Annotated in this window: 39 protein-coding genes; 21 read left to right on the top strand and 18 right to left on the bottom strand. The window is 60.0% G+C overall.

The annotated features are described in order from the left end of the window. Positions 1-42: 42 nt before the first annotated feature. The gene (locus tag WBR57_RS25295; protein ID WP_424087697.1) at positions 43-1179 is read right to left on the bottom strand and encodes an acyl-CoA dehydrogenase family protein; all 1137 of its coding nucleotides are present in this window, start codon (positions 1177-1179) and stop codon (positions 43-45) included. 220 nt (positions 1180-1399) lie between these two features. Between WBR57_RS25295 and WBR57_RS25290 the strand changes: the two genes are divergently transcribed. Then, on the top strand, positions 1400-2320 hold the full coding sequence (locus WBR57_RS25290) for a GlxA family transcriptional regulator (RefSeq protein ID WP_424087699.1): 921 nt from the start codon (positions 1400-1402) through the stop codon (positions 2318-2320). 67 nt (positions 2321-2387) lie between these two features. On the opposite strand, the gene zapE is transcribed toward WBR57_RS25290, so the two are convergent. The 3 genes from zapE to WBR57_RS25275 all read right to left on the bottom strand — a co-directional run bounded on the left by zapE (position 2388) and on the right by WBR57_RS25275 (position 5571). Continuing rightward, positions 2388-3482, bottom strand: a complete 1095-nt coding sequence (gene zapE / locus WBR57_RS25285; protein ID WP_424087695.1) for a cell division protein ZapE — start codon at positions 3480-3482, stop codon at positions 2388-2390. A gap of 79 nt (positions 3483-3561) precedes the next feature. After that, positions 3562-4917, bottom strand: a complete 1356-nt coding sequence (locus tag WBR57_RS25280; RefSeq protein ID WP_424087693.1) for a tryptophan--tRNA ligase — start codon at positions 4915-4917, stop codon at positions 3562-3564. Between the two features lie 24 nt (positions 4918-4941). After that, positions 4942-5571, bottom strand: a complete 630-nt coding sequence (locus tag WBR57_RS25275; protein ID WP_424087691.1) for an alpha/beta hydrolase — start codon at positions 5569-5571, stop codon at positions 4942-4944. 147 nt (positions 5572-5718) lie between these two features. Between WBR57_RS25275 and WBR57_RS25270 the strand changes: the two genes are divergently transcribed. Continuing rightward, positions 5719-6156, top strand: coding sequence for a YhcB family protein (locus WBR57_RS25270; RefSeq protein WP_017138275.1), 438 nt, complete (start codon positions 5719-5721; stop codon positions 6154-6156). A gap of 134 nt (positions 6157-6290) precedes the next feature. Here WBR57_RS25270 and WBR57_RS25265 read toward each other — a convergent pair whose 3' ends face one another. Next, a complete protein-coding gene (locus tag WBR57_RS25265) occupies positions 6291-8015 on the bottom strand; it encodes an ABC transporter ATP-binding protein/permease (RefSeq protein ID WP_424087688.1) in 1725 nt (574 codons plus the stop codon). 157 nt (positions 8016-8172) lie between these two features. On the opposite strand from WBR57_RS25265, the gene WBR57_RS25260 reads away from it, so the two are divergent. Continuing rightward, positions 8173-11304: a dermonecrotic toxin domain-containing protein gene (locus tag WBR57_RS25260; RefSeq protein ID WP_424087686.1), complete on the top strand. Its 3132-nt coding sequence runs from the start codon at positions 8173-8175 to the stop codon at positions 11302-11304. A gap of 103 nt (positions 11305-11407) precedes the next feature. Here WBR57_RS25260 and WBR57_RS25255 read toward each other — a convergent pair whose 3' ends face one another. Together WBR57_RS25255 and WBR57_RS25250 are read right to left on the bottom strand one after the other, a co-directional pair. Continuing rightward, complete coding sequence (locus tag WBR57_RS25255) at positions 11408-11968, bottom strand: response regulator transcription factor (protein ID WP_010565532.1); 561 nt, start codon at positions 11966-11968, stop codon at positions 11408-11410. Next, positions 11961-13223, bottom strand: a complete 1263-nt coding sequence (locus WBR57_RS25250; protein WP_424087684.1) for an ATP-binding protein — start codon at positions 13221-13223, stop codon at positions 11961-11963. Before WBR57_RS25250 ends, WBR57_RS25255 begins: the two co-directional genes overlap by 8 nt. A gap of 260 nt (positions 13224-13483) precedes the next feature. Here WBR57_RS25250 and WBR57_RS25245 point away from each other — a divergent pair, with 260 nt between their 5' ends. The 11 genes from WBR57_RS25245 to WBR57_RS25195 all read left to right on the top strand — a co-directional run bounded on the left by WBR57_RS25245 (position 13484) and on the right by WBR57_RS25195 (position 30618). Continuing rightward, the gene (locus WBR57_RS25245) at positions 13484-17116 is read left to right on the top strand and encodes a dermonecrotic toxin domain-containing protein (protein WP_424087682.1); all 3633 of its coding nucleotides are present in this window, start codon (positions 13484-13486) and stop codon (positions 17114-17116) included. A 90-nt stretch (positions 17117-17206) separates the two neighbouring features. Next, positions 17207-17920 carry an SIMPL domain-containing protein gene (locus tag WBR57_RS25240; RefSeq protein ID WP_424087680.1) on the top strand — a complete coding sequence of 238 codons (714 nt, stop codon included), beginning with the start codon at positions 17207-17209 and terminating at the stop codon, positions 17918-17920. A 92-nt stretch (positions 17921-18012) separates the two neighbouring features. After that, positions 18013-19614, top strand: a complete 1602-nt coding sequence (locus WBR57_RS25235) for an ABC transporter substrate-binding protein (protein ID WP_424087678.1) — start codon at positions 18013-18015, stop codon at positions 19612-19614. Positions 19615-19872: 258 nt separating this feature from the next. Continuing rightward, the gene (locus WBR57_RS25230; protein ID WP_424087676.1) at positions 19873-21501 is read left to right on the top strand and encodes an ABC transporter substrate-binding protein; all 1629 of its coding nucleotides are present in this window, start codon (positions 19873-19875) and stop codon (positions 21499-21501) included. 305 nt (positions 21502-21806) lie between these two features. Then, positions 21807-23411, top strand: a complete 1605-nt coding sequence (locus tag WBR57_RS25225; protein ID WP_424087674.1) for an ABC transporter substrate-binding protein — start codon at positions 21807-21809, stop codon at positions 23409-23411. 172 nt (positions 23412-23583) lie between these two features. Beyond that, positions 23584-24981 carry an OprD family outer membrane porin gene (locus WBR57_RS25220; protein WP_424087672.1) on the top strand — a complete coding sequence of 466 codons (1398 nt, stop codon included), beginning with the start codon at positions 23584-23586 and terminating at the stop codon, positions 24979-24981. A 79-nt stretch (positions 24982-25060) separates the two neighbouring features. Continuing rightward, positions 25061-26659, top strand: a complete 1599-nt coding sequence (locus WBR57_RS25215; protein WP_424087670.1) for an ABC transporter substrate-binding protein — start codon at positions 25061-25063, stop codon at positions 26657-26659. Between the two features lie 76 nt (positions 26660-26735). Continuing rightward, positions 26736-27746, top strand: a complete 1011-nt coding sequence (locus WBR57_RS25210; RefSeq protein WP_017739471.1) for an ABC transporter permease subunit — start codon at positions 26736-26738, stop codon at positions 27744-27746. A gap of 10 nt (positions 27747-27756) precedes the next feature. Continuing rightward, positions 27757-28668 (top strand): ABC transporter permease subunit, encoded by a 912-nt coding sequence (locus tag WBR57_RS25205; RefSeq protein WP_026139829.1) that lies wholly within the window; start codon positions 27757-27759, stop codon positions 28666-28668. Between the two features lie 10 nt (positions 28669-28678). Beyond that, positions 28679-29647 (top strand): ABC transporter ATP-binding protein, encoded by a 969-nt coding sequence (locus WBR57_RS25200; protein ID WP_424087667.1) that lies wholly within the window; start codon positions 28679-28681, stop codon positions 29645-29647. Further along, the gene (locus WBR57_RS25195) at positions 29647-30618 is read left to right on the top strand and encodes a peptide ABC transporter ATP-binding protein (protein WP_424087665.1); all 972 of its coding nucleotides are present in this window, start codon (positions 29647-29649) and stop codon (positions 30616-30618) included. Before WBR57_RS25200 ends, WBR57_RS25195 begins: the two co-directional genes overlap by 1 nt. A gap of 114 nt (positions 30619-30732) precedes the next feature. Here the strand turns inward: WBR57_RS25195 and WBR57_RS25190 are convergent, their stop codons facing one another. The 3 genes from WBR57_RS25190 to WBR57_RS25180 all read right to left on the bottom strand — a co-directional run bounded on the left by WBR57_RS25190 (position 30733) and on the right by WBR57_RS25180 (position 33058). Further along, the gene (locus WBR57_RS25190) at positions 30733-30996 is read right to left on the bottom strand and encodes a hypothetical protein (RefSeq protein ID WP_424087663.1); all 264 of its coding nucleotides are present in this window, start codon (positions 30994-30996) and stop codon (positions 30733-30735) included. A 97-nt stretch (positions 30997-31093) separates the two neighbouring features. Beyond that, entirely contained in the window at positions 31094-31339 is a 246-nt protein-coding gene (locus WBR57_RS25185; RefSeq protein ID WP_424087661.1) for a hypothetical protein, read from the bottom strand. A gap of 135 nt (positions 31340-31474) precedes the next feature. Next, positions 31475-33058 (bottom strand): peptide chain release factor 3, encoded by a 1584-nt coding sequence (locus tag WBR57_RS25180; protein WP_424087659.1) that lies wholly within the window; start codon positions 33056-33058, stop codon positions 31475-31477. A gap of 332 nt (positions 33059-33390) precedes the next feature. Between WBR57_RS25180 and WBR57_RS25175 the strand changes: the two genes are divergently transcribed. The 5 genes from WBR57_RS25175 to WBR57_RS25155 all read left to right on the top strand — a co-directional run bounded on the left by WBR57_RS25175 (position 33391) and on the right by WBR57_RS25155 (position 38421). Beyond that, a complete protein-coding gene (locus WBR57_RS25175; RefSeq protein WP_424087657.1) occupies positions 33391-34107 on the top strand; it encodes an ABC transporter permease in 717 nt (238 codons plus the stop codon). Positions 34108-34127: 20 nt separating this feature from the next. Continuing rightward, positions 34128-35024 carry a glycine betaine ABC transporter substrate-binding protein gene (locus WBR57_RS25170; protein WP_424087655.1) on the top strand — a complete coding sequence of 299 codons (897 nt, stop codon included), beginning with the start codon at positions 34128-34130 and terminating at the stop codon, positions 35022-35024. A gap of 9 nt (positions 35025-35033) precedes the next feature. Further along, positions 35034-35687 (top strand): ABC transporter permease, encoded by a 654-nt coding sequence (locus WBR57_RS25165; protein WP_048724114.1) that lies wholly within the window; start codon positions 35034-35036, stop codon positions 35685-35687. Next, positions 35684-36841, top strand: a complete 1158-nt coding sequence (locus WBR57_RS25160; RefSeq protein WP_017138294.1) for a betaine/proline/choline family ABC transporter ATP-binding protein — start codon at positions 35684-35686, stop codon at positions 36839-36841. Before WBR57_RS25165 ends, WBR57_RS25160 begins: the two co-directional genes overlap by 4 nt. A gap of 416 nt (positions 36842-37257) precedes the next feature. Continuing rightward, on the top strand, positions 37258-38421 hold the full coding sequence (locus tag WBR57_RS25155; RefSeq protein WP_014716890.1) for a type III PLP-dependent enzyme: 1164 nt from the start codon (positions 37258-37260) through the stop codon (positions 38419-38421). A gap of 76 nt (positions 38422-38497) precedes the next feature. Here WBR57_RS25155 and WBR57_RS25150 read toward each other — a convergent pair whose 3' ends face one another. The 4 genes from WBR57_RS25150 to WBR57_RS25135 all read right to left on the bottom strand — a co-directional run bounded on the left by WBR57_RS25150 (position 38498) and on the right by WBR57_RS25135 (position 40765). Continuing rightward, positions 38498-38899 (bottom strand): type II toxin-antitoxin system HicB family antitoxin, encoded by a 402-nt coding sequence (locus tag WBR57_RS25150; protein WP_424087652.1) that lies wholly within the window; start codon positions 38897-38899, stop codon positions 38498-38500. A 55-nt stretch (positions 38900-38954) separates the two neighbouring features. Then, positions 38955-39137 (bottom strand): type II toxin-antitoxin system HicA family toxin, encoded by a 183-nt coding sequence (locus WBR57_RS25145; protein ID WP_424087650.1) that lies wholly within the window; start codon positions 39135-39137, stop codon positions 38955-38957. A 196-nt stretch (positions 39138-39333) separates the two neighbouring features. Next, on the bottom strand, positions 39334-40083 hold the full coding sequence (locus WBR57_RS25140) for a tetratricopeptide repeat protein (protein WP_424087648.1): 750 nt from the start codon (positions 40081-40083) through the stop codon (positions 39334-39336). Position 40084: 1 nt separating this feature from the next. Next, on the bottom strand, positions 40085-40765 hold the full coding sequence (locus WBR57_RS25135) for a Fe2+-dependent dioxygenase (RefSeq protein ID WP_424087646.1): 681 nt from the start codon (positions 40763-40765) through the stop codon (positions 40085-40087). Positions 40766-40970: 205 nt separating this feature from the next. On the opposite strand from WBR57_RS25135, the gene WBR57_RS25130 reads away from it, so the two are divergent. Then, complete coding sequence (locus WBR57_RS25130) at positions 40971-43274, top strand: TonB-dependent receptor (protein ID WP_424087644.1); 2304 nt, start codon at positions 40971-40973, stop codon at positions 43272-43274. A gap of 135 nt (positions 43275-43409) precedes the next feature. Next, positions 43410-45935, top strand: a complete 2526-nt coding sequence (locus WBR57_RS25125; RefSeq protein ID WP_424087642.1) for a PepSY domain-containing protein — start codon at positions 43410-43412, stop codon at positions 45933-45935. Between the two features lie 21 nt (positions 45936-45956). Here WBR57_RS25125 and WBR57_RS25120 read toward each other — a convergent pair whose 3' ends face one another. The 4 genes from WBR57_RS25120 to ptsP form a co-directional block, all read right to left on the bottom strand. Then, a complete protein-coding gene (locus WBR57_RS25120; RefSeq protein WP_424087641.1) occupies positions 45957-47498 on the bottom strand; it encodes an alkaline phosphatase D family protein in 1542 nt (513 codons plus the stop codon). A gap of 103 nt (positions 47499-47601) precedes the next feature. Continuing rightward, positions 47602-49317, bottom strand: a complete 1716-nt coding sequence (locus WBR57_RS25115; RefSeq protein WP_424087639.1) for a PTS fructose-like transporter subunit IIB — start codon at positions 49315-49317, stop codon at positions 47602-47604. 11 nt (positions 49318-49328) lie between these two features. Further along, positions 49329-50249, bottom strand: coding sequence for a 1-phosphofructokinase (gene pfkB, locus WBR57_RS25110; protein ID WP_424087637.1), 921 nt, complete (start codon positions 50247-50249; stop codon positions 49329-49331). Then, positions 50250-51327: phosphoenolpyruvate--protein phosphotransferase (ptsP, locus tag WBR57_RS25105; RefSeq protein WP_424087635.1), on the bottom strand; the 1078-nt coding region annotated here is incomplete at its 5' end. It abuts the gene before it with no gap.

Genomic DNA, 51327 nt, shown 5'->3' with positions numbered 1-51327 from the left:
AGGGGGCTTGCCCCCGATGAGGCCCTGCGAACATCACAAGGTTCAAAGCGCCCGCGCAATAATCTCCTTCATGATCTCGTTGGTCCCCGCATAAATCCGCTGCACCCGCGCATCCGCCCAGGCCCGGGCAATCGGGTATTCCCACATGAAGCCGTAGCCGCCGTGCAGTTGCACGCACTCATCGAGCACCTTGCATTGCAGGTCCGTGGCCCAATACTTGGCCATCGCCGCCGTGGGCACGTCCAGCCTGCCCTCCAGATGCAGCGCCATGCACGTGTCGACAAACACGCGGCCGATCTGAATCTCGGTGGCCATCTCCGCCAGCTTGAAACGGGTGTTCTGGAAATCGGCAATCGCCTTGCCGAACGCCTTGCGCTCGCGGGTATATTCCAGGGTCCACTGCAACGCCGCCTCGGCTGACGACAGCGCACCAATCGCTACGGTCAGGCGCTCCTGGGGCAATTCCTGCATCAAGTACGCGAAGCCCATGCCGGCCTGGCCCAGCAGGTTTTCCTTGGGCACGCGCACGTCCTGGAAGAACAGCTCCGAAGTGTCCTGGGCCTTCATGCCGACCTTCTCCAGACGCTTGCCCTTGGCAAAGCCCGGCGTGTCGGCCTCCACCAGGAACAGGCTGGTGCCCTTGGCGCCGGCCTTGGGGTCGGTCTTGGCGACCACGATCACCAGCTCGGCGAGGTAGCCATTGGTGATAAAGGTCTTGGAGCCATTGATCACGTACTCATCGCCGTCCAGCACCGCCGTGGTCTTGACCCCTTGCAGGTCGGACCCGGCCCCCGGCTCGGTCATGGCAATGGCCGTGACCATTTCGCCGGAGATCAATTTGGGCAGGTACTTGTGCTTCAGCGTCTCACTGCCGTAATGCAGGATGTACGGCGCAACGATGTCCGAATGCAGGGAAAAACCGATGCCCGTCAGCCCCAGGCGGCTGATCTCCTCGATCACCACCGCGCTGTACAGAAAGTCCGCGCCCAGCCCGCCGTATTCCTCCGGCAGGTGGGAGCACAGCATCCCCGCCTCCCCCGCCTTGCTCCACAGAGCCCGGTCGATATAGCCCTGCTTCTCCCATTGCGCATGGAACGGCGCCGCGCCCTTTTCGAGGAAGGTCCGCACGCTGTCGCGGAAGAGTTCGTGCTCAGCGCCGAACAAGGTTCTGGGAATCATGGGTCACCTGCGTGGATTGTCGGACAAAGACGAGCCTACAGAGCCTATGCCGCAAGGGCATCACGGGACACTGGACACATGCGACAAAAAATAAGACGATCCAGCCGTCTGGTGACCACTTTCCCCTATAAGAATAAATGAAATTATGTCTAACCAAATCTCCACGCCGTTGCGGCGCGTCAGCATTTTGGCCATTGATCGGGTATTCGCGTCCACCCTCATGCAAGCCAAGGATTTCTTCCACCTCGCCAGCCTGCGTTACGGCAAACAGCAGGGCCTTGGCCTGACCCCGGCGTTCGAAACACGCCTGGTGAGCCCTGACGGGCAATCGGTGCGCAGCTTCAGTGACGTGATCATGCCGGTGGACGGCGGCCTCGAAGACGCCGACATCATCGTGCTGCCGGCCTTCTGGGATGACTTCGACGCCCTGTGCAGCCGCTACCCGCAAGTGCTGCCGTGGCTGCGCGAGCAACACGCCCGCGGCGCAGTACTCTGCGGAGAGGCCACCGGGGTGTTCTGGCTGGCCGAAGCCGGCTTGCTCGATGGCAAGGAGGCGACCACCTACTGGCGCTTCTTCACGGCCTTCAGCGAACGCTTCCCCAAGGTGCAGCTCAATCAGGACAAGCACCTCACCGACGCCGACAACCTGTATTGCGCCGGCGGCACCACCTCGGCGTGCGACCTTTACATCTACCTGATCGAGCGCTTCTGCGGCGCCAACATCGCCCAGGCCGTGGCCCGCGACATTCTGTATGAAGTGCAGCGTAGCTACGCGCCGGGGCGTATCGGTTTCGGCGGGCAGAAGCTGCACCAGGACGTGATCATCCTGCAGATCCAGCACTGGCTCGAAGAACACTTCGCCGACAAGTTCCGCTTCGAAGACGTCGCCCGGGAACACGGCATGAGCATCCGCAATTTCATGCGCCGCTTCCAGACCGCCACCGGCGACAAGCCGCTGCACTACCTGCAACGGCTGCGGATCGAGACGGCCAAGGGCCTGCTCTCAGGCAGCCGCAAGAGCATCAAGACCATCAGTTATGAGGTGGGTTACGACGATGCGAGTTTCTTTGCGCGGTTGTTCCGACAGCACACGGAGTTGTCGCCGAACCAGTATCGACAGCAGTTTCAGCAGGCCGCCTGAGTAAGGGGGTACACAAAGCAAATGTGGGAGGAGGCAAGCCCCCTCCCACATTTTTACTGTGTCGCTCTTAGGGCTTGTGCCCGCGCGACAGGAACTCGTGGGACTGCATTTCCAGCAGGCGGCTCAGCGTACGCTGGAATTCGAAGTTCAAGCGACCGCCGGTGTAGAGGTCCTTGAGTTCGACTTCCGCCGAGATGATCAGCTTGACGTTACGGTCGTAGAACTCGTCGACCATGTTGATAAACCGCCGCGCGATGTCATCGGTGGTCACGCCCATCTGCTCGACGCCGCTCAGGATCACCGCGTGGAAGATCTTGCCCAGCTCGATGTAGTCGTTCTGGCTGCGCGGGCCATCGCACAGCTGACGGAATTCAAACCAGGCCACGTCATCGCAGGTGCGCAGCGCGATGATTTCACGGTTTTCGATCATCAGCTTGTCGTTTTCCACCGCCTGGGTGCATTCCGGCGTGAGCGCGCGGAAGCTTTTCTTCAGGCTGTCATGCGCCGCTTCATTGAGCGGGAAGTGGAACAGCTCCGCTTGCTCAAGGTGACGCAGGCGGTAGTCGACGCCGCTGTCGACGTTGACGATCTCGGTGTTCTGCTTGATCAGCGCAATCGCCGGCAGGAAGCGCGCGCGTTGCAGGCCGTCCTTGTACAGGCCGTCAGGCACGATGTTCGACGTCGCGACCAGGGTCACGCCATTCTTGAACAGCTCTTCCATCAGGGTGCCGAGGATCATCGCGTCGGTGATATCGGACACGAAGAACTCATCGAAGCAGATCACGCGCGCTTCTTCGGAGAAACGCTTGGCGATGATGGTCAGCGGGTTTTTCTCGCCCGGCAGGGTCTTCATCTCTTCGTGCACGCGCTTCATGAAGCGGTGGAAGTGGGTGCGGACCTTTTCCTTGAACGGCAGCGCTTCGAAGAAGGTATCGACCAGGTAAGTCTTGCCGCGGCCGACGCCGCCCCAGAAGTACAGGCCTTTGACCGGGGTGTGGTCTTTCTTGCCAAACAGCTTGCTGAACATCCCTGGCTTGTTCTGCGAGGCCGCGACCAGGTCGTCGTACAGGCGCTGCAAATGACGCACCGCGTTTTCCTGGGCCGCGTCATGGAAGAATTCAGGGCGTTTCAGATCAGCTTGATATCGTTCTAGGGGCGTCATAATTTCGTTAGCAAGGCAACAAAAACGGGCCGTCACTGTAACGACGGCCCCGGATAATGGCAATCAACCCTTGGTCGGGTTAATCCTCGATTGGGGTCAACGCCACGCGCAAAGCGGCGATGGCTGCATCGCGGGAAGCTTCGTCGGCGAACTGCGGGCTGTCAGCGACGGCGGTGTGATTCAGCCATACGCTGAAGCTCAAACCTTCGACGCGAATTTCCATCGGCTTACCCGACTGCAGGAGCTTGGAAAAAGTACCTGCCATCTTCCCATCGGCAAAGTTGCGCGACAGCAACAGCTGCTCGCCATCGGCGGCCAACAGACGGAAGCGGAAGCTGCCGTCGTCTTCACGGAAGCTCACGAAACGTGCGGCTTTCGCGGCTTTTTTCTTGCTGGCAACCGGCGCGGCCGCCTGGTTGACGAACGAACGCAGGCCCACCGCCTCCCGCAGCTCGGCCAGGAACGGAGCGGCCACGGCGCGGGCTTTCTTGGCGCCGACCAGCAGCAGGTCTTCCATGTCCGACGGGCGTGACATCAGCTGGTGATAACGCTCGCGCGCCTCACCCAGCTGGCCGTCCAGCAGTTGGAACAGACGGTTCTTCGCTTCGCCCCAGCCCAGACCTTGCAACAGCTCGGCGTGGAACTCCTGTTCCTGGGCCTTGGTGGCAAACGCCTGGTACAGGGTGAACAGGTGCGAATTGTCCGGGTCCTTGGCTTCGCCGGGCGCGCGGGAGTCAGTGACGATCCGCGAGATCGCGTCTTTCATGTCCTTGGCGCTGGTGAACAACGGGATGGTGTTGTCGTAGCTCTTGGACATCTTGCGGCCGTCCAGGCCCGGCAAGGTGGCGACACTTTCTTCGATCAGCGCCTCGGGCATGGTGAAAAATTCTTTGCCGTTGCCGAACAGGTGGTTGAAGCGCTGGCCGATATCGCGGGCCATTTCCACGTGCTGGATCTGGTCACGACCGACCGGCACCTTGTGCGCGTTGAACATCAGGATGTCCGCCGCCATCAGCACCGGGTAGCTGTACAGGCCCATGGTGATGCCCGCGTCCGGGTCTTCGCCGGCTTCCACGTTTTTGTCCACGGAAGCCTTGTACGCATGGGCGCGGTTGAGCAGGCCCTTGGCAGCAACGCAGGTCAGCAGCCAGGTCAGCTCGGGGATTTCCGGGATATCGGACTGGCGATAGAACGTCACCCGGTTCACATCCAGGCCACCGGCCAGCCAGGTTGCGGCGATTTCCATACGCGAGCGCTGGATGCGCTGCGGGTCATCGCACTTGATCAAGGCGTGGTAGTCGGCCAGGAAGTAGAAGGAGTCGGCATTGGCGTCCTGGCTGGCAAGGATCGCCGGGCGAATCGCACCGGCGTAATTGCCCAGGTGCGGCGTGCCGGTGGTGGTGATGCCGGTGAGGATACGGGTACGAGTCGTCATGGGTAATCGCTTATCAGACTGCTATCAATTCGAGAGACGCGGCAGCACCAGATCCTTGAGATCGGTGAGCTTGCCGTGAAAAAAGTGTCCGCATTCTGCCACTTTCAGCAGCTCATGGGGGCGATTCAGGGCGGCGGACCAGTCGTAGACCACTTGAGGGTCGACCACTTCGTCGGTTTCCGGCTGGATCAGGGTCAGCGGGCAGCCTTGGGGCAGCACGTCGCTGTCGCGCAGGCGCATCACCGCAGCGGCCACCATAAACAGGTGCGCGAGTTTTTCGCCTTTGGCTTCCAGGCGCCCGCCGAGGCTGGCGGCCACGTAGCCGCCGAAGGAAAACCCGAGCAGGGTGATCGGCAGGTCCGGGTGTTTTTCGCGCAGCCAGGTGGCCGCCGCTTCGGCATCGTCGACTTCACCGGTGGCCATGTCGTGGGTGCCGGCGCTGGCACCGACGCCACGGTAATTGAAACGCAAAGTAATCAAACCGGCATCGCGCGCGGTGCGTTGCAGGGTCGAAACGACTTTATTGAGCATGGTCCCGCCCTGCACCGGGTTAGGGTGGCAGATCAGCGCCAGGCCACGTGGCTCGGGGTGATCCAGGTACAGGGCTTCCAATTGGCCTACCGGGCCATCGATCAAAACGGGGGTTTCACGCATGAGCAAGGAATGAACTCCGTGACCTCTCAAAGGGTCGACTCGTCTAGCTAAAAGTCTGTGCATGGCATCATTGCGAGCTTAATCGCGGTATACAGCGCAGGTCCGAGCCGTTAACGTAAAGCAAAGCCGTTTATAGAGGAAGGACTCGTGGAACACTCGCTCTTAGTTTGGTTGTTGCCGACTCTCGCCTTGGTTGCCGGTGTCGCCATTGGATTCCTGGTTGCCCGCCTGCTGCCGAATGCCGCGCCTAACCGCACGCAGCGTCAGTTGGATGACATCCAGGAACGTTTTGACAGTTATCAGAACGAAGTTGTTACCCACTTCAACAGCACCGCGACCCTGGTCAAAAAGCTTACCCAGAGCTACCAGGAAGTACAGGATCACCTCGCCGATGGCGCCAACCGCCTCGCCCTCGACGACATTACCCGCCAGCGTCTGCTGGCCGCGTTGCATTCCGATGCACCGCAAGCGCCACGGGAACGCCTGACCCCACCCCGGGAAAACCAGGAGCCGCCACGGGACTACGCGCCAAAAACGCCAAACGCCCCAGGCATGCTGGATGAGCATTACGGCTTGAAAAAGTAAGTTATTTTCAAGCACTAAAAAAGCCCGGCTGATCGATGATCAGCCGGGCTTTTTTGTGTGAGCTCAACCCATCAGACAACACCGATCAACTGTGGGAGCGGGCAAGCCCCCTCCCACATTGACCTGGTTTGACATCAGGAGACGGGCTGCTCCTGCAAAACCCCTCCGTCAATCCGCACATGCCGTTCATGGAAGCGCTTGAGGCTGCTGCGATGGCCGACGCTGACAATGCTCAACCCCGGCAACTCGTCGATCAGCGCCTGATACAAGCTCGCCTCATCCTCTTCATCCATCGCCGAGGTGGCTTCATCCATGTACAGCCACTGCGGCGCGAACAACAAGGCGCGCGCAAAGGCCAGGCGCTGCTGCTCACCCGGCGATAGCATGCGTTGCCAGTGGTTGGCCTCATCCAGGCGCGCAACCAGATGCGGCAGGCGGCAGGTTTCCAGGACCTGTGCATAACGTTCCGCCGTATAGGCGCTGTCGTCCTGTGGATAACTCAGCACCGCCTTCAACGTGCCGATCGGCAGATAAGGTTTCTGGGGCAGAAACAGATAGCGCGCCGCAGGCAAACGAATGCTGCCATGGCCCGCCGGCCACAGATGGCCCATTGCCCGCAGCAGCGTACTTTTGCCACTGCCGGAACGCCCGCTGAGCATCACGCGCTGGCCTGGCTCCACGCTCATGTCGGCATCGGTGAGCAAATGGCGACCATCGGCCAGGTCCATGCCCAAACCCTGCACCACCAGGCGCTCGCCTTCCGGGCGCACATCAATGGCCGGCACACGTTGCTCGTTATCACGCATGGCCTGATGAAAGCTCAGCAAACGATCACTGGTGGCACGCCACGAAGCCAGCTCCGAGTACGCGCTGATAAACCAGCTGAAGTTCTCCTGCACGTTGCCGAACGCCGAGTTGATTTGCATCAGCTCGCCCAGCTCGATCTTGCCGGTGAAGTAACGCGGCGCAGCCACGATAAACGGGAAGATGATCGCAATCTGGCTGTAGCCGGCGGTGAAGAAGGTCAGGCGCTTGGACACTTTCATGATGTCCCAGAAGTTGTGCCAGACCTTGCCGAAACGTGCGCTCAAGCGCTGGTTTTCATTCGGCTCGCCGTTGTACAGGGCGATGCTCTCGGCGTTCTCGCGCACGCGCACCATGGAGAAACGCAGGTCTGCTTCGAAGCGTTGCTGTTGGTTGCTCAGGCCGATCAAGCGGCGGCCGATCAGGTGCGTCAGCCAACTGCCGACGGTGGCGTACAGTAAGGCGCACCAGAACATGTAGCCGGGAATGGTCACGCCGAACACTTCAATGCTGCCCGAAACGCCCCACAGGATGATCGAGAACGACACCAGGCTGACCACGTTGCGCAGCAGCCCCAGGCCCAGGCTCAAGGTGCTGGAGGTGAAGTTGTTGAGGTCTTCGGAAATCCGCTGGTCCGGGTTATCGGTGTAGCCGCCTTGCTCCAGCTGGTAGTAGTTCTTGTGCGCGAGCCAGCGTGCGAAGTGTTTTTCGGTGAGCCAGGCACGCCAGCGGATAGTCAGCATCTGGGTCAGGTACAGACGGTACACCGCGCCGAGAATCGCTACCGCCGCGATCCCGCCGAAATAGCCGATCAGTTGCCAGAAGGCCGCCGTGTCCTTCTTCTCCAGGGCGTTATAGAAATCCTTGTACCAGTGGTTGATCCACACCGAGATCGCCACGCTGAACAGCGACAACGCGACCACCGCCGCCAGCAACAGCCAGGCCTTGCCCTTCTCCTCACTGCGCCAATAGGGCGTGATCATCGCCCATGTACGGCGAAAGAAGTGCCCACTCACCGCGTCGTTGACCGCGGAGTACTCAGCGTTCTGATTCATCGTTCGGGCTCTGTAAGAAAATGTGACAGGCGTTTGAACCGATCATAGACGATCGGTTCACGGCTCCGTGCGGCCTGAAGCGGGTTGTTCAGTCAGCGTTCAGCGCGGGATCTGCGGTTGCACAGCCAGCCGCGCCGGACACCGGCGGCAGAACTGCATGCTTTTTCGCGGACGCCTAACCCAACGCTCCTACCTGAAGCTGGAACCGTTCCCACATGGGTTACCACCTAAAACGACACCCAACCGTGCTCCCCAAGTCGAGATAACCACCATGATACCCAGCACTGCGCTTTCTCCTCCCCAGCTTCCCGCCACTCATGGCCAGCCCGATGCGCAAAGTCCGAACACGAGCCTTAACCGCACCAGCTACTCCACCGGGCCGAAAGAGCAGCAGTTAGTCACAGAGATGAAGCCGGAGGCTTCGCGAAGTGGGGTTTATGTTGAAACCGCTGTTGACCCCGATCCCGGCAAACGTGTCGCAAACAGCGAGAAAACCCCGGTGCCGGTCAATGTGGGTCTGAACATCAACATAGACCCTGTGGCTAAAAAGATTTCCCAGGCATTCAACAGTGTGGAGCAGGAAGCGTCCCTGTTTCTCAAAGATAGATTTGCAAAAATGAAAGCCCAGGAAACAGACCCGGACAAGAAGCAGAAGTGGGACATCGACCCCGACAATACTTATCTCGTAACTTATGATTACAACAGCCAGGACAAAGAACCCTATCCGGCGAAAATCACGGAAAAAATCTCACTGACCCAGGCGCTGATCAAGAACGCACAGGACACGCCTCAAGGGAGTGGCTACAGCGTTGCCTTTTTTAATGGCGGCCCGAATGTAAAAGTCCAAGACCAACTGGAGACCCACAAACCCGGCATCTTCGATTTCTCGTCACGCTTCGACCCGCACAATCCGAGGGCTAACATCACCCATAGTTATCAAGGTATCTACAGCGAGTCGCCGGGTTCCCCCGCCTCTCTTTATAACGCCACCAATCAAAGCGCGCTGGCACCAGACGACTTCAAAAAACTGATCTGGAAAGCGGACTTTCAAAAGCCATACGAGTCGTTTCTGGATGAATTCTGGAACAGCCATCAGGAAAAATACGCCCCGCTGGCCAAAGCTGCATTTATCAAGTCCGCAATGGGGCAACATCAGGAAGGTAGCCTGAGCGCGGCCGGTAGAACGTTGGTGATGCGTGCGGCCGGGTTGCCAGGCAATCAGGATTCCTGGCCTGACATAAAGTTTGAAGACATACAAAAGAATTCCGCCAAAGACCCGAACATTGACGTTGGCCTGCTGAACATTGGCCAATATTCATCCACTGACCTCGTGTACATCACCGATAAAAGCGTAAAGTTGGATGCCCACGGCAATAAAATTCCGCCTCTTACGCTTCTTTACATACCGGGGAATTCTTCACCCATCCACAGTTTCAATAGCCCCGCAGAGATGAAGACGTGGATCGCGAAACAAATGGCTGATCCGGCAAAACAAACTGCAATGGCGTCACACTTCCAACTCAAGGACAAACCCAACGGCTGGGAGCGCGCTGGAATAGACGAGACGCTGGCCGGTCTCGGAGCATGGCCCGCTTGGCGCGAAACTCCGGGGTTGTATGGGAGCAAAGCCTTCAGCGGCAAGTGGGACCCTCAAGATTTCATCACCACCGAGCCCTACGACCGGCCGTTCGACGAAGTCTCGAAACGGCAGAAAGATCGCTCATACGCGGACGCGGCAATCAAAATAACCTCAGACCGAGATGTCACTAAAACGCACATCCTTGAAGGCCTGGAGAAGACAGCCAAAGCCGCGATGTTCTTAACACCACTGTCGCTCGTGGTGCCTGAAGTCGCAGCAGCGCTGGATCTTTTTTATTTGGCTGACGCGCTCACCACAGCCGGCATCGGCGTAGATGATGCCTTACGGGGCAAAGATAAGGGGACTGATCGAATCGTCTTCGGTTTGTTCAACGCGGCAACTGTGGTGGTGCCTCATGCCATATCAAAACTGCGGGGACGCGGCAGGTTCAAGCCAGGCGAAAGCCCAAGGCCAGCCCCCCGCACAGAGGAACCCGTACCGCTGGAAAAAGACAACGCCCCGATTCGAACCAAAACCAGTGGCCGCTTGAACGACCTTAAAGACCTCCTTGGTTCAAGCAACAGCATTCACGCGAAGTTCAAACCTTTCGCGAGCAAGTACAGAACAACGGGAGAGTTCCAACCCGACAGGTGGGGCGTCTACAAAATCAAGGGTGAGCCCTACGTAACGATCAAAGCCGATGGAAGTGGCGGAACCGCGCTGTATAAGGTGCGCCTGAACGCTAAGCAAAATATTGAACTGGTGAAACCTGGAGAGTTTGTTTCCAACAATGCGCCACAACTGCGAGAAGTTGGCAACGGCGAGTTCAGGGAAATCATCGACAACCACCTCTTTGCAAAAAGACTTAAAGGCACGTTAAAAAAAGGACCTCTACGCGACGCCTATGAAAAAGGGCTGGCCAGCGGAGATCCGACAAAAATCAAAGGCTACAAAAAAGGGTTGGCCTATGACCAAATCCAGGCTTTGATCATGCAACCTGAACGAACGCCAGAAGAAATAGGCACGTTGGTAGCAGTGTTAAAAAAGCAAGAAGTCACGTATAGCCTTGATCAGTTTCTAGCGTTCAAAGGCGATGTGGAGGCCGCCGGCGGGACGGCAGTTGGAATGCCACAAAGCTTTTACATCCATGAGATCTCTAAATTGAATGAAGGCGAATGTGCTGCGTTGGCCAACACTATGGCACTGGCCATCGAAAAGAACAGAGAGGGTGTGCTGATCGAAAACTTGTTCAAGTCAACTGCGCCCTCAAAAGACGCGGCCATCGTCGGATTCAGAAAAAACATGAAGAATCTGCAGAAGGCCACTGAATACCACTTTCATGGCAGCCAGCCTTCCAGGCAAGTCCCTTATACAGATATTGCGTCTGAGTTGGACAAGGCAGTGACGACCAAGATATTACGCATCAGGGATAACGGCCACGGCATCATTGCAGGAACCACTATAAAAAACGGTGAAAAGTCCTTCTTTCTTTATGACCCTAACTACGGGCTGGCGAGGTTCCCGTCGAAAGAATCAATGGAGAAAGGCTTGGACAGCCTATTGAGTAGCGGAAGCACTGCGGGCGCCCGCAGACCCATGGGTACGAACCCCGAGCTTCCCGAATACGACATAAGTGAGTTCAGCGAGCAGGACTTCATGCAGGTAGCGCAAGGCGTTGATCCCAACGAATTTTTTGACGCGCCCCTGTAACTCCCCCCGATAGCCGGCCGCGCCTCGGAAACTCCGTTTGGAAAACCGCAGGCGCGGCCAGCCGCTGATGCCATCGTCATCCGCTCGGCTGGTTCTGCGGTATTCAGCGCCGTACCGGACGCTTCTGCAACTTGCGCTGCAAGGTGCGGCGATGCATGCCCAGGGCGCGGGCGGTGGCGGAGATGTTGCCTTCGTGCTCGGTTAACACGCGTTGAATATGTTCCCACTGCAGGCGGTCCACCGACATCGGGTTTTCCGGCACCAGGGTGTCGAGGTCGGCGTGTTCGGAGAGCAAAGCAGCCAGCACGTCATCGGCGTCCGCCGGCTTGCACAGGTAGTTACAGGCGCCGCGCTTGATCGCCTCGACGGCAGTGGCAATGCTGGAGTAACCGGTGAGGATCACCACGCGCATTTCCGGGTCGAGCTCCAGCAGTTTTGGCAGCAACACCAGGCCGGAATCGCCGTCCATTTTCAGGTCGAGCGCGGCGTAGTCCGGCAGGTCGGCCTGGGCGATGGCCAGGCCTTCTTCGGCAGAGCCTGCAGTGCTCACGCGGAAACCACGACGGCTCATGGCGCGCGCCATCACGCGGGTAAAGGTGGCGTCGTCATCTACCAGCAGCAGGTGCGGCAGTTCTTCGCCTTCGACTTGGATTTCGTCACTCATCGATATCTCCTCGTGCGACACGGGGCAGGCGCAGCTCGGTGAGCGTGCCGCCTTCCTCATGACTATAGAGCTTCACTGAGCCGCCCGCGCGGGTCACGCTGGCCTTGCTCAAAAACAGGCCGAGGCCGAAGCCTTTGCCCTTGGTGGTAAAGAACGGTTTGCCGATCTGCTCGGCAATCGCCAGCGGCACGCCCGCGCCGTGGTCACGAATACTGATGGTGACGTTTTCCGCGTCCCAGTCCAATTGCACACCCAGCCCTTCGGGGCAGGCGTCGGCAGCGTTGTTCAGCAGGTTCAGCAGTGCCTGGGTCAGATCCGGCGGCGGCGCCATGCGCGGCACCGTACCCTGGCCGAGCAGGTTGAAGCGGTAACTGGCTTCGGGACGCATCAGGTGCCAGCGGTTCAGGGCTTCGTCAAGCCACTGGGTCACGTCCTGCATGTCCACGGCCAGGCGGCGATTGGCTTCGGCGGCGCGCACCAGTTGCTGCAAGGTCTGTTTGCATTGCTTGACCTGTTCCTGCAGCACGCTGAGGTCATCCTGCAGGGCCGGATCAGGATGGTCCTGGATCATTTCATTGAGCAGCACGCTCATGGTTGCCAGGGGGGTGCCCAGCTCATGGGCCGCGCCGGCAGCCTGGGTGGCAACGGCCAGCAATTGCTGGTCGCGCAGGCCTTCTTCGCGGCGAATGGCGCGCAGCTCTTCCTGGCGGCGCAGCTCTTCGGCCATTCGCGCAGCGAAGAAGGTGATCACGGCGGCGGACAGCGCAAAGCTCAGCCACATCCCGTAGATCTGCAGGTTTTCGCGAGCGATGGGGAAGGTTTGCAATGGATAGAAGCGTGCCAGCAACAGGGTGTACAGGGTCAGGGCGATGCCCGACAGCACCACCGAGTAGCGCCACGGCAAAGTCACCGCGGCGATGGTCAGCGGGACCAGATAATAAGAAACAAACGGGTTGGTGGAACCACCCGAGAAATACAGCAAGACGCTGTGGATAAACAGGTCGCAGGCCAATTGCAGGGCGTATTCGAGTTCGGTGACCGGCCAGGTAGTGCGCAACCGGATCGCGGTAAACACACACAGCACCGTAGAGAAACCGAGGGTCACGGCCAGTTGCAGCCAGGGCAACGGCAGCAGGTCGAACCAGTACGCAAGCCCGACGGAGCCGGCCTGTGCGGCCAGTACCAGGGTACGAATAAACGTCAGGCGCCAGAGGTTCTGGCGGGTGGCGGAAGTCAGTTTTACGGCGGCGAGCATGAGCTCTCCCGGTGAGCGCTGCAGGCGGATCGGCACGAGTATAAACGAAGCAAGGCCTCAGGCACGGAGACTGCGGCAAACGACCACAGCCCTACAGCCCCCAACCGAAAACCATCGCGACTGCATTCCGGGCGTGCAGGTAATAAAATTACACACACATGTAGAACTTTTCCAAACTCAAGATGAAACTTTTCTTACGAACTTAACCACCCATTGTAGGCGGTGACCGAACAAATTAAACTTAAATACGGATCTCCCCTATGAACATAAAACCTGCGCCTGCCCCTGTTGTAGAACTAACACGCACGACTGTACCGACTGTTAAAACTTCAATTGCCGTTATTCTTCCCGACACCAAGGAGGAGCGTAAAAACGCGCCGCAAAATTTTCCTTCCAACCCGCAATTCTCAGCGACCAGACAGACTCAACCTCATCCACTTTCCGTGACATCGGAACAGGAAAAAGAAAAGCTGCGAAACACCAACGGCCCTGATCAGAATGCTTTAATTGAAGACATTGCAAAAGACCCCAATCCTTTAATTGAAGATGTCGCAAAAGATCCAAACATCTTAATTAAAGATTTTGCAAAAAACCCCGTCCCTCTGGACAATCGTACTACTTACATCCATGTCATAAGGCAGCCCGAAGGTAAAGCAGTGGCTGAGCATTCAAAAGTGCCCGCCCCTGTAGACCTGGGAATAAATACTGCCATTGATGACCATGCGAAAAAGATTGTGCAGTCACTAAAAACTGTCAGTCAGGATGCTGTAGCGACCGTCCAAGATATGGTAAAGAAAAAGTGGGGCTCGACTGTCGATCCCGACAATACGTTTATCGTCACTTTCAAATACAACACCCATCAAGGCAAGCCGTACCCGGCAAAAATTGTCAGCAAGGTCAGTTTGACCCAGGCCTTCATTAAAAACTCACAAAATATCTTGGACAAAGAAAGAACTACCGTCCCTTATTACACGGGTGGCCCAGAGATCAAACTGGTCGACACGCTCGAGAAAGTAGTGCCCGGTACGTTTGATCTGAAAGATCGCATCTCCCCCGGAAATGAATCCGCCCATGTCACTCACACCTATCAGGGCGTCTACGCCAACGACCCCTCCAAACCGGCGACCTATGGTCCATCAACGCAACTGCCGTTTTCGGTAGACGACCTCAAAACAGAGATTTACTCGTCTGATTTCCAGCGGTCCCACACCGAATTTCTGAATGATTTCTGGGACAAAAACGATGCGCACTATCCGACCCTCGTCAAGGCTTCGCTCTTGAAAGCGGCGCACAGCCAGGCTCAGGAAGGTACGCTGCTCAATAAGGACAAACAGCTATTGTTTCGCGGCATGGGGCTTGATCCTGATCAGCCCGCGTGGGCTGACACAACGCTGGAAAGCCTGCAGCAGCCACCACGTCGCAATCCTGACGTGAGCATCGGACTGCTCACATTAGGGCGGTACCAATCAACTGACATTATGGTCATCACCGACAAAAAAGGTGAGGTCAAGGAGGGTAAGACCTTTCATCGAACGTTGCTTTACGTACCGGGCAATTCATCCCCGATACACACGTTCGACTCGCCAGAGCAAATGAAGGCGACCCTGGCATCCTGGGCCGCCGATCCGGTCAAACGCGAGGCCCTTCTACAACATTTCAACATGAATGAACGCACGGGCAGCGTATGGCATGCCGGTACTGGCGAAACACTGGAAGGGCTGGGCGCATGGCCTAAATCCGGCCGTCGTTACAAATGGGACCCTGCCGAAACGATTAGTGTAGTACAACAAGCGGACCCTTTTACCGAAGTACGCGAACGTCAGCGCACCCGTTCATACGCCGACTCCGACTTCCTTATTACCAGCAACAATGACGTCAACAAAGCATGGGTTGAAAAATACCTCAGCAAAGCGGCGATGGTCGCCATGCTTGTCACACCGTTGGCTTTCGTGGCGCCTGAAGTAGCAATTGCATTGGACGTGCTCGCTGTCGCCTCAGGTGCTGCCGAGGTCGGTATAGGTACGGATGATATTGCCCATGGCAAACCAGGTGGGGTGGGTAAAGTTATTTTCGGGGTGATCAATGCCGCGATACCCGCAGTGGTAAGAGGCATTGCAGCACGTAACGCTGCCGCAAAGCTTGGAGAGCGCTTGGAGTCGCTGCCACGAGCGGAACCGGAGCTACCGGCTACGCGAGGGTCGGGGCGAACGCCGCGTGTTCGAAAACTCAATACGAGCATCAATCGAAATGCACCCGCAAATGGCAAAAGCACGTTCCCGATCAAGCGTGAAATAGGCCCCAACGGCAAGAGCGTACTTGTGCCTGAAGGCATCGGGGGCGAAAACCCGCAGATTCTGAGAAGAGAGAAATATACGGATGTGGTCGTGGGAGACAAAGTCTACCGTTACGACCCTGCCAAGCCAGGTGTAATGACCGAAGTCGGACCAGCCGGTAATTCCGAGCCGCTGGAAGGGTTCGAGAACTCGTGTAGCGCGCCCGGAATTCGGCGCATCCGTGATACGAATGGCTTGTGCTACACCAAGTGGATTGAACCGGGCGGTACGCCGGTGTACCAGGAAGCCCAAGCGCTGGAGCACAGGCGATTGGTACCAAGCCCGAAGGTCAGTGGACAACCAAGAACCGTGGTTCATGACCACCGTCTATTCGAGGTTAACTCAAATGCTGGCGATCGCCTGTTTGAAGTACCAGCCCAATCTCCCATCACGTACCGAAGCAACGTCAGCGGCAGTCTTATCAATGAGCCTGACTTCGGCTTTGATGATATAGGGCTACCTCGCCCGGTAAATAACGACACCGTGGTCGTGAAACTTGATCAGATCAGTGACATCAGCAACGACCAACGAACAATCAGGGGCGTTAAGATTCAGTACAACGGCAAGGACTTCGTGATTGTCGAGGGCGACACCGGGGTGTTTTATCTTGCTGAACTCACGGGCAACAAACAACTCAACTTTCATCGCATCACGGCCAACAACCACACGCTTAGCAACCAGATGATAGAACTGCACGACCAATACAAAGATATGCATGGCTACGCCGCCACTGTCACCCCAAACAACGACATCGTCGTACTGCCGGGCCTGGATGATCTGTTGAACAGAATCATTGCCGGTAATCAGCTTTCGCCCGAGGAAGCGCAGCAGCTGACCAACGTGCTGACTGGCTTGAGCGACGAGAAAAAACGTGAGTTGCTGCTGAACATTTACGCCTGGGGTAAAAAAATCAATGTCCCCACTGCGCTAAAATCTATTGCGCTCGAACCCTTGAATATACCGACAACGGGCAACACATGGTCTCCAGCCGAGCGCAATGAGTTCTTCGCAAAACAATCACGCGCAGTGATAGACCGACAATTCGACGCGACGGGAATAAGATCAGCCAATCAACGCATCCCTTATGATCTCGCTGACGACGCCCGCAAGTTCAGTGCCGATGAAATAGTGACCTGGCTATACACTCGCACTGGTGCGCCCAACTACTCGGAAACCATCCTGAGAGTGGGCGCTGGAAACTGTGACCAGATGGCGCAGGTTGCTGTTGACACCATCAATCTCAGCGGTGGCGAGGCCAGAATTGCGCAGGTCAAAGGGCATACATTTGCCGTCGTAGGCGGGCCCAAAGGAGGACAGATCACTGCGGGTTTCAAGGGATCCGAATGGGCCGACGCCTGGGTGGTGGATCCATGGGCGGGAATCTCCTGCCCTGCCAGCAACTATCGCGCACAATTCGAGCAACGGATGAGGGAATGGAGCGCCAGCGGCAGGGAAATATTCATAAACGATGGGGCCACACCGCCCCAATGGTTCTGGAGTGACCCGATGAATCCCTTGTGGATAAACGCAACGACTCGCGGAAATGCGCAGGTATTCTGAGTCATGAGATTTTTTGCGTATCCATTAACCCGACAGCGCCCATGGCTGCGTCTACAGTCATACCGATTACGGACAACCTCAGGAGTTTCTATGTCACGTTTGATTCGCACCGCTGCCTGCATCACATTCGGCGCTGCAACACTCGTCAACCTTCCAGCTATGGCCGCCGATGAGCTGCATTACAACCAGATCTCCCTGCGTGCCGAAGTCAGCCAGGAAGTGGCGCGCGACAAGATGATCGTCACGCTCTATACCGAATCGCAAAATACCGACCCGGCCAAGCTCGCCGCCGAAATCACCACCACGATGAACAAGGCGCTTGGCGAGGCGCGTGAAGTCAAAGGCGTGACCCTGCGCCAGGGCGGCCGTAACAGTTACCCGATCTACGACAACAAGAACCACAAGATCACCGGCTGGCGTGAGCGCGCTGAGCTGCGCCTGGAAAGTGCGGATTTCCCGGCACTCTCCAAGCTCACCGGCGAGCTGCTGAACAGCTTGAAAATGGACAGCATGGAATTCGCCATCGCCGACAACACTCGCAAGTCCAGCGAAGACGCGCTGCTCAAGGATGCCGTAGCCGCCTTCAAGGCTCGCGCGCAACTGGCCACCGATGCACTGGGCGGCAAGGGCTACAAGATCGTCAACCTGAACTTCAACACCAACGGTTATCCGCAGCCCTACGCGCGTGGCGCCATGATGATGAAAGCAGCCGCCATGGACTCGGCACCGACACCTGAAGTCGAGGCCGGCACCAGCCAGGTCAACATGAGTGCCGATGGCGTGATTGAAGTGCAGATACAGTAACCCCTACCTGACAAACCTGAACGGCGGTAACCTCGGTGACCGCCGTTTTTTCGTTTGGGCAGGATTCGTCTGCCTGCATCTCAGGGGTCTCCATGGAAAGAATCACCTTAAAACCGCTGCTCGTCGCCGCCGGGCTCCTGGCCTTTATGCCCATGGCCCAGGCCGCCAGCACGCTGGTCTACTGCTCCGAAGCCAGCCCCGCCGGCTTCGACCCCAGCCAATACACCAGCGGTACCGATTTTGATGCCTCTGCTGAAACCGTGTTCAACCGCCTGACCCAGTTCAAGCGCGGCGGCACCGAGGTGGAACCGGGCCTGGCAACCCGCTGGGAGGTGTCCAAAGATGGCCTGACCTACACCTTCCACCTGCGCGACGGCGTCAAGTTCCACACCACCGATTTCTTCACGCCGACCCGTGATTTCAACGCAGATGATGTGCTGTTTACCTTCAACCGCCTGCTGGACGCCGAGAGCCCGTTCCGCAAAGCCTACCCTTCCGAGTCGCCGTACTTCACCGACATGGGCCTGAACACCACCATCAAGAGTCTCGACAAAATCGACGCACACACGCTGCGTTTCAATTTGAACAACGTCGATGCGTCGTTCGTGCAGAACCTGGCCATGAGCTTTGCCTCGGTGCAGTCCGCCGAATACGCCGACCAGCTCCTCAAGAAAGGCAAGGCCGAAGACATCAACCAGAAGCCGGTGGGCACCGGGCCGTTCGTGTTCAAGCGCTACCAGAAAGACTCGCAGATTCGCTACGTGGCCAATAAAGCGTATTGGAAGCCCGAGGACGTGAAGCTCGACAATCTGGTGTTCGCCATCACCCCGGACGCCGCGTCGCGCCTGCAGAAGCTCAAGGCCGGCGAATGCCAGGTCAGCGGTTACCCGCGCCCGGCCGATATCGAGGTGATGCAACAGGACCCCAACCTGCGCGTGCTGCAGCAAGCCGGGTTCAACCTGGGTTTCCTGGCCTACAACGTGACGCATCCGCCGCTGGACCAGCTCAAGGTGCGCCAGGCGCTGGACATGGCCATCGACAAGCCGGCGATCATCAAGGCGGTGTACCAGGGCGCCGGGCAATTGGCGCAGAACGCACTGCCACCCGCGCAGTGGTCTTATGACCCGAGCATCAAGGACGCGCCGCACGATCCGGCGAAGGCGCGGGCGCTACTAAAAGAAGCAGGGGTTGCACCAGGTACCACCATCAATTTGTGGGCGATGACGGTCCAGCGCGCGTCCAACCCGAACGCGCGGATGTCGGCTCAGATGATCCAGCAGGATTGGGAAAAAATCGGCATCAAGGCCAACATCGTCAGCTATGAGTGGGGCGAGTACATCAAGCGCGCTAAAAACGGCGAGCACGATGCGATGATTTATGGCTGGACTGGCGATAACGGCGACCCGGATAACTGGCTCGGCGTGCTCTACAGTTGTGCTGCGGTCAAAGGCAGTAACTACGCCAAATGGTGTAACCCAGGCTACGACAAGCTGGTCATGCAGGCCAAGCTCAGCAGCGACCGTGAGCAGCGCATCAGGTGGTATCAACAGGCGCAAAAAATACTTAAGGAACAAGTACCTATAACGCCTATTGCGAACTCGACGGTTTTCCAGCCGCTACGCAAGGAAGTCAAAGACTTCAAGATCAGCCCCTTTGGCCTGACGCCCTTCTACGGCGTGAGTCTGGATAAGTAACAGCAGCGCCCCAATCGAGTGCGCAAGACGCCTCGATTGGGCTTTTTTGGTGCCCCCTCTGCACCGAAAAAACCCTCTAAATAGTCCAAATTATGTATAAACTTTCATAATTGCGACATTCCTGTACGTTCGTACCACTGTTTCAGTCTTGTAACGGTTCAACATCTTGCAATGGGTATGGCGCCTGCATAAGTATCCGCAGGCCGACTCACGAGGTCGCCCTCACCACCAAAAATGACAACAAATCATGAGGCCAACATGCTTAAAAACGCAGTCCTTCCGTTATTAGTGAGCGCCGGCCTTATGGCCGCAGCCCCATTCGCCCATGCGGCGACTAACCTGGTGTTCTGCTCCGAAGGGAGCCCGGCTGGTTTTGATCCAGGCCAGTACACCACCGGAACAGACTTCGATGCCTCGGCCGAAACCATGTTCAACCGTCTGACCCAGTTCGAACGCGGCGGCACCGCTGTGATTCCTGGGCTCGCCACCACCTGGGACGTGTCCCCGGATGGCCTGACGTACACCTTCCACCTGCGCGACGGCGTCAAGTTTCACACCACCGCGTACTTCAAGCCGACCCGTACCTTTAATGCCGATGACGTGCTGTTCACGTTCAACCGCATGATCAACAAGGACGATCCGTTCCGCAAAGCCTACCCCACCGAGTTCCCGTACTTCACGGACATGGGGATGGACACCAACATCAAGAACATCGAGAAAGTCGATGACCACACCGTCAAGTTCACCCTTGGCACTGTGGACGCGGCCTTCATCCAGAACCTGGCGATGAGCTTTGCTTCGATCCAGTCCGCCGAATACGCGGCGCAACTGTTGAAGGAAGGCAAAGCCGCGGACATCAACCAGAAGCCGATCGGCACTGGCCCGTTCGTGTTCAAGAGCTACCAGAAAGACTCGAACATCCGTTACACCGGCAACAAGGACTACTGGAAACCTGAAGACGTGAAGATCGATAACCTGATCTTCGCCATCACCACCGACCCGTCGGTGCGTATCCAGAAGCTGAAGAAAAACGAATGCCAGGTCACCCTGTTCCCGCGTCCGGCCGACCTCAAGGCACTGGGCGAAGACAAGGACCTGAAACTGCCGCACCAGGCCGGTTTCAACCTGGGCTACATCGCTTACAACGTCATGGACAAGGTCAAGGGCAGCGACCAGCCAAACCCGCTGGCTGACATCCGCGTGCGTCAGGCACTGGACATGTCGGTGAACAAGCAGCAGATCATCGACTCCGTGTACCAGGGCGCCGGCCAGTTGGCCGTCAACGCCATGCCGCCGACCCAATGGTCCTACGACACCACCATCAAGGACGCCAAATACGACCCTGAGAAAGCCAAGGCGCTGCTCAAGGAAGCCGGCGTCAAGGAAGGCACCGAGATCGTGCTGTGGGCCATGCCGGTTCAGCGTCCGTACAACCCGAACGCCAAGCTGATGGCTGAAATGCTGCAGAACGACTGGTCCAAGATCGGCCTGAAGGTCAAGATCACCAGCTACGAATGGGGCGAGTACATCAAGCGCTCCAAAGGCGGCGAAAACCAGGCCATGATCATTGGCTGGAGCGGCGACAATGGTGACCCGGACAACTGGCTGAACGTGTTGTTCGGCTGCGACTCGCTGGCCGGTAACAACTTCTCCAAATGGTGCGACAAAAAATTCGACGGCATCGTGAAAGAAGCCAAGGCCACATCGGATGTCGCCAAACGCACCGAGCTGTACAAGCAGGCGCAACATATCCTCAAAGATGCAGTCCCGATGACACCTATCGCGCACTCGACGGTGTATCAACCCATGCGCAACACCGTGCAGGACTTCAAGATCAGCCCGTTTGGCTTGAACTCCTTCTACGGCGTGAGCGTAAGCGGCAAGTAAAGATCAGTAGCGGCGACGTTTCGTAACGTCGCCGTTATTGCATCTGCCTGGCCTCCAGGAAACAGGTCACATTTGCAGTCGCTGCGTCCTACAGCTACGGACTGCGAAATGTTGCTCTGTTGCCTACAAGGTCAATCCGTTTTGGCGCATTTACTGCCTGCTCCGCGACCCCTAACGTCGTAGGACAGCAGAAGCGCCACACAGGGAAAGGCACTTGCTATGCGTGGGATCAGTGATGTCTCCCCGGTCATGCGACCGGGGTGATTGCTTGCTGATGACAATTACAAACAAGGATCGGGATCGTCATGCGCCATACCACCGTTCTATCCGCAATTTTTGGCACCAGCCTGCTGGCTGTGGCCACGATGGGCCAGGCCGCCGACAAGAAGAGCCTGTTGTTCTGCTCTGAAGGCAGCCCGGCAGGGTTTGACACTGCGCAATACACCACCGCCACCGACAACGATGCGGCCGAGCCGCTGTACAACCGCCTGGTCGAGTTTGAAAAAGGCGCGACCAACGTGGTGCCTGCGCTGGCGACCAAGTGGGATATTTCCGAAGACGGCCTGACCTACACCTTTCACCTGCGTGAAGGGGTGAAATTCCACAGCAACAAGGAATTCAAGCCGACGCGCGATTTCAACGCCGACGACGTGCTGTTCACCTTCAACCGCATGCTTGACCCCGACCACCCGTTTCGCAAGGCCTACCCCACCGAGTTTCCGTACTTCAACGGGATGAGCCTGAACAAGAACATCGCCAAGGTCGAGAAGACCGGCCCCTACACCGTGGTGATGACCCTGAACTCGGTCGACGCCGCGTTCGTGCAGAACATCGCCATGAGCTTTGCCGCAATCCTCTCGGCCGAATACGCCGACCAGTTGCTCAAGGAAGGCAAGCCCAGCGACATCAACCAGAAGCCGATCGGCACTGGGCCGTTTGTGTTTCAGCGTTATCAGAAAGACTCGCAGATCCGCTATGTGGCCAACAAGCAGTACTGGGACCCGAGCAAGGTCAAGCTGGACCAACTGATCTTCGCCATCAACACCGACGCCTCGGTACGCGTGCAAAAGCTCAAGGCCGGCGAATGCCAGGTCACCCTGCACCCGCGCCCGGCCGACGTCGATGCACTCAAGGCCGACCCGAACCTGCAACTGCTGACCAAGCCCGGGTTCAACCTCGGCTATATCGCCTATAACGTGCGCCACAAGCCGTTCGACCAGCTCGAAGTGCGCCAGGCGCTGGACATGGCAGTGAACAAGCAGAGCATCCTGAATGCCGTGTACCAGGGCGCGGGGCAATTGGCGGTCAACGCCATGCCGCCAACGCAGTGGTCCTACGACGACACCATCAAGGACGCCGCCTACAATCCGGAAAAAGCCAAGGAACTGCTCAAGGCTGCCGGCGTGAAGGAAGGCACCGAAATCACCCTGTGGGCGATGCCGGTGCAACGGCCGTACAACCCCAACGCCAAGCTGATGGCCGAGATGCTGCAAAGCGACTGGGCCAAGATCGGCCTCAAGGTCAAGATCGTCAGCTACGAATGGGGCGAATACATCAAGCGCACCAAGAACGGTGAGCACGATATCAGCCTGATCGGCTGGACCGGCGACAACGGTGACCCGGACAACTGGCTGGGCACTCTGTACAGCTGCGACGCCATCGGCGGGAACAACTACTCGATGTGGTGTGACCCCGCGTACGACAAGCTGATCAAGCAAGCCAAGGTCGTCACCGACCGCGAACAAAGGACGGTTCTGTATAAACAGGCGCAGCAACTGCTCAAGCAGCAGGTGCCGATCACGCCAGTCGCCCACTCGACGGTCAACCAGCCGTTAAGCGCCAAAGTCGAAGGTTTCAAAGTGAGCCCCTTCGGCCGCAACGTGTTCTCGGGCGTCAGCATTACCCCATAAGAAAATAACCGGATTGCGCAGGGCGGCTCGCCGTCTTGCTGCAAACGTGCAGCCTTTTATTGGGATTTTTCCTACGGCAAACGTTTGCAGAGGCTTGAACGAGTTACACACCCAATAGCCGGATCACCAAAAAAGACCGGCATTAAAAAGAGAACCAAAGGAGCTTCAACCCATGAAACTGAGCAGCAAAGCGCTTCTGGCCCTGGCCATCAGCAGCATCACGGCCACCGCCTACGCTGAACCCGCCAGCCAGGAATTCGTTCCTACCACACTGGCCGGCACCAGCGCCCAAAGCGAGGCCAAAGGTTTTATCGATGGATTCAGCCTGGGCGGCACAACCCGTAACTGGTACTCCAGCGAAAATAGATTCCGTGGCCAGCGTTTCAGCTACGAGAAGCACAATCAAACGCGTACCGACGCCAACCGTACCAACTGGGTACAAGGCACCATCCTCAACGCTACCTCGGGCTTCACCCAGGGTACCGTTGGCGTGAGCACTGAAGTGGCGGTCTACAACGCGCTGGTCCTGGACCGCAGCAAGCGTGACATCAAGGGCGGCTCCAACCGGACCCTGGCTGACTCCGATGGCGATGCCGTAGGCCAGTGGAGCAAACTGGGCCTGGCCAACGTCAAGTTCCGTGTTTCGAACACCACCTTGACCGCCGGTCGTCAGAACTTCAGCAGCGGCATCGTCGACACCATCGGCAACCGTGCCCTGCCGTCGAGCTTCGAAGGTGTGAGTTTCAACAGCGAAGAGCTGAGCAACCTGTCGTTCCAGGGCGGCATCTTCGACCGCGTTTCACCACGTACCGAGCAGAGCCTGACCAAATTCGTGTCTGAGTACGGTAATGGCCAGGAGACCGACAAGGTCAAGACCCTGGGTCTCAACTACCAGCCGTTCGCTAGCCTGAAAACCAGCCTGTTCGCCGCCAACGTCGAAGACTTCTGGAACCAGTACTACTTCGGCGCCACCCACGAATTGGGCGATAGCCGGACCCTGGCACTGACCACCGGCCTGAACTACTACAAGACCACCGATACCGGCAGCAAGAAGATGGGCAACATCGACAACGATACCTACTCGTTGTCCCTGGGACTGACCCACCAGGCTCACAGCCTGACCTTCTCGTACCAGCAAGTGAACGGTAACGAGTACTTCGACTACCTGCACGAAACCAACGGCATCTACCTGGCCAACTCCCTGACGTCCGACTTCAACGCCCCGAACGAGAAGTCCTTCCAAGTCGCCTACGGCATCAACATGGCCGAATACGGCGTGCCTGGCTTGAAGTTCAACGTCTACTCGGCACGTGGCTGGGGCATCGACGGTACTCACTACACGGGCACCGCGTACGGCACCGCAGGGCGTTCGCGTAGCGACCTGCGCCTGATGGATGGCGAGAAACACCAGGAATACGGGGTTGGCGCGGCTTACGCCATTCAGAGCGGCCCGCTCAAGGCCACCACCATCCGTGGTACCTACGTAACTCACCGTGCGAGCGCCGAACAGCCTGACGGCAACATCAAAGAGTTCCGCCTGGTTACCACCGTTCCATTCAACATTCTTTAATTAGCACCAGGTAAACGCCGGGCTCAGGACGAGCCCGGCGTCTACGCTTGTCTGGTCCCATCGATTGCAGAGGCTCTGAATGAAAATGCTCCCGCTACAAGCCGCCATCGCTGCCGCCCTGTTGAGCGTGGCTGTCGGCATTTCGGCCAAACCGCTGGTGGTCTGCACCGAAGCCAGCCCGGAAGGTTTCGACCCGGTCCTGTACACCACGGCCGTCACCGCTGACGCCGCGGCTGAAACCATGTTCAACCGCCTGGTCGACTTCAAGCCCGGCACCACCGAAGTGATCCCCGCGCTGGCCAAAGACCTGCCCGAGATCAGCGCAGATGGCCTGACCTACACGTTCCACCTGCGTGACGACATCAAGTTCCACACCACCGACTACTTCAAACCCACGCGCAACCTGAATGCCGACGACGTACTTTGGAGCTTCCAGCGTCAGCTGGACCCGAATCACCCGTGGCATAAGAAGTCCAACGTGGGCTACCCATACTTTGAAAGCATGGGCTTCAAGGAACTGCTCAAAAGCGTGACCAAGACCGATGACCGCACCGTGGTCTTCACCCTGACCCGCCCTGAAGCACCGTTCCTGGCCGACCTGGCCATGGCGTTTTCCTCGATCCACTCCGCCGAATACGCCGACCAGTTGCTCAAGTCCGGCAAGACCGATGACCTGAATGCCAAGCCGATCGGCACCGGCCCGTTCATCTTCACCCGCTACGCCAAGGACGCCCAGGTGCGCTTCAAGGCCAACCCGGACTACTTCCGTGGCAAGCCGCCGGCTGACCCGCTGATCCTGGCGATCACCACCGATAACAACGTGCGCCTGCAAAAGCTCAAGGCCAACGAGTGCCAGATCGCGCTGTATCCGAAACCGGATGACGTGCCAAGCATGAAGGCCGACCCGAACCTGAAGGTCGCGGAACTGGCGGCGATGACCACCAGCTACACCGCCCTGAACACCACCCACAAGTACATGAGCGACGCGCGGGTGCGCCACGCGATCAACATCGCGTTCGACAAAAAAGGCTACAACGAGTCCCTGTACGGCAAAGGCAACGCGGTCGACGCCACCGGTCCTTACCCACCGACCCTGCTGGGCTTCAGCGACAAACTGAAAAACCCGCCGCGCGACCTCGACAAGGCCCGCGCCCTGCTCAAGGAAGCCGGTGTACCGGAAGGCACCGAGTTCACCCTGTTCACCCGTAACGGCGGCGGCCCGACCAACCCTAACCCGATGCTCGGCGCCCAGCGCATGCAGGCGGATTTGGCCCAGATTGGCCTGAAGGTCAACATCAAGGTCATGGAATGGGGCGAGATGCTCAAGCGCGCCAAAGCTGGCGAGCACGACATGGTGTCTGCCGGCTGGGCGGGCGACAACGGCGACCCGGATAACTTCCTCACGCCAAACCTGAGTTGCGATGCAGCCAAAAACGGCGAAAACTACGCCCGCTGGTGTAACAAAGAGTTTCAGGACTTGATCGACAAGGCGCGCGCCGACGCTGAACCCACCCAGCGCGCTGCACTCTATGAACAAGCACTGGACGTTTTCGCCAAGGACCAACCATGGATTCCCATGGCTTACCCGAAAATGTTCACCGCCATGCGCAAAAACGTCGAAGGCTTTACCCAAAGCCCTCTGACTACAAATAACTTTGCCACCACCCAGGTGAAGTAAATAAGAAAAACGCTCGGCGCCGTCGCTATTGACGGCGCCGAACCTGCCTAACCGGCTGATTGAGGTACACAACAAGATGTTTAGTTTTATTGCCCGCCGATTGGGGTTACTGATCCCCACTTTTTTCGGCATAACGTTGCTCACGTTTGCGTTGATTCGCATGATCCCTGGCGACCCTGTCGAAGTCATGATGGGCGAGCGGCGCGTCGACCCCGAGATGCACGCACAGGCAATGGAACGCCTTGGCCTTAACAAGCCTCTGTATGCGCAATACCTGGACTATGTGGGCAAGCTCGCCCAAGGCGACCTCGGCGAATCCTTGCGCACGCGTACCAGCGTGTGGACCGAATTCACCGCCCTGTTCCCCGCGACCCTGGAACTGTCCATGGCCGCCCTGTTGTTCGCCGGTATCCTGGGCCTGTTGGCCGGGGTAATTGCGGCACTCAAGCGAGGATCCCTGTTCGACCATGGGGTGATGGGCATCTCCCTGGCGGGATATTCGATGCCGATCTTCTGGTGGGGCCTGATCCTGATCATGTTCTTCTCGGTGAGCCTGGGCTGGACCCCGGTATCCGGGCGTATCGACCTGCTCTACGACATCGAGCCGCGCACCGGTTTCATGCTGATCGACACCCTGCTGGCTGACGAGCCGGACGCGTTCTTCGACGCCCTGCACCACCTGATCCTGCCGGCCATCGTGCTCGGCACCATCCCGCTGGCGGTGATTGCGCGGATGACCCGTTCGTCGATGCTCGAAGTCCTGCGTGAAGACTACATCCGCACCGCCAAGGCCAAAGGCCTGTCGCCGGCGCGCGTAGTGTTCGTGCACGGCCTGCGTAACGCGCTGATCCCGGTACTGACCGTGGTTGGCCTGCAAGTCGGCACCCTGCTGGCCGGTGCGGTACTGACCGAGACCATCTTCTCGTGGCCCGGCATCGGCAAATGGCTGATCGAAGCCATTGGCGCGCGGGACTACCCGGTGGTGCAAAACGGCATTCTGCTGATCGCCTGCCTGGTGATCCTGGTGAACTTCGTGGTGGATATCCTCTACGGCTTCGCCAACCCACGCATCCGTCACCAGCGCTGAGATCAAGACCATGACCACACCTACTCCAGTGTCAGCAGTCGATCAAAGCCTGCTGTACCCGTCCCCGTACAAAGAATTCTGGCAAGCCTTTTCCAAGAACAAAGGCGCGGTTGCCGGCCTGCTGTTCATGTTGCTGATCGTGTTCTGCGCGCTGTTCGCCCCTTGGGTCGCGCCGCATAACCCGAGCGAGCAATACCGCGACTTCCTGCTGACCCCGCCGTCGTGGCTCGAAGGCGGGCAGATCCAGTTCCTGCTCGGCACCGACGAACTGGGCCGTGATCTGCTGTCGCGCCTGATCCAGGGTTCGCGCCTGTCGTTGCTGATCGGCTTGTCGTCGGTGGTGATGTCGCTGATCCCGGGCATCCTGCTGGGTCTGTTCGCCGGGTTCTTCCCGCGCCTGCTTGGCCCGACCATCATGCGTTTGATGGACATCATGCTGGCCCTGCCGTCGCTGCTGCTGGCGGTTGCGATTGTCGCGATCCTCGGCCCTGGCCTGATCAACACCGTGATCGCCATCGCCATCGTCTCGCTGCCGTCCTATGTGCGCCTGACCCGCGCAGCGGTAATGGGCGAGCTGAACCGTGACTACGTGACCGCCGCCCGCCTCGCCGGCGCCGGCCTGCCACGCTTGATGTTCATCACCGTGCTGCCCAACTGCATGGCGCCGCTGATCGTCCAGGCGACCCTGAGTTTCTCTTCGGCGATCCTCGATGCCGCGGCCCTGGGCTTCCTCGGCCTTGGCGTACAACCGCCAACCCCTGAGTGGGGCACCATGCTGGCATCGGCCCGTGACTACATCGAACGCGCCTGGTGGGTGGTGAGCTTGCCTGGTTTGACCATTTTGCTCAGCGTGCTGGCAATCAACTTGATGGGTGACGGCCTGCGCGATGCGCTGGACCCGAAACTCAAGAACGCCGCCTGAGGAGATTCCCATGTCACTGTTAGAAATCAAGAATCTCAATGTCCGCTTCGGCGACAAGACCGCCGTGCCGGTGGTCGATGGCCTCGACATTTCCGTCGACAAAGGCGAAGTGCTGGCGATCGTTGGCGAGTCGGGTTCGGGTAAATCCGTGACCATGATGGCGCTGATGGGCCTGATCGAGCACCCCGGCATCGTCACCGCCGACGCGCTGAACTTCGACGGCAAGGACATGCTCAAGCTGAGCAACCGCCAGCGTCGCCAGATCGTCGGCAAAGACCTGGCGATGGTGTTCCAGGACCCGATGACCGCGCTGAACCCCAGCTACACCGTGGGTTTCCAGATCGAAGAAGTGTTGCGCCTGCACCTGAAAATGTCCGGCAAGCAAGCGCGCAAGCGTGCCATCGAACTGTTGGAAAAGGTCGAAATCCCGGGCGCAGCCAGCCGTATGGATGCTTACCCGCACCAGCTGTCCGGTGGTATGAGCCAACGTGTGGCCATCGCCATGGCCATTGCCGGCGAGCCGAAACTGCTGATCGCCGACGAACCGACCACGGCGTTGGACGTGACCATTCAGGCGCAGATCATGGACCTGCTGCTGGCCCTGCAGAAAGAGCAGAACATGGGCCTGGTGCTGATCACCCACGACCTCGCGGTCGTGGCGGAAACCGCCCAGCGCGTGTGCGTGATGTACGCAGGCCAGGCGGTGGAAGTCGGCCAGGTGCCGCAACTGTTCGACATTCCGGCGCACCCGTACAGCGAAGCGTTGCTCAAGGCGATCCCCGAGCACAGCCTGGGCGCCACGCGGCTGGCCACGTTGCCGGGCATCGTGCCCGGCCGCTATGACCGCCCGCAGGGTTGCCTGCTGTCGCCACGCTGCCCGTACGTGCAGGAAAGCTGCCGCCAGACCCGCCCGGGCCTGGACCCTAAATCCCACAGCCTTGCGCGCTGCTTCTACCCCTTGAACCAGGAGGTGGCGTAATGGCCGTCGTTCTTACCGCCCGCGACCTGACCCGTCACTACGAAGTGTCCCGTGGCCTGTTCAAGGGCCACGCCACCGTGCGCGCGCTCAATGGTGTGTCCTTCGAGCTGGAAGCCGGCAAAACCCTCGCCGTTGTCGGTGAGTCGGGTTGCGGCAAGTCCACCCTGGCCCGCGCGCTCACGCTGATTGAAGAGCCGTCGTCGGGTTCCTTGAAAATCGCCGGCCAGGAAGTCGCCGGCGCCGACAAGGCCCAGCGCAAGCAATTGCGCAAAGACGTGCAGATGGTGTTTCAGAGCCCGTACGCCTCGTTGAACCCGCGCCAGAAGGTCGGCGATCAACTCGGCGAGCCGCTGCTGATCAACACCAACCTGTCTGCCGCCGAGCGCCGTGAAAAGGTCCAGGCGATGATGAAGCAGGTGGGCCTGCGCCCCGAGCATTATCAGCGCTATCCGCACATGTTCTCCGGTGGCCAGCGCCAGCGGATCGCCCTGGCCCGCGCGATGATGCTGCAACCCAAAGTGCTGGTGGCGGACGAGCCCACCTCGGCGCTGGACGTGTCGATCCAGGCGCAGGTGCTCAACCTGTTCATGGACCTGCAGCAGGAGTTCAACACGGCCTACGTGTTCATCTCCCACAACCTGGCGGTGGTGCAGCACGTTGCCGACGACGTGATGGTGATGTACCTCGGCCGCCCGGTGGAAGTGGGCCCCAAGGACGATATCTACGCGCGCCCGCTGCACCCCTACACCCAGGCGCTGCTGTCGGCGACCCCGACCATCCACCCGGACCCGAACAAGCCGAAAATCAAGATTGTCGGTGAGTTGCCCAACCCGCTGAACCCGCCGTCCGGCTGCGCTTTCCACAAGCGCTGCCCGTACGCGACCGCGCGTTGCAGCAGCGAGGAGCCGCTGTTGCGGCCGCTGGATAACCGTCAGGTGGCCTGCCACTACGCGGAGCAGTTTGTGGCGTGAGCCCGCAATAAAAACGCCCTGGGTGCTGAGCCCAGGGCGTTGTCAGTGTTCTACAGCCCTTCCCATCAGGTTGCGCATCAGCCGGTTGGGAGGGGCTTTCTTTTTGCGTTTGAGCTACGTCTGGCTGTCGCCGTCATCATCGTCCGGGTCATCGCTGTCCGGTTCGTGGGTGGTCGAATCGTCATCGTCCTCGCTGCCACCTTGGCCCTGGTCGCCAGGCTCGGCCTCGGACTTGGCCAGTAGCAGAGCCGTATCGTGCGACGCCGAAAAACTCGCCTGACCGCCCTGCACCGGGGTATGCGCCCAGGCCGCCGACATTCCCAACGACATCAACACCATCACTTTTATCAACAGCACTACACGTTGAAAAATACTCATGGTCGATTTCCGTCCAGTCAGTAGATGAATCCGTACGACAGTGGTTTACCGTCGCCAGTCATTGAAGCTAGTTCTGATAGCGCGTTCGCGCCAGCTATCAGGTTTCACCGTCATCATAGGTTTCACTGTCTTCGCCGTCGTTATAGGGGTTTTCCGCATCCTCCTTCGGCGCAGGCTGGGCCTGGGGCTGCCAACTGCCGGAATTGACTTCGTTCTGCTTTTTCTTGGTGACCGGGCCGGTGTCTTTCCACTGGGGCGTGCCCGCGCCCGCCAGGGCAGGAAGGGCCGTCAGCCCCAGGGAGGCCAGCAACACCAGGGGGATGGCGCGTTGAGTATTTCGCACGATTGTCTCCTTTACAGTCAGTGGGTAAACGCTAGACCCGATACAGGGTTATCGCCAATCCCACGCTTGATGGAGATAAAAAAATGTGGGAGGGGGCAAGCCCCCTCCCACATTTTGTTTTGCGGCGCTCAGGAATTAGTGGTGTTCGCGGGTCGCGCGGAATTTCACGTCCGGCCAGCGCTCTTCCATTAGCGCCAGGTTGACCCGGGTCGGAGCCAGGTAAGTCAGGTGACCACCGCCGTCGATCGCGAGGTTTTCCACGGCCTTGTTGGAGAACTCTTCCAACTTCTTCTTATCGCTGCAATCGATCCAGCGCGCGGAGTACACGGTGATTGGCTCGTAGGAGCATTCGACCTTGTATTCCTCTTTCAGGCGGCTGGCGACCACATCGAACTGCAGCACACCGACGGCGCCGAGGATGATGTCGTTGCTGCGCTCGGGGAAGAACACCTGGGTGGCGCCCTCTTCCGCCAACTGCTGCAAACCCTGGCGCAGTTGCTTGGACTTGAGCGGGTCACGCAGGCGTACGCGGCGGAACAGTTCCGGGGCGAAGTGCGGGATGCCGGTGAAGCCCAGCGCTTCGCCTTCGGTGAAGGTGTCGCCGATCTGGATGGTGCCGTGGTTGTGCAGGCCGATGATGTCGCCGGCGTAGGCTTCTTCGAGCTGTTCACGCTCGGAGGAGAAGAACGTCAGGGCGTCGCCGATGCGCACGTCCTTGCCGGTACGCACGTGGCGCATCTTCATGCCTTTTTCGTAGCGGCCGGAGCAGATGCGCATAAAGGCGATACGGTCGCGGTGCTTGGGGTCCATGTTCGCCTGGATCTTGAACACGAAACCGCTGAATTTCTCTTCGACCGGCTCCACGGTGCGCTCGTTGGCAACGCGGGCCAGCGGCTTCGGCGCCCAGTCCACCACGGCGTCGAGCACATGGTCGACACCGAAGTTGCCCAGTGCGGTACCGAAGAACACCGGGGTCAGCTGGCCGTCGAGGAATTCCTGCTGGTTGAACGCGTGGCAGGCGCCCTGCACCAGTTCCAGCTGCTCGACAAAACGGTCGTACTCGTCACCCAGGTGGGCGCGGGCTTCATCCGAGTCGAGTTTTTCGATGACCTTGGTTTCGGTACGTTCGTGACCGTGGCCGGCGGTGTAGACAATGATGTAGTCGTCGGCCAGGTGGTACACGCCCTTGAAATCACGATAGCAACCGATCGGCCAGGTGATCGGCGCGGCCTTGATCTTGAGGACCGCTTCGATTTCATCGAGCAACTCGATCGGGTCGCGGATATCGCGGTCGAGTTTGTTGATGAAACTGACGATTGGCGTGTCACGCAGCCGGCACACGTCCATCAGCGCGATGGTACGCGGCTCAACGCCTTTACCGCCGTCGAGGACCATCAACGCCGAGTCCACCGCGGTCAGGGTGCGGTAGGTGTCTTCGGAGAAGTCTTCGTGGCCCGGGGTGTCGAGCAGGTTGACCATGTGCTCGCGATACGGGAACTGCATGACCGACGTGGTAATGGAAATACCCCGTTGTTTTTCCATTTCCATCCAGTCGGAGGTGGCATGGCGGTCGGATTTGCGTGATTTCACCGTGCCGGCCACAGCGATTGCCTTGCCCATCAGCAGGAGCTTCTCGGTGATGGTGGTTTTACCGGCATCGGGGTGGGAAATAATGGCGAAAGTGCGGCGTTTCGCGACTTCGGCGGCCTGGTGGGTCATGGGAAATCGCCTGGCAGGTGAGTCAAAAAAGGGCGGCGAGTATAGCGCAAACCCAGGGGGACGGACCACCGTTCACCCGATTGGGGGTGGCTAAATGCTGCCAAGTGTGGAACCTTTTAAAAGGTAGAGACGTCCACTCCCCTGCTACGGCACTCGGAACAGGGGCTGATAAATCAGCAAGTTAGCCTGACGAGGCTGCGCTCATGGCTCGGATACATACCGCATTGCCGGTATCGACGAGCTGCATTTCGCGACCACATTCAGAGGCAGCCAGCAATGGCATTGCCGCCGGAGAATGTGGACGCCGACAGAAGAAAAAAAGGAGTCCGCCTGTGGCTATTCGCTATGGCAAAGGGCTGATAGGAGGAGTGGTTGTCGTCGCTCTCCTGGCCCTGCTGATCCACTGGATCGGCATCAACACGATCGAACTGTACCGCGACGATTTGTTGTTTTACCTGCAAGCTCATTTGATCCTTGTTCTAGTCTCCATGCTGGCGGCCCTTGTTGTGGGCATCCCCGCCGGTATCCTGCTCAGCCGACCGAACATGGTCGGGCGCGCAGAACGCTTCATGCAGATCTTCAACATCGGCAACACCGTCCCTCCCCTGGCCGTACTGGCCATCGCCCTCGGCGTCCTCGGCATCGGCAGCGGCCCGGCGATCTTCGCCCTGTTCCTCGCCTCCTTGTTGCCCATCGTGCGCAACACCTACGAAGGCCTGAAAAACGTTCAAGGTTCCCTGAAAGAAGCCGCCACCGGCATCGGCATGACGCCGCGTCAGGTGCTGTTTCGCGTGGAGCTGCCGAATGCCGTGCCGATCATCATCGGCGGTGTGCGCGTGGCCCTGGCGATCAACGTCGGCACCGCACCGCTGGCGTTCCTGATTGGTGCCAACAGCCTGGGCAGCCTGATCTTCCCCGGCATCGCCCTGAACAATCAGCCGCAACTGTTGCTCGGCGCCGCGTGCACCGCGCTGCTGGCGTTGCTGCTTGACGGTCTGGTGACCATGGCCAGCCGCCTCTGGCTGGAACGCGGGTTGCGTCCGTCTTAAGGCTTGGCAAAGGAAATCACATGAAAAAACTGACGTTGATATTGAGCTGCGTCCTGCTGTTTGCAGGGGTTGCTCAAGCCGCTGAAAAACCGGTAATCCGCATCGGCGCCCGGGTGTTCACCGAACAGACCCTGCTTGCCGAAATCACCTCCCAGTACCTGCGCGCGAAGGGCTACGACACCCGCGTGACCGGCGGCCTGGGCAGCAACCTGGCGCGCAGCGCCCAGGAAAGCGGGCAACTGGATATGCTCTGGGAATACACCGGCGTGTCGCTGGTGGCCTATAACCATGTCGACGAGAAACTCGACAGCGAACAAACCTACGCCCGTGTGAAAGAACTCGACGCGAAAAAAGGCCTGGTCTGGCTGTCGCCGTCGAAATTCAGCAACACCTACGCGTTGGCGCTGCCCGACAAGGTGGCCAAGGAATTCCCGCAGATCAACAGCATCAGCGACCTGACCAAAGCCCTCGCCGAGGACAGCAAACAAAACCGTCTGGTGGCCCTGGATACCGAGTTCGCCAACCGCTCCGACGGCATGGGTGGCATGGTCAAGCTCTACGACATGAACCTGACCCGCAAAAATACCCGGCAGATGGACGCCGGCCTGGTCTACACCGCGCTGCGTAATGGCCAGGTGTTTGCCGGCTTGGTCTACACCACCGACGGTCGCCTGAACGCCTTCAAACTGAAGCTGCTGGAAGACGACAAGCACTACTTCCCGGACTACACCGCCGCGCCCGTGGTGCGTCAGGTCTACCTGGACGCTCACCCGCAACTGGCTGCTGACCTCAAGCCCCTGGCCGAACTCTTCGACGATGCAACCATGCGCGAGCTGAATGCGCGGGTCGACGTCGACCATGAAAGCCCCTCCGCTGTTGCCGCCGATTTCCTGCGCCAACATCCGATCAATCAATAAGGAGAAGACATGGAATTCCTGAACGCCTTTTCCCATCTTGATTGGGCCCAAGTCCTGCAATTGACCGGGCAGCACATCACCCTGGTCGGTATCGCCGTGATCCTGGCAATTGTCGTGGGCGTGCCCCTCGGCGTGCTGATGACCCGTTTCCCGACGCTGGCCGGCCCGCTGCAAGCGAGCGCCACGGTGCTGCTGACCGTGCCGTCGATTGCCCTGTTCGGCCTGCTGCTGCCGTTCTACTCCAAATTCGGCCAGGGCCTGGGCCCGATGCCGGCGATCACCGCCGTGTTCCTCTACTCCCTGCTGCCGATCATGCGTAACACCTACCTGGCCCTGACCGGCGTTGAACCCGGCATTCGCGAGGCCGCCAAAGGCATCGGCATGACTTTCGGCCAGCGCCTGCGCATGGTCGAACTGCCCATCGCGGTGCCGGTGATCCTTGCCGGTGTGCGCACCGCCGTGGTCATGAACATTGGCGTGATGACCATCGCCGCCACCATCGGCGCCGGTGGCCTGGGTGTACTTATTCTGGCTTCCATCAGCCGCAGCGACATGTCGATGCTGATCGTTGGCGCCGTGCTGGTCAGTCTCCTGGCCATCTTCGCCGACCTGCTCTTGCAATGGCTGCAACGCTCGCTGACTCCAAAAGGACTGCTCAAATGATCGAACTTCAAAACCTGACCAAGACTTTTCAAAGCAACGGCAAGACTGTCTCCGCCGTGAATGACGTAAGCCTGACCGTCAACGAAGGCGAGATTTGCGTATTCCTCGGCCCGTCGGGCTGCGGCAAGAGCACCACGCTGAAAATGATCAACCGCCTGATCAAGCCCACCTCGGGCAAGATCCTGATCAACGGCGAAGACACCACCGACCTCGACGAAGTGACCCTGCGTCGCAACATCGGCTATGTGATCCAGCAGATCGGCCTGTTCCCGAACATGACCATCGAGGAAAACATCGTGGTCGTGCCCAAGCTGCTCGGCTGGGACAAACAGAAATGCCACGACCGCGCCCGCGAGTTGATGAGCATGATCAAGCTGGAACCCAAGCAGTACCTGCATCGCTACCCGCGTGAACTGTCGGGTGGCCAGCAGCAGCGGATCGGCGTAATCCGAGCCCTGGCGGCGGATGCCCCGCTGCTGCTGATGGACGAACCGTTCGGCGCGGTCGACCCGATCAACCGCGAGATGATCCAGAACGAGTTCTTCGAGATGCAACGCGCGCTGAACAAGACCGTGATCATGGTTAGCCACGACATCGACGAAGCCATCAAGCTGGGCGACAAGATCGCGATCTTCCGCGCCGGCAAGCTGCTGCAGATCGACCACCCTGACACCCTGCTGGCGCACCCGGCCGACGAGTTCGTGAGCAACTTCGTGGGCCAGGACAGTACCCTCAAGCGCCTGCTGCTGGTGAAGGCCGAAGACGCGGCGGACAACGCCCCGTCGGTGAGCCCGGAAACCCCGGTGGCCGACGCCCTGGAGCTGATGGACGAAACCGACCGTCGCTACGTGGTAGTCACCTGTGCCGAGAACAAGGCGCTGGGTTATGTACGACGCCGCGACCTGCACCGTCAGACCGGCACCTGCGGCCAATACCTGCGCGAATTCAACGCCACGGCGGCGTACGACGAGCACTTGCGCATCCTGCTGTCGCGCATGTACGAGTTCAACCGCTCGTGGTTGCCGGTGATGGACGCGGAGCGGGTGTTCCTCGGTGAGGTAACCCAGGAGTCGATTGCCGAGTACCTGAGCTCCGGTAAGTCGCGTGGGGGCAAGACCAGTATTGTTTCGCCAGCCGAGACTGCGTTGGCTTGATCTGACACCACTCAGTTAAAAATGTGGGAGGGGGCTTGCCCCCTCCCACATTCGCCCGCTGGTGAATCGGGGAAATCCCACCGATTTAGCTCATCCGGGGAACATCATTCCGTCACACCTGTCGGTTACATAAGTAGCTGCACGCGGTCCCGCGACGAACGCGTGCAAAAACGCGACATTTTTAGTTGATCTATGGCCCCTCACGTCCTAAAGTTCGCGCCGAACGTCCATGCTGGAAACGATCCATCCGGCTCAAGTACTGACGACGAGACAGCAAGGCCAAGGGACGCGTCTATTCCCATGGCCTTTTTGCTTTCGGCGACATGCCTTGGGAAGTAGGCGAACCAAAGTGGGGATACGGAGGACGTTCATTTGCACCCATTGATCAATTTAGTTTGCCCTTAGGAGTTCCCAGCATGTCGATCAACGTCGAAGATTATTTCGCGCGCGCCACTTTTGACAAAATGAAGGCGTTCGCCGACAAGCAAGAAACCCCGTTCGTGGTGATCGACACCGCGATGATCAGCCAGGCCTACGATGACCTGCGCGCCGGTTTCGAATTCGCCAAGGTGTATTACGCGGTCAAGGCCAACCCAGCAGTCGAGATCATCGACCTGTTGAAAGACAAGGGTTCGAGCTTCGACATCGCCTCGATCTACGAGCTGGACAAGGTCATGGACCGCGGCGTCAGCGCCGACCGTATCAGCTACGGCAACACCATCAAGAAATCCAAGGACATCCGCTACTTCTACGAGAAGGGCGTGCGCCTGTTCTCCACCGACTCAGAGGCCGACCTGCGCAACATCGCCAAGGCCGCGCCGGGTTCGAAAGTCTATGTGCGCATCCTCACCGAAGGCTCGACCACGGCCGACTGGCCTCTGTCGCGCAAATTCGGCTGCCAGACCGACATGGCCATGGACCTGCTGATCCTCGCCCGCGACCTGGGCCTGGTGCCATACGGCATCTCGTTCCACGTCGGTTCGCAACAGCGCGACATCAGCGTGTGGGACGCGGCGATCGCCAAGGTCAAAGTGATCTTCGAGCGCCTGAAGGAAGAAGACGGCATCCACCTCAAGCTGATCAACATGGGCGGCGGCTTCCCGGCCAACTACATCACCCGCACCAACAGCCTGGAAACCTACGCCGAGGAAATCATCCGTTTCCTCAAGGAAGACTTCGGCGACGACCTGCCGGAAATCATCCTCGAGCCGGGCCGTTCGTTGATCGCCAACGCCGGCATCCTGGTCAGTGAAGTGGTATTGGTCGCCCGTAAGTCGCGCACCGCCGTCGAGCGCTGGGTATACACCGACGTGGGCAAATTCTCCGGCCTGATCGAAACCATGGACGAAGCCATCAAGTTCCCGATCTGGACCGAGAAGAAAGGCGAGATGGAAGAAGTGGTCATCGCCGGCCCGACCTGCGACAGCGCCGACATCATGTACGAGAACTACAAGTACGGCCTGCCGCTGAACCTGGCAATTGGCGACCGTTTGTACTGGTTGTCGACCGGTGCCTACACCACCAGCTACAGCGCGGTTGAGTTCAACGGGTTTCCGCCGCTGAAATCGTTCTACGTGTAACGGCGACCAGCAATAAAAAGGCCCATGAGCAATCATGGGCTTTTTTTTGGGCGTCTGTTTGTTCGCGCGCGTTGCGTTACGCAGATAGCTCGCGCAATGCCGCTGTCGCCAGAAAACCTGAGCGTGATGCATAGCGATGGTCCTTCTGAACGCGCTCATCAATGCGAAGCAACAATTGCTCCGGCAAGGAAGCATTGAACCGCACCGACCTGCCCAGGTAAGGAGTGAGGTCAAAGTCGACTATCGCCCATACGCCACCGGCGTAATCCGCATTATCCAAATGGGCATCAACCTCCAACGCCTGGGGCAGCTTCTGCTCATCAGCAACCAGCCCTTCCAGGTGCAACGCCAATGCATCGCGGACATTGTCCAGGGCTTCTGAAAACGACCCACCCGCCGAGAAACATCCCGGCACATCGGGCACCGTCACGCTGTAATCAGAGTCAACGTCTTTATGTACAACCACAGGAAACTTCATTGATCCTCCTCTGAACGAGCCTCGCAGACTCCGTTCAACTCATCAAACAGAACCATCACTTGAGGCCTGCCGATTTTAAAATGCTGTGCAGAGTACCCCTGGCAATCTCTGACTTAGGATGTGGGACAGTTATCCGCCCTGGTTTCACGGGGTGTTTGAACTGGTGATGACTGCCTTTCACTGCCACCTCAAACCAACCATCCGCAACCATAAGCTCAATCACCTCTCGACTTCGCATTGCCTTACCTATCAGTGTGTATATTACACACTGCAAAATGGCAATGCGCTTTTTTGTACACACGAGACACACCAATGAAAAAGCCCGCTTAACCTCCAAGCGGGCTCGCGTGGCGCAATGATTACAATGTGCAAATAGTTTGAGCCAGCAATCGAATGTCAGTTTTTGTGCCCAGCGTCGTGACGAGCGTCAGGCGCTAAGAAAGATTGGCGGCGCGTTGTTGATAGGCATCCGCCATTGCCCGAATCTGCGGATCATTCGCCGCTGCCAATGCCTTGTGCGCCGTGCGCAAGAACTTCAGATTGCCGCCCTCCAATGCCTTGCGCAGCCAGCCCAAAGCCGTTTCGACCTCGCCTCTAGCCGCCAACACCGCGGCATAACTGAACTGCCCACGAAAATCCCCGGCCTCGGCTGAGCGTCGATACCAGGCCACCGCCGCGTCCACGTCTCGGGGGCAAACCTGGCCTTCTTCCAGATAGCGCCCCAGCAGGTTCATCGACTTGGCATGCCCTTGTTCGGCTGCTTGGCGATAGAGACTCAGCGCGTGCGCCTGGTCTTCTGCAACGCCGCGCCCGGTGGCCAGTAGATTGGCGTAGTTGTACTGCGCCCAATCGAGCCCAGCCTCGGCCGCCTGGCGATATTCCCGCGCTGCCGCCGCCTCGTCCACGGCGCAGCCCCAGCCATGTTCCAGACAGCGCCCGGCCATGTTGCGCGCCATCAAGTGCCCGCCGTTGGCCGCGATCCGGAACCAGCGCAGGGCCAGCGCTTCATCGCGCGCAATACCGCGGCCTTCCAGCAGGATTTGCCCGAGCAGGGCCTGGGCGTCGACCACGCCCTCCTTCGCCGCGATCAAGATCGCCTGGGCCGCGCGTACCGGCGAGTCGTCGAGCATGCTTTGCAACTGCTCGACGTTGAGCACTTCTTCGCGGCGCAGTAAAAAGCCCATGTCAGACCTCGACCCAGCGGCGCAGCAGGTTGTGGTAAGTGCCGGTGAGCTGGATCAGGGCCGGGTGGTCGGGGACATCCCGGGTCAGTTGCTGGATCGCGCCGTCCATCTCGAACAGCAGCGTGCGCTGGCTGTCTTCGCGCACTAGGCTTTGCGTCCAGAAGAACGCGGCGTAGCGTGCGCCGCGGGTCACGGCGTTGACTTTGTGCAGGCTGGAGCCTGGGTACAGCACCATGTCGCCGGCCGGCAGCTTGACCCGCTGCAGGCCAAAGGTGTCCTGGATCTCCAGTTCGCCACCGTCGTATTCATCCGGGTCGCTGAAGAACAGCGTGGACGACAGGTCCGTGCGCACCCGCTCATGGCTGCCCCGAGCCTGGCGCACGGCATTGTCGATATGAAAGTCGAAGCTGCCCCCGGCCGTGTAGCAATTGAGCAGCGGCGGGAAGACTTTGTGCGGTAACGCCGCTGACATGAACAGGGGATTTTTCCACAACCGCTCAAGCATCGCCGCGCCGATTTCCTTCGCCAGCGGGTGGCCTTCAGGCAATTGCAGGTTGTGTTTGGCCTTGGCGGACTGGTGCCCGGCAGTGATTTTACCGTCGGCCCAATCGGCGTGTTCCAGGGCCTGGCGGATGCGCTGCACTTCCTCGCGAGAGAACAGGCCGGGAATGTGCAGCAGCATGGGGCAATACCTGAAAACAGAGAGGCGCTAATGGTATTGATTCTTATCCGCCCTGTAAAACGGCTAGACGGATGAGATCGTAAAAACCGTAAGCAAAAAGTGTAAAGAATGTAAATTCAGTGCAATTAGCAATGTATCGCAATTGATATGAAGTCTTGTTAACCCTATATTCCGCGGCCTCACAACCTTGGGGAAGGCACACGTCATGTCGCGCACTACTACAAAAATACCGGCCAGTTCACCACGCATGCTGGCTTCGGCCATTGGCGTCGCACTCAGCGCCAGCTCTGCTGCCCACTTGGCGCAGGCGGCCGAAGACACCGAACAGAAAGGCCAGCGCAACAGCATCTCCCTGGGTGCCACCAGCATCACCGGCGAAGAACAGGACACCACCTCCTACCAGGTCGAAAAAGCCTCTTCGCAGAAGTACACCGCGCCGCTGGCGGACACGCCGCGCTCGGTGACCGTAGTGCCGCAACAAGTGCTCAAGGACACCGCCGCCACGTCGCTGCAGGATGCCTTGCGCACCGTGCCGGGCATCACCTTCGGCGCCGGTGAAGGCGGCAACCCTCAAGGCGACCGCCCCTTCATTCGCGGTTTTGACGCCCAGGGCGACACCTACCTGGACGGCGTGCGCGACACCGGCGGGCAGAGCCGCGAGATCTTCGACATTGAATCCATCGAAGTCAGCAAAGGCCCCAACTCCTCGTTCGGCGGCCGTGGTTCGGCCGGCGGCAGCATCAACCTGGTGAGCAAAACCCCGCAAGCGCGCGACTTTACCAACGGCGGTTTCACCTACGGTTCCGACCAGACCCGCCGCTACGTGCTCGACGTCAACCGCCAGTTCCTCGACGACAGCGCCGCCTTTCGCCTGAACCTGATGAGCCACGAGCAGAACGTCGCCGGGCGCGATGCGGTCAACTACGACCGCTGGGGCGTTGCGCCGTCGCTGACGTTTGGCCTGGGCACGCCGACCCGCGTCAACCTCAGCTACTACCACATGGAAAGCGACGACCTCCCGGATTCGGGCATTCCGTATGCCTACGGCTCATCGACCGCCACCGCTCACGTGCACGACAAACCGACCGACGGCGGCGACAGCAATAACTTTTATGGCTTGAAGGACCGCGACTTCCGCAAGACCCGCGCCGACATCAGCACGTTCTCGGTCGAACACGACCTGAACGACAACATGACCCTGAAAAACACCCTGCGTCATGGCAGCACCGGCCAGGATTACGTGCTCACCCAGCCGGACGACAGCCAGCGCAACGTCAGCCGCTTCGGCACGGTATGGCGCCGCGCCAACACCCGTGTGTCCACCACCACGACCACCACCAACCAGACCGACCTGTTCGGCAACTTCCAGGCATTGGGCCTCAAGCACAGCTACTCCACCGGCCTGGAATTCACCGGCGAAGAAACCCGCGTGAGTGGCTACACCGTCAGCCCCAACAGCAACCCGACCTGCACCGTGGCCGGCGGCGGCCGTGGTGGCCAGTGCACCTCGCTGAGCAACCCGAACCCGGACGACGCCTGGACCGGCAGCATCGCGCGTAACTACAACGGCACCAACACCAAGGCCACCAGCCGTGCCGCCTACGTGTTCGACACCATCGAACTCGACCCGAAATGGCTGCTGAACCTCGGCCTGCGCTACGACACCTTCGACACCGAAGCCAACACCAACGCCGTGCCTACCTCGACGGTCAGGGCGCGCAGCAAGGTCAAGGACGACAGCCAGTTCTTCAACTGGCAGGCGGGCCTGGTCTGGAAGCCGCTGGATAACGGCAGCATCTACACCTCCTACGCCACCTCGGCGTCGCCGGCGGGCGGCCTGGTGGGTGAAGGCGTCGACAGCAATGCGATCCCCACCGGCATCAACACCAGCGACCTGAAACCGGAAGAAACCGTCAACTACGAGCTGGGCACCAAGTGGGACCTGTTCCACAACCGCCTGTCCCTGTCCGCTGCGGTGTTCCGTACCGAGAAGAAAAACACCCGCATCCTGGTGGATTCGAACACCTACGAAACCGCCGGCGAGTCCCGCGTCGACGGCCTGGAGCTGTCGGCCAGCGGCAAGATCACCGACCAGTGGCAAGTGTTCGCCGGCTACAGCTACCTCAAGGCCGAGCTGGTTGACCCCGGCAAGAACGGCAACCGCCTGGGCGTGGTGCAAGCCGGTTCCAACAAAGGCAACCAGATGCCCAACACGCCAGAGAACGCGTTCAGCCTGTGGACCACCTATGACGTGACGCCGAAGCTGACCATCGGCGGCGGCGCGTTCTATGTCGACCAGGTTTACGGTGACGCGGCCAACACGGTCTACGTGCCGTCCTACACCCGCTACGACGCCATGGCCAGCTACAAGCTGACCAAGAATGTCGACCTGCAACTGAACGTGCAGAACCTGACGGACAAAACCTACTACGACAAGGCCTACGCTTCGCACTTCGCCAACCAGGCGGCCGGTCGCACGGCGCTGCTGTCCACCAACTTCCACTTCTAAACGCGCGCCACAATCGGCAGAAAGCCCCACGCATCGGATGCGTGGGGCTTTTGCGTGTAAAACAGAATTTTTCTCGATAACCCACGGCATAATGCGCGCCGTGCCCTACATATCAGATAGACGAGGCGGTCAGACGTGTTGAAGAAAACCCTGTTCCAGTTGCACTGGTTCTTCGGCATTACTGCCGGGCTGGTGCTGGCCTTGATGGGGATCACCGGGGCTGCGGTGTCGTTTCAGGATGAAATCCTGCGCGCGCTCAACCCCACGGTGTTGAGCGTGGAAAAACGCGAAGCCGGCGTACTGCCGCCCGCCGAGCTGGTGCGCAAGCTCGAAGCCACCGAAGGCAAGACCGTGTCGATGCTCTGGGTAGAAAGCGAAAGCGGCAACGCCGCGCGTGTGTTCTTCACCCCGCCGCCGGGTGAGCGCCGTGGCCAGATGCGCTACTTCGACCCCTACACCGGCGACTACATGGGCGACGCCGTCGGCCAGGATGTGTTCGGCTTTATCCTGCAACTGCACCGTTTTCTGGTGATGGGTGAAACCGGTCGGCAAATCACCGGTGCCTGCACACTGATCCTGGTGTTTTTCTGCCTTTCCGGCCTGTACTTGCGCTGGCCGCGCCAGGTGGCGAGCTGGCGCGCCTGGCTGACGCTGGACTGGCGCAAAAAGGGCCGCGCCTTCAACTGGGACCTGCACTCGGTGTTCGGCACCTGGTGCCTGCTTGCGTACCTGCTGTCGGCGCTGACCGGGCTGTCCTGGTCCTACGACTGGTACAGCCAGGGCCTGACCAAACTGCTGTCCGACGCGCCGCACAATGAACGCGTGCGCAAACGCGGCCCGGCGCCCGAAGGCCCGACGCCTGCGGCCAACTACGACGCGATCTGGAGCAGCATCTACAGCAACGCCGGCGCGGGGTTGAGTGCCTACAACATCCGTATGCCGGCCGTGGCCGGGCAACCGGCGACCGTCTACTACTTGTTGAAGGATTCGCCGCACGACCGCGCACTGAACCAGATCAACCTCGACCCGGCCACCGGCGAGGTCAAATCCCATGATCGCTACGCCAGCAAGAGCTTCAAGTCGCAGCTGCTGACCAGTCTTTATGCGCTGCACACCGGCAGTTATTTCGGTTGGGCCGGGCGCATTATCCTCACCGTCAGTTCGCTGCTGATGCCGTTGTTTTTCATCACCGGCTGGCTGCTGTACCTGGACCGTCGCCGCAAAAAACGCCAGGTGCGCGAGGCTCGCAAAGGCCTCGGCGACAACCAGAGCGATGCCCCGGCGTGGCTGATCGGCTTCGCCAGCCAAAGCGGTTTTGCCGAACAACTGGCCTGGCAGACCGCCGGGCAATTGCAGGCGGCGGGCCTGCCGGTGAAGGTGCAGGCTTTGGGCAGCGTCAGCCAGGACGACCTGCGCCAGTCGCAGAATGCGCTGTTTGTGGTCAGCACCTTCGGCGACGGCGAAGCCCCCGACAGCGCCCGTGGTTTCGAGCGCAGCGTGCTCGGCCAGGACCTGTCGCTCAAGGGCCTGAACTACTCGGTCCTGGCCCTGGGGGATCGCCAGTACGAACACTTCTGCGGCTTTGCGCGGCGCCTGCATTTCTGGCTGACCAACCAGGGCGGCAACCCGTTGTTCGCCCCCGTGGAAGTGGACAGCGGCAACCCCGCCGCCCTGCTCAACTGGCAACAACAGCTTGGCCAACTGACCGGCCACGCGCCTGCCGCCGCCTGGCCGACCGCGCAGTACGAAAACTGGACCCTCAGCCGGCGCACCCTGCTCAACCCTGACAGCAGCGGGTCGGACGTGTACCTGCTGGGCCTCACCCCTGCGTCGCCGCACAGCTGGCAAGCCGGTGACCTGGTGGAAGTCCTGCCGCGCAATTGCCCTTGGGCGATTGAGCATTTCCTGGGCGGCCTGGGCCTGGCCGGCAGCGACGGCGTGTTGATCGACGGCCTGCCGCAAACCCTCAACCAGGCCCTGGCCACGCGTCAACTGCCGGACAACCGTGCCCACCTGGTCGGCCTGCACGCCCAGGCCCTGGTGAACGCGCTGGCACCGTTGGGCATGCGCGAATACTCCATCGCCTCGATTCCCAGCGACGGCGTACTCGAACTCATCGTGCGCCAGGAACGCCACGCGGACGGCGGCCTGGGCCTTGCAAGTGGTTGGCTCACCGAACACGCTTCCATCGGTTCAAGCATCAACCTGCGCCTGCGCCGCAACAGCGGCTTCCACCTGCCGGACGCACCGGCGCCCTTGATTCTGCTGGGCAATGGCACCGGCCTGGCCGGTTTGCGCAGTTTGCTCAAGGCCCGCATTGCCGACGGCCAGCAGCGCAACTGGCTGTTGTTTGGCGAACGCAATATCGCCCACGACTTCCTCTGCCAGGACGAGCTGCAAGGCTGGTTGGCCAGTGGCGACCTGGCGTTGCTGGACCTGGCCTTTTCCCGCGATCAGGAAGAGAAAATCTACGTGCAGGACCGCCTGCGCGAATCCGCCGAGGTGCTGCGCAAATGGCTGGCGGACGGCGCGGCGATTTATGTGTGCGGGAGTTTGCAAGGGATGGCGGCTGGGGTGGATCAGGCGCTGCATGACGTGCTGGGCAGCGAAGCGGTCGAGCGCTTGATTGAGCAAGGCCGCTATCGCCGGGATGTGTATTGAGTACCTGAAGATACTTCCAAATTAAACGGGCTGCAGTTTTTGCTCGAATACCGAGACGCCATCCAGGTCGCGCAGGATGACCGTCAGCTCGGCCGTCTGCCCATCAATCTGCACTTCGCCAAAAAACTGAAACCCGGCAAACGGCGAGGTGTTTTGCGCCGGCGGAGCTTTCTCGAACACCACCTCCGGGCCAAAGGTCTTATCCAGCGGGTTCGGCCCGAAGCTGCCCGCGTTGAGTGGCCCGGCGACAAACTCCCAGAACGGTTCAAAATCCTGGAACGCCGCGCGATCCGGGTGGTAGTGGTGTGCTGCGCAGTAATGCACATCCGCCGTCAGCCATACATGGTTGCGCACCTGCTGCGCGCGCAGGAACCCCAACAGCTCGGCGATTTCCAGCTCGCGGCCCTGCGCCGCGCCGGGGTCATTGTTGGCGATGGCTTCCCAGCGCGGCACGCCGGGGCTGACCTCGCCGTCGGGCACGCCGAGGCCGATCGGCATGTCGGCGGCGATCACCGTCCACTGCGCCTGGGAGGCCTTGAGTTCATGTTTGAGCCAGTCCAGTTGCTCACGGCCGAGGAAGGGTTTGGCGCCGCCCAGATTGTCATCGTTAGGGCCGCGATAGCTGCGCATATCCAGCACAAACACATCGAGCAACGGACCATAACTGAGCTTGCGATAGATCCGCCCGCCGGCATCGGCGCTTTGCCGGCGCATCGGCGAATATTCGAGCCAGGCTTGGCGTGCGCGGCCTACCAGGGTGTTGATGTCCTTGGTCTGGTAACGCTCGTCCAGCTGCTTGCTCGGCGACCAGTTATTCACCACTTCGTGGTCGTCCCACTGCCAGATCTGCGGCACTTCGGCATTGAAGCGACGCACGTTTTCATCCATCAGGTTGTAGCGATAATTGCCGCGATATTCATCCAGGGTTTCGGAGACTTTGCTCTTGGCTTCGGTGGTGATGTTGCGCCAGATGCGCCCGCCTTCAGTGGCCAGTTGCGCGGGCACCGGGCCGTCGGCGTAGATGGTGTCGCCGCTGTGAATAAAGAAGTCCGGCAGGCGCAGGCGCATGGCCTCGTAGATGCGCATGCCGCCGATGTCCGGGTTGATGCCGAAGCCCTGGCCAACGGTGTCGCCGCTCCACACAAAACGAATGTCGCGGCGCTGTTGCGGCACGCTGCGCAGGTGGCCGAACCAGGGCTCGCTGGCGACGCCGGTCTGGGCGTCTTCGAAGTGCACGCGGTAGAAAATCGCCTGGTCGACGGGCAGGCCGGTGAGTTCGACGCGGGCGGTGAAGTCGCTGCGGTTGTCGGCCAGCGCTGAGACGAAGCGGCGCGGGTTACTGAACACACTGCGGGTGTCCCATTCCACCACCATACGCGCCGGGCGGTCGCTGCGGCTCCAGATCATCGCGCGGTCGCCCAGCAGGTCGCCGGACTGCACCCCATCGGTGAGTTGCGGCCGGTCCTTGACCGAGGCGATCACCGCCGGGGCCAGGCCCGGCAGCAACAGGCCGGCACCGACAGCTTGCATCACGCGGCGACGGCCAAGATCGAAGTGGCTCATGCAGGTGCCCTCTTGAGTAGCAAAAGGCAAACTTAAGCACGAGTGCATGAAGCGGATGTGACACCGACCTGAAGGACGATGGCTCCCACATTTTTGAATCGCGTCAGGCTTTGGCTGAGGCGACAGCCAGCTCCACCGCTTCCGGGCGCTTGATCAGCGCGTAGACCAGACCCGTCAACACGCTACCGGCGACAATCGCCAGCAGGTAGAGCAGCGCATGGTTCATGGCGTTGGGAATGATCAGCACAAACAGGCCGCCGTGGGGCGCCGCCAGTTTGCAGCCGAAGTACATCGACAGCGCACCGGTCAACGCGCCACCGGCGATGCTGGCCGGGATCACGCGCAAGGGGTCCTTGGCGGCAAACGGGATCGCCCCTTCGGAGATAAAGCACATCCCCAGAATCATCGCCGCCTTGCCCGCCTCGCGTTCGGTCTGGGCAAACTTGCGCCGCGCCAGGAACGTGGCGATGCCCATGCCAATCGGCGGCACCATGCCGGCCGCCATGGTCGCGGCCATCGGCGCACCGCTGGAGGCCGCCAGCAACCCGACCGAAAACGCGTACGCCGCCTTGTTGATCGGCCCGCCCAAATCGACACACATCATGCCGCCCAGCAGGATGCCCAGCAGCACCGCATTGGTGGTGCCCATGGTGCTGAGGAAGTCTGTAAGACCAGTAAGCATGCGCGCCACCGGCGGGCCGACCAGGTAGATCATCGCCAGGCCGGTGAACAGGCTCGCCAGCAACGGGATGATCAGGATCGGCTTGAGCGCCTCCAGGCTCTGCGGCAACTTCACCGCACGGGTGATCAGCTGGACGCAGTAGCCGGCGAGGAAACCGGCGAGGATCCCGCCGATAAAACCTGCGCCCAGCGTCCCCGCCAGCAGGCCACCGATCATGCCGGGGGCGATGCCCGGACGGTCGGCAATCGAGTAGGCGATGTAGCCCGCCAGCAGCGGCACCATCAGCGTGAAGGCGCGGTCGCCGACGGTTTTCAGCGCCGCCGCCAGGGTGCCTTCCTGCTCGAATGCGTGGATGCCGAACACGAAGGACAAGGCGATCAGCAAGCCGCCCGCCACCACCATCGGCAACATGAATGACACACCGGTCAGCAGGTGTTTGTAGACGCCGGTTTTCTCCGACTTCTTAGCCACCGCACCGCTGGCCGCGCTTTCTACCGTGCCTTCGGCCAAGGCCTTGTTGAGGGTCGCTTCGGATTGCTTGAGCGCGATGCCGGTGCCGCAGCGGTAGATCTTCTTGCCGGCGAAACGCTCGGTGGCGACTTCGATATCCGCCGCCAGCAACACCACGTCGGCGTCGGCAATTGCCTGCGGGCTCAACGGCGTGCGCGCGCCCACCGAGCCCTGGGTCTCGACCTGCAAGTCGTAGCCGAGGCGCTTGGCGGTTTGCTGCAAGGCTTCGGCGGCCATGAAGGTGTGGGCCACACCGGTGGGGCAAGCGGTGATCGCGACAATACGCGGCGCGTTTTGCGCCGCCTGTTCAGTGGCGACGTACACCTCGGCCTCTTCGGCGCCGCGACGCAACACCGCCTCGACATCCGCCAGGGCCTGGGCCGGCGTGCTCTGGAACACGCGCTTGCCGACAAACCGTTGCATGTCCACGGTCGTGCTGCTGACCAGCAGCACCCATTCGGCGTCATCGATAATCGTCTGGGACAACTGGCGCTCCGGGCGTTGCACGTCCACCACTTCAACGCTGGTGCTCCAGCCCTGGCGCTGCGCGGCGGCGTCCAGCAAGCGGGCGCACAGCACACTGGTGACCATGCCGTTCGGGCAGGCAGTAACAATGGCTAACTTCATCACAAACCCTCTTATTGTTCTGTCAGCGTGCGTACGTGAACGCCGCTTTCGAGACGCGCCAACTGTGCGTCATCGCTGATGCCAAAACCGATCTGCGTGACTGCCATCGCGGCAATCGCCGTGGCGCGGCGCAGGGTCTGCTCCGGCGTATCGCCGTTGAGCAAGCCGTGAAGCATTCCGGCCAGCAGCGAATCGCCGGCGCCTACGGTGCTGGCCACCGTGACCTTGGGCGGCGTGGCATGCAGCGTCGCACCAGGGCTGTACCAGCTCACGCCAGCTGCGCCGTCGGAAACCACCACATGTTCCACACCTTGCCGATGCAACTGGCTGATTGCATCCGTGGCATGGCCCAGGGCGTCAGCCAGCTCTTCGGTATTGGGTTTGACCAGCCACGGGCCGGCCTGCAAACCTGCGCGCAAGGCTTCACCGCTGGTGTCCAGGGCGACTTTCAAACCGAGGCTTTTCAGTTCCGTCACCAGGCTCTGAAACCACTGCGGGCTGACGCCTCGCGGCAAGCTGCCTGCCACCACCACCGCGTCGAATTCAGGGCCGATGGTCGCGATGAGTGTGAGCAGTTCCTTTTGCGCGTGCTCACTGACCAATGGCCCCGGCGCATTGATGTCGGTGACCCGACCGTCAAGTTCGGCAATCTTGATGTTGCTGCGCGTTTCGCCCGGTACACGAACGAACGCATCGCCAAACCGACGGCTGGCGATCAGCGCGTCGAACGCCTCAGGGTTGGTCGCACCGAGAAACCCGCCTACGCTCACTTGATGGCCCAGATCGGCCAGCACCTGCGCGACATTCACGCCCTTGCCGGCAGCGTGGGTCAGCAGGGTTTCGCTGCGGTTGACGGCGCCCGGTTCCAGGCGTGCCAGGCGCACCGTGAGGTCCAACGCCGGGTTCAGCGTCAGGGTCAGAATCCTTGCCATTTACACGGCCTCCACTAAGGCACGCACTTCGGCGGGCGAACCCACCGCGAGTGCTTTTTGCGCCAGGCCCTGGGCCTCGCTCAGACTGAATTCACGCACCCGCGCCTTCACTTCAGGAATGCTGCGGGCCGACACACTCAACTCATCCACACCCAGGCCGATCAGCACCGGCACCGCCAGCGGGTCTGCCGCCAGCTCGCCGCACACGCCGACCCATTTGCCATGGGCATGGGCGGCGCGCACGGTGATGTCGATCAGTTGCAGCACGGCCGGGTGCAGGCCATCGGCCTGGGCCGACAAGGTCGGGTGGCCACGGTCGATGGCCAAGGTGTACTGGGTCAGGTCGTTGGTGCCGACGCTGAAAAAGTCGACCTCCTTGGCCAGCACCGGCGCGAGCAACGCCGCGGACGGGATTTCGATCATGATCCCCAATTGCAGGTCGGCCACCGGGATTTCCAGGCGCAGGCGCTCGGTCATGTCACGGGCCGCGCGCCATTCATCCACGCTGCCGACCATCGGGAACATGATGCGCAGCGGGCGGCTATCCGCGGAACGCAATAGCGCGCGCAGCTGCGCTTCCATGATCTGCGGGCGTTGCAGGGTCAGGCGAATGCCACGTACGCCGAGGAAGGGGTTTTCCTCCTCGGCGATCGGCCAATACGGCAGCGGTTTGTCGCCGCCCACATCGAGGGTGCGCACCACCAGCGGGCGACCGTCGAGGCCGTCGAGCACGCGGCGGTATTCGGCTTCCTGGGTGGCTTCATCCGGCGCCTGGGGGTGAGCCATGAAAATCAGTTCGGTGCGCAGCAAACCAATGCCTTCGGCGCCCTGCTCCACCGCGCCGGCAACGCCCGCGCTTTCGCCGATATTGGCGAACACTTCCACGGCGTGACCATCACGGGTCAGGGCCGGTTCATGGCGCTGGGCCGCGGCGGCTTGCAGGCGTTGCTCGCGGGTATCGCGCTCGACGGTGGCGCGTTGCAGGGTGGCGCTGTCGGGGTCGACATGCAGGCGCCCGCGCTGGCCATCCAACAATAACGAGGTGCCAGCGGCCAGCAACAAAACGGCCGGGCCAGCG

The sequence above is a fragment of the Pseudomonas sp. genome, from assembly GCF_049590575.1.
In the GTDB taxonomy this organism is placed as follows: Bacteria; Pseudomonadota; Gammaproteobacteria; order Pseudomonadales; family Pseudomonadaceae; genus Aquipseudomonas.
This window is presented reverse-complemented; position numbering and strand designations above follow the sequence as displayed.

What these genes read in the sequence shown, in the direction of transcription:
- WBR57_RS25295 (WP_424087697.1), bottom strand. Translation starts at nt 1,179, where the DNA reads ATGATTCCCAGAACCTTGTTCGGCGCTGAGCACGAACTCTTCCGCGAC.
- WBR57_RS25290 (WP_424087699.1), top strand. Translation starts at nt 1,400, where the DNA reads ATGCAAGCCAAGGATTTCTTCCACCTCGCCAGCCTGCGTTACGGCAAA.
- zapE (WP_424087695.1), bottom strand. Translation starts at nt 3,482, where the DNA reads ATGACGCCCCTAGAACGATATCAAGCTGATCTGAAACGCCCTGAATTC.
- WBR57_RS25280 (WP_424087693.1), bottom strand. Translation starts at nt 4,917, where the DNA reads ATGACGACTCGTACCCGTATCCTCACCGGCATCACCACCACCGGCACG.
- WBR57_RS25275 (WP_424087691.1), bottom strand. Translation starts at nt 5,571, where the DNA reads ATGCGTGAAACCCCCGTTTTGATCGATGGCCCGGTAGGCCAATTGGAA.
- WBR57_RS25265 (WP_424087688.1), bottom strand. Translation starts at nt 8,015, where the DNA reads ATGAATCAGAACGCTGAGTACTCCGCGGTCAACGACGCGGTGAGTGGG.
- WBR57_RS25260 (WP_424087686.1), top strand. Translation starts at nt 8,173, where the DNA reads ATGCTTTTTCGCGGACGCCTAACCCAACGCTCCTACCTGAAGCTGGAA.
- WBR57_RS25255 (WP_010565532.1), bottom strand. Translation starts at nt 11,968, where the DNA reads ATGAGTGACGAAATCCAAGTCGAAGGCGAAGAACTGCCGCACCTGCTG.
- WBR57_RS25250 (WP_424087684.1), bottom strand. Translation starts at nt 13,223, where the DNA reads ATGCTCGCCGCCGTAAAACTGACTTCCGCCACCCGCCAGAACCTCTGG.
- WBR57_RS25245 (WP_424087682.1), top strand. Translation starts at nt 13,484, where the DNA reads ATGAACATAAAACCTGCGCCTGCCCCTGTTGTAGAACTAACACGCACG.
- WBR57_RS25240 (WP_424087680.1), top strand. Translation starts at nt 17,207, where the DNA reads ATGTCACGTTTGATTCGCACCGCTGCCTGCATCACATTCGGCGCTGCA.
- WBR57_RS25235 (WP_424087678.1), top strand. Translation starts at nt 18,013, where the DNA reads ATGGAAAGAATCACCTTAAAACCGCTGCTCGTCGCCGCCGGGCTCCTG.
- WBR57_RS25230 (WP_424087676.1), top strand. Translation starts at nt 19,873, where the DNA reads ATGCTTAAAAACGCAGTCCTTCCGTTATTAGTGAGCGCCGGCCTTATG.
- WBR57_RS25225 (WP_424087674.1), top strand. Translation starts at nt 21,807, where the DNA reads ATGCGCCATACCACCGTTCTATCCGCAATTTTTGGCACCAGCCTGCTG.
- WBR57_RS25220 (WP_424087672.1), top strand. Translation starts at nt 23,584, where the DNA reads ATGAAACTGAGCAGCAAAGCGCTTCTGGCCCTGGCCATCAGCAGCATC.
- WBR57_RS25215 (WP_424087670.1), top strand. Translation starts at nt 25,061, where the DNA reads ATGAAAATGCTCCCGCTACAAGCCGCCATCGCTGCCGCCCTGTTGAGC.
- WBR57_RS25210 (WP_017739471.1), top strand. Translation starts at nt 26,736, where the DNA reads ATGTTTAGTTTTATTGCCCGCCGATTGGGGTTACTGATCCCCACTTTT.
- WBR57_RS25205 (WP_026139829.1), top strand. Translation starts at nt 27,757, where the DNA reads ATGACCACACCTACTCCAGTGTCAGCAGTCGATCAAAGCCTGCTGTAC.
- WBR57_RS25200 (WP_424087667.1), top strand. Translation starts at nt 28,679, where the DNA reads ATGTCACTGTTAGAAATCAAGAATCTCAATGTCCGCTTCGGCGACAAG.
- WBR57_RS25195 (WP_424087665.1), top strand. Translation starts at nt 29,647, where the DNA reads ATGGCCGTCGTTCTTACCGCCCGCGACCTGACCCGTCACTACGAAGTG.
- WBR57_RS25190 (WP_424087663.1), bottom strand. Translation starts at nt 30,996, where the DNA reads ATGAGTATTTTTCAACGTGTAGTGCTGTTGATAAAAGTGATGGTGTTG.
- WBR57_RS25180 (WP_424087659.1), bottom strand. Translation starts at nt 33,058, where the DNA reads ATGACCCACCAGGCCGCCGAAGTCGCGAAACGCCGCACTTTCGCCATT.
- WBR57_RS25170 (WP_424087655.1), top strand. Translation starts at nt 34,128, where the DNA reads ATGAAAAAACTGACGTTGATATTGAGCTGCGTCCTGCTGTTTGCAGGG.
- WBR57_RS25165 (WP_048724114.1), top strand. Translation starts at nt 35,034, where the DNA reads ATGGAATTCCTGAACGCCTTTTCCCATCTTGATTGGGCCCAAGTCCTG.
- WBR57_RS25160 (WP_017138294.1), top strand. Translation starts at nt 35,684, where the DNA reads ATGATCGAACTTCAAAACCTGACCAAGACTTTTCAAAGCAACGGCAAG.
- WBR57_RS25155 (WP_014716890.1), top strand. Translation starts at nt 37,258, where the DNA reads ATGTCGATCAACGTCGAAGATTATTTCGCGCGCGCCACTTTTGACAAA.
- WBR57_RS25150 (WP_424087652.1), bottom strand. Translation starts at nt 38,899, where the DNA reads ATGAAGTTTCCTGTGGTTGTACATAAAGACGTTGACTCTGATTACAGC.
- WBR57_RS25145 (WP_424087650.1), bottom strand. Translation starts at nt 39,137, where the DNA reads ATGCGAAGTCGAGAGGTGATTGAGCTTATGGTTGCGGATGGTTGGTTT.
- WBR57_RS25140 (WP_424087648.1), bottom strand. Translation starts at nt 40,083, where the DNA reads ATGGGCTTTTTACTGCGCCGCGAAGAAGTGCTCAACGTCGAGCAGTTG.
- WBR57_RS25135 (WP_424087646.1), bottom strand. Translation starts at nt 40,765, where the DNA reads ATGCTGCTGCACATTCCCGGCCTGTTCTCTCGCGAGGAAGTGCAGCGC.
- WBR57_RS25130 (WP_424087644.1), top strand. Translation starts at nt 40,971, where the DNA reads ATGTCGCGCACTACTACAAAAATACCGGCCAGTTCACCACGCATGCTG.
- WBR57_RS25120 (WP_424087641.1), bottom strand. Translation starts at nt 47,498, where the DNA reads ATGAGCCACTTCGATCTTGGCCGTCGCCGCGTGATGCAAGCTGTCGGT.
- WBR57_RS25115 (WP_424087639.1), bottom strand. Translation starts at nt 49,317, where the DNA reads ATGAAGTTAGCCATTGTTACTGCCTGCCCGAACGGCATGGTCACCAGT.
- pfkB (WP_424087637.1), bottom strand. Translation starts at nt 50,249, where the DNA reads ATGGCAAGGATTCTGACCCTGACGCTGAACCCGGCGTTGGACCTCACG.